40 protein-coding genes and 1 pseudogene (1 of these 41 cut by a window edge) are annotated in these 44,928 nt (G+C 29.6%); 25 read left to right on the top strand and 16 right to left on the bottom strand.

The features are described 5' to 3' along the window. From HKP59_RS09590 to HKP59_RS09580, 3 genes and pseudogenes are all read right to left on the bottom strand, one after another. Positions 1 to 497 (bottom strand): annotated as a pseudogene (locus HKP59_RS09590) (peptidase T); the annotation flags it as partial. 62 nt (positions 498 to 559) lie between these two features. Then, positions 560 to 1,117 carry a hypothetical protein gene (locus HKP59_RS09585; RefSeq protein ID WP_291806160.1) on the bottom strand — a complete coding sequence of 186 codons (558 nt, stop codon included), beginning with the start codon at positions 1,115 to 1,117 and terminating at the stop codon, positions 560 to 562. Between the two features lies 1 nt (position 1,118). Beyond that, entirely contained in the window at positions 1,119 to 2,156 is a 1,038-nt protein-coding gene (locus tag HKP59_RS09580; RefSeq protein WP_291806159.1) for an oxidoreductase, read from the bottom strand. 47 nt (positions 2,157 to 2,203) lie between these two features. Between HKP59_RS09580 and HKP59_RS09575 the strand changes: the two genes are divergently transcribed. After that, a complete protein-coding gene (locus HKP59_RS09575) occupies positions 2,204 to 3,094 on the top strand; it encodes a patatin-like phospholipase family protein (protein ID WP_291806157.1) in 891 nt (296 codons plus the stop codon). Positions 3,095 to 3,170: 76 nt separating this feature from the next. On the opposite strand, the gene HKP59_RS09570 is transcribed toward HKP59_RS09575, so the two are convergent. Beyond that, the gene (locus tag HKP59_RS09570; RefSeq protein WP_291806155.1) at positions 3,171 to 4,640 is read right to left on the bottom strand and encodes a S41 family peptidase; all 1,470 of its coding nucleotides are present in this window, start codon (positions 4,638 to 4,640) and stop codon (positions 3,171 to 3,173) included. 140 nt (positions 4,641 to 4,780) lie between these two features. Between HKP59_RS09570 and HKP59_RS09565 the strand changes: the two genes are divergently transcribed. The 5 genes from HKP59_RS09565 to HKP59_RS09545 all read left to right on the top strand — a co-directional run bounded on the left by HKP59_RS09565 (position 4,781) and on the right by HKP59_RS09545 (position 9,342). Then, positions 4,781 to 5,290, top strand: coding sequence for a sigma-70 family RNA polymerase sigma factor (locus HKP59_RS09565; RefSeq protein WP_291806152.1), 510 nt, complete (start codon positions 4,781 to 4,783; stop codon positions 5,288 to 5,290). Further along, the gene (locus HKP59_RS09560; protein WP_291806150.1) at positions 5,277 to 5,702 is read left to right on the top strand and encodes a hypothetical protein; all 426 of its coding nucleotides are present in this window, start codon (positions 5,277 to 5,279) and stop codon (positions 5,700 to 5,702) included. Before HKP59_RS09565 ends, HKP59_RS09560 begins: the two co-directional genes overlap by 14 nt. 4 nt (positions 5,703 to 5,706) lie before the next feature. Beyond that, complete coding sequence (locus HKP59_RS09555; protein WP_291806148.1) at positions 5,707 to 6,234, top strand: DUF4252 domain-containing protein; 528 nt, start codon at positions 5,707 to 5,709, stop codon at positions 6,232 to 6,234. Position 6,235: 1 nt separating this feature from the next. Continuing rightward, complete coding sequence (locus tag HKP59_RS09550) at positions 6,236 to 6,784, top strand: DUF4252 domain-containing protein (protein ID WP_291806145.1); 549 nt, start codon at positions 6,236 to 6,238, stop codon at positions 6,782 to 6,784. A 122-nt stretch (positions 6,785 to 6,906) separates the two neighbouring features. After that, the gene (locus HKP59_RS09545; RefSeq protein ID WP_291806143.1) at positions 6,907 to 9,342 is read left to right on the top strand and encodes a M1 family metallopeptidase; all 2,436 of its coding nucleotides are present in this window, start codon (positions 6,907 to 6,909) and stop codon (positions 9,340 to 9,342) included. 54 nt (positions 9,343 to 9,396) lie between these two features. On the opposite strand, the gene HKP59_RS09540 is transcribed toward HKP59_RS09545, so the two are convergent. Continuing rightward, complete coding sequence (locus HKP59_RS09540; protein ID WP_291806140.1) at positions 9,397 to 9,786, bottom strand: helix-turn-helix transcriptional regulator; 390 nt, start codon at positions 9,784 to 9,786, stop codon at positions 9,397 to 9,399. Positions 9,787 to 10,075: 289 nt separating this feature from the next. On the opposite strand from HKP59_RS09540, the gene HKP59_RS09535 reads away from it, so the two are divergent. The 6 genes from HKP59_RS09535 to HKP59_RS09510 all read left to right on the top strand — a co-directional run bounded on the left by HKP59_RS09535 (position 10,076) and on the right by HKP59_RS09510 (position 16,130). Next, the gene (locus HKP59_RS09535; protein WP_291806139.1) at positions 10,076 to 11,188 is read left to right on the top strand and encodes a M14 family zinc carboxypeptidase; all 1,113 of its coding nucleotides are present in this window, start codon (positions 10,076 to 10,078) and stop codon (positions 11,186 to 11,188) included. Positions 11,189 to 11,259: 71 nt separating this feature from the next. After that, positions 11,260 to 11,739, top strand: a complete 480-nt coding sequence (locus HKP59_RS09530; RefSeq protein WP_291806138.1) for an Lrp/AsnC ligand binding domain-containing protein — start codon at positions 11,260 to 11,262, stop codon at positions 11,737 to 11,739. A 104-nt stretch (positions 11,740 to 11,843) separates the two neighbouring features. Continuing rightward, positions 11,844 to 13,847: a dehydrogenase E1 component subunit alpha/beta gene (locus HKP59_RS09525; RefSeq protein WP_291806136.1), complete on the top strand. Its 2,004-nt coding sequence runs from the start codon at positions 11,844 to 11,846 to the stop codon at positions 13,845 to 13,847. A gap of 151 nt (positions 13,848 to 13,998) precedes the next feature. After that, positions 13,999 to 15,054 (top strand): cyclic nucleotide-binding domain-containing protein, encoded by a 1,056-nt coding sequence (locus tag HKP59_RS09520; protein WP_291806134.1) that lies wholly within the window; start codon positions 13,999 to 14,001, stop codon positions 15,052 to 15,054. A gap of 120 nt (positions 15,055 to 15,174) precedes the next feature. Beyond that, positions 15,175 to 15,618 carry an Hsp20/alpha crystallin family protein gene (locus tag HKP59_RS09515; protein WP_291806132.1) on the top strand — a complete coding sequence of 148 codons (444 nt, stop codon included), beginning with the start codon at positions 15,175 to 15,177 and terminating at the stop codon, positions 15,616 to 15,618. Between the two features lie 68 nt (positions 15,619 to 15,686). Next, positions 15,687 to 16,130: a hypothetical protein gene (locus HKP59_RS09510; protein ID WP_291806130.1), complete on the top strand. Its 444-nt coding sequence runs from the start codon at positions 15,687 to 15,689 to the stop codon at positions 16,128 to 16,130. A 225-nt stretch (positions 16,131 to 16,355) separates the two neighbouring features. On the opposite strand, the gene HKP59_RS09505 is transcribed toward HKP59_RS09510, so the two are convergent. Further along, positions 16,356 to 17,048, bottom strand: coding sequence for a pseudouridine synthase (locus HKP59_RS09505; protein ID WP_291806128.1), 693 nt, complete (start codon positions 17,046 to 17,048; stop codon positions 16,356 to 16,358). 135 nt (positions 17,049 to 17,183) lie between these two features. Between HKP59_RS09505 and HKP59_RS09500 the strand changes: the two genes are divergently transcribed. From HKP59_RS09500 to HKP59_RS09485, 4 genes are all read left to right on the top strand, one after another. Further along, entirely contained in the window at positions 17,184 to 17,663 is a 480-nt protein-coding gene (locus tag HKP59_RS09500; RefSeq protein ID WP_291806126.1) for a lipocalin family protein, read from the top strand. Further along, entirely contained in the window at positions 17,663 to 18,373 is a 711-nt protein-coding gene (locus tag HKP59_RS09495) for an OmpA family protein (protein WP_291806124.1), read from the top strand. The genes HKP59_RS09500 and HKP59_RS09495 overlap by 1 nt, the downstream gene beginning before the upstream one ends. 126 nt (positions 18,374 to 18,499) lie before the next feature. Then, positions 18,500 to 19,210, top strand: coding sequence for a sulfite exporter TauE/SafE family protein (locus tag HKP59_RS09490; protein ID WP_291806122.1), 711 nt, complete (start codon positions 18,500 to 18,502; stop codon positions 19,208 to 19,210). Between the two features lie 9 nt (positions 19,211 to 19,219). After that, the gene (locus HKP59_RS09485; protein WP_291806121.1) at positions 19,220 to 19,402 is read left to right on the top strand and encodes a CPXCG motif-containing cysteine-rich protein; all 183 of its coding nucleotides are present in this window, start codon (positions 19,220 to 19,222) and stop codon (positions 19,400 to 19,402) included. A 44-nt stretch (positions 19,403 to 19,446) separates the two neighbouring features. Here the strand turns inward: HKP59_RS09485 and HKP59_RS09480 are convergent, their stop codons facing one another. Then, positions 19,447 to 20,670 (bottom strand): multidrug effflux MFS transporter, encoded by a 1,224-nt coding sequence (locus HKP59_RS09480; RefSeq protein ID WP_291806120.1) that lies wholly within the window; start codon positions 20,668 to 20,670, stop codon positions 19,447 to 19,449. 103 nt (positions 20,671 to 20,773) lie between these two features. Between HKP59_RS09480 and HKP59_RS09475 the strand changes: the two genes are divergently transcribed. The 3 genes from HKP59_RS09475 (at position 20,774) to HKP59_RS09465 (ending at position 24,275) form a co-directional block, all read left to right on the top strand. Continuing rightward, positions 20,774 to 21,373, top strand: a complete 600-nt coding sequence (locus HKP59_RS09475; protein ID WP_291806117.1) for a bifunctional 2-polyprenyl-6-hydroxyphenol methylase/3-demethylubiquinol 3-O-methyltransferase UbiG — start codon at positions 20,774 to 20,776, stop codon at positions 21,371 to 21,373. Positions 21,374 to 22,063: 690 nt separating this feature from the next. Then, positions 22,064 to 23,035 (top strand): TIM barrel protein, encoded by a 972-nt coding sequence (locus tag HKP59_RS09470; RefSeq protein ID WP_291806114.1) that lies wholly within the window; start codon positions 22,064 to 22,066, stop codon positions 23,033 to 23,035. 25 nt (positions 23,036 to 23,060) lie between these two features. Continuing rightward, a complete protein-coding gene (locus HKP59_RS09465) occupies positions 23,061 to 24,275 on the top strand; it encodes an alginate lyase family protein (RefSeq protein WP_291806112.1) in 1,215 nt (404 codons plus the stop codon). 113 nt (positions 24,276 to 24,388) lie between these two features. Here the strand turns inward: HKP59_RS09465 and HKP59_RS09460 are convergent, their stop codons facing one another. From HKP59_RS09460 to HKP59_RS09435, 6 genes are read right to left on the bottom strand one after another with little or no spacing between them, the layout of a single operon-like run. Next, complete coding sequence (locus tag HKP59_RS09460) at positions 24,389 to 25,123, bottom strand: LytTR family DNA-binding domain-containing protein (protein WP_291806110.1); 735 nt, start codon at positions 25,121 to 25,123, stop codon at positions 24,389 to 24,391. Between the two features lie 3 nt (positions 25,124 to 25,126). After that, positions 25,127 to 26,164, bottom strand: coding sequence for a histidine kinase (locus tag HKP59_RS09455; protein WP_291806109.1), 1,038 nt, complete (start codon positions 26,162 to 26,164; stop codon positions 25,127 to 25,129). A 7-nt stretch (positions 26,165 to 26,171) separates the two neighbouring features. Continuing rightward, positions 26,172 to 27,392: an ABC transporter permease gene (locus HKP59_RS09450; RefSeq protein ID WP_291806107.1), complete on the bottom strand. Its 1,221-nt coding sequence runs from the start codon at positions 27,390 to 27,392 to the stop codon at positions 26,172 to 26,174. A 2-nt stretch (positions 27,393 to 27,394) separates the two neighbouring features. Then, positions 27,395 to 28,138 (bottom strand): ABC transporter ATP-binding protein, encoded by a 744-nt coding sequence (locus HKP59_RS09445; protein WP_291806105.1) that lies wholly within the window; start codon positions 28,136 to 28,138, stop codon positions 27,395 to 27,397. 7 nt (positions 28,139 to 28,145) lie between these two features. Further along, the gene (locus tag HKP59_RS09440) at positions 28,146 to 29,348 is read right to left on the bottom strand and encodes an efflux RND transporter periplasmic adaptor subunit (protein WP_291806103.1); all 1,203 of its coding nucleotides are present in this window, start codon (positions 29,346 to 29,348) and stop codon (positions 28,146 to 28,148) included. 10 nt (positions 29,349 to 29,358) lie between these two features. Further along, on the bottom strand, positions 29,359 to 30,690 hold the full coding sequence (locus HKP59_RS09435) for a TolC family protein (protein ID WP_291806102.1): 1,332 nt from the start codon (positions 30,688 to 30,690) through the stop codon (positions 29,359 to 29,361). A 330-nt stretch (positions 30,691 to 31,020) separates the two neighbouring features. Between HKP59_RS09435 and HKP59_RS09430 the strand changes: the two genes are divergently transcribed. Both HKP59_RS09430 and HKP59_RS09425 read left to right on the top strand, forming a co-directional pair. Next, a complete protein-coding gene (locus HKP59_RS09430) occupies positions 31,021 to 31,746 on the top strand; it encodes a class I SAM-dependent methyltransferase (protein WP_291806100.1) in 726 nt (241 codons plus the stop codon). Between the two features lie 114 nt (positions 31,747 to 31,860). Beyond that, complete coding sequence (locus HKP59_RS09425) at positions 31,861 to 34,065, top strand: amino acid permease (protein ID WP_363289116.1); 2,205 nt, start codon at positions 31,861 to 31,863, stop codon at positions 34,063 to 34,065. Between the two features lie 157 nt (positions 34,066 to 34,222). Here the strand turns inward: HKP59_RS09425 and HKP59_RS09420 are convergent, their stop codons facing one another. From HKP59_RS09420 to HKP59_RS09410, 3 genes are all read right to left on the bottom strand, one after another. After that, positions 34,223 to 35,464, bottom strand: coding sequence for an Nramp family divalent metal transporter (locus HKP59_RS09420; RefSeq protein WP_291806098.1), 1,242 nt, complete (start codon positions 35,462 to 35,464; stop codon positions 34,223 to 34,225). Between the two features lie 32 nt (positions 35,465 to 35,496). After that, positions 35,497 to 38,520 carry a hypothetical protein gene (locus tag HKP59_RS09415; RefSeq protein ID WP_291806097.1) on the bottom strand — a complete coding sequence of 1,008 codons (3,024 nt, stop codon included), beginning with the start codon at positions 38,518 to 38,520 and terminating at the stop codon, positions 35,497 to 35,499. 155 nt (positions 38,521 to 38,675) lie between these two features. Then, a complete protein-coding gene (locus HKP59_RS09410; RefSeq protein WP_291806096.1) occupies positions 38,676 to 40,133 on the bottom strand; it encodes a transporter substrate-binding domain-containing protein in 1,458 nt (485 codons plus the stop codon). Positions 40,134 to 40,333: 200 nt separating this feature from the next. Between HKP59_RS09410 and HKP59_RS09405 the strand changes: the two genes are divergently transcribed. The 4 genes in view from HKP59_RS09405 to HKP59_RS09390 are tightly spaced (at most 3 nt apart) and all read left to right on the top strand, a layout consistent with a single transcriptional unit that may run on beyond the window. After that, positions 40,334 to 41,017 carry a TetR/AcrR family transcriptional regulator gene (locus tag HKP59_RS09405; RefSeq protein ID WP_291806094.1) on the top strand — a complete coding sequence of 228 codons (684 nt, stop codon included), beginning with the start codon at positions 40,334 to 40,336 and terminating at the stop codon, positions 41,015 to 41,017. Further along, positions 41,007 to 42,674 carry an ATP-binding cassette domain-containing protein gene (locus HKP59_RS09400; protein WP_291806092.1) on the top strand — a complete coding sequence of 556 codons (1,668 nt, stop codon included), beginning with the start codon at positions 41,007 to 41,009 and terminating at the stop codon, positions 42,672 to 42,674. Before HKP59_RS09405 ends, HKP59_RS09400 begins: the two co-directional genes overlap by 11 nt. A 3-nt stretch (positions 42,675 to 42,677) precedes the next feature. Beyond that, the gene (locus HKP59_RS09395) at positions 42,678 to 44,039 is read left to right on the top strand and encodes a biotin/lipoyl-binding protein (protein ID WP_291806089.1); all 1,362 of its coding nucleotides are present in this window, start codon (positions 42,678 to 42,680) and stop codon (positions 44,037 to 44,039) included. Then, a protein-coding gene (locus HKP59_RS09390; RefSeq protein WP_291806086.1) for a TolC family protein crosses the window boundary here: on the top strand, positions 44,039 to 44,928 show its 5' portion. 505 nt of this gene lie beyond the right edge of the window; the window shows 890 of its 1,395 coding nt (coding positions 1-890); the start codon lies at positions 44,039 to 44,041; the stop codon falls past the right edge of the window. The genes HKP59_RS09395 and HKP59_RS09390 overlap by 1 nt, the downstream gene beginning before the upstream one ends.

Below are 44,928 nucleotides of genomic sequence, written 5' to 3'. Positions count from 1 at the left end.
TTACCGTGTTTAATTTCTGGATGTTTAATTAAATATTCCATAGCCGAAACTATTTCAGTAATTCCTGCTTTATCATCTGCGCCTAACAGAGTGGTACCATCAGTAGTTATTAATGTTTGTCCTTTATACAGCAATAAATCATCAAAATAACTTGGTGATAAAACTATATTTTCTTCTTTATTTAAAACAATATCTTTTCCGTCATAATTTGGATGAAACTGAGGTTTAACATTTGTTCCTGTATAATCTGGACTAGTATCTATATGGGAAATAAAACCAATAGTAGGCACTTCAAAATCAACGTTTGAAGGAAGCGTAGCCATCACATAACAATTATCATCAATTGTTACATCAGTCATTCCTATTTCGTTTAATTCGTCCACCAAAATTTTTGCTAAATCCCACTGTTTTTGAGTACTTGGAAAATCAGGGTTATTTGGGTCTGATTGTGTATCAACAGTGATATACTTTACAAAGCGATCTATTATTTTTTGCATGTTATAAGATTTTTTTCAAAAGTAAGATTTTGAGTAAGGTTTTACAATCTAATTATCATAAATTATTGTAAAAATTGAACTTTATCTAAAATAGAAATTACTTCACAAATTCTCTCTTCTACGTTTTCATCTCCATAAATTTCAGCAGAAGCATTAAAATAACTGTTTTTAGTAATTTTTGAAGATATTGTAAACTGATGAAAAGTAAATCCATTTTTAATACCTTTTGCAACAAACCAATAGGCTTGTTTAGATTGAAAACTATCATTTCCATCTTTAATCAATTCTAAATTATTTCTATTTAAGATTGAATCGTTTCTTACATAATATTCCTTATTAAATACAATCTCACCTAAATTAAATGATGTTGCTAAAATAAAAGATTCCGTAAGCTGCTTTAAAGTATCTGCGGTAAATATTTCAGATTCAAATTCACTAAAGTATAATTTTGTATTCCAACTAGTTGGAATATTTAATTTAAAGTTTTTATTAAAATCTAAAATTGATTTTGTATTTTCAAATTTAGTTGAAGTACAGTTAAATTTTTGACTTAGTTTTGACTCTTTTCCACAACTTAAAACTAAACCTAATAGTATGAATAAGATAATCGTTTTTTTCATGCTAATTAATTGTCATTTTTGCTATTACTTCATTCCCAGACAACCAAGCACTTTTATCCGAAACAAATCTAATCGTATAAAAACCGTCATCACTAACTTTTTCCCAATTAACTCCGGCATCATTTGAATAAAAGATACCATTCGTTGAAACTGCAAAAACTTCTTTTCCATCTGTTTTAGGCACAAATTGAACACAACTTACATATTTTGGCTCTTTATTTTCCGAAACAACTTGCCAAGTTTTACCACCATCGTTAGTTATTGCTTTATTTGCTGAATTTCCAAACTTATCTGTATAATCCCCCCCACAAATAATCCCTTGTTTTTCATTATAAAAATCTATAGAATATATTCCTGTAGTATTTTCCCCTTGAATTATAGGTGTATTATAAACATTCCAAGTTACACCCATATCTGAAGTATGAAAAATACGTGATTTTAAACCTCCAGTAGCAATCCAGGCATTTTCACCAACAATTGCTATGTTGGTATTGCTAGCGGCAAAAGCAGCCTCTCCTTCATAAATTTGAGGTAAATTATTACAATCTATTTTAAACCAAGAATTTCCGCCATCTCGCGTTATTATTATAGATAAACAATCTCCTGTAGGATCTCCCATTGCTATGCCATTCATATTGTCAAAAAATTTCATTGAATCGTAGAAAACTTTTTCATGATATTCAGTGTACACTAAAGTGGCCTTACTACTTTCAATCTTATAGAGTAACGCTGGATTCCCAACATTTAAAGCATATATACTTTTCTTGTTTAGGGCTAAAGCTCTAAAATGCGGTGCAACTGAATCAGTTATTATTTTTTTAAACTTAGAAATGTTACCATTATCTAAAAGAATTCCAATGTCACCAACAGACCCTGCATACACCACGGCTGAATCATTTAATATTTCTATAGCTCTAATACTTGTACTATCCATTTTAAATTTTTCAATGGAAATGGTAACTGATTCTCGAGACTTATATTCTTTTTTACAAGAAGCTATACTAATTAAGATGATAAAACACGCTGTAAGTCTATTCATTTTTAATAATTTTATGGTACTAATTTAAATAAAACAATGATAGCTTTATGAAAAAAGCATTAGTTATTTCAGGAGGAGGAAGCAAAGGAGCTTTTGCAGGAGGCATAGTAGAGCATTTAATGAAAGATCAACAAAAAAAATATGATATATTTTTAGGCTCATCTACGGGCAGTTTAATGGTTTCACATTTAGCATTAGGAATGGTTGATGAATTAAAAATTATCTATACTTCTGTTAATCAAAATAAAATATTTAGTAACAGCCCATTTGTAATAAGAAATGTGAACGGTGAAAAGGTAATAAGCATCAATCACCTTCATACACTTTGGAATTTTCTTAAAGGAAGAAAAACTTTTGGAGAAAGTAAAAATTTATTAAAACTCATAAAAAATAACATTACTGAAAAAATGTATGCTAAAATAAAAGATGAAGAAAAAGAGGTGGTGGTTGTAGTTTCTAATATTTCATCAAATGAAGTTGAATATAAATCTATAAAAGATTGTTCTTATAATGATTTTTGTGATTGGATTTGGGCTTCTTGTAATTATGTCCCTTTTATGAGTTTGTTAGTGAAAAATGGCCATCAATACGCTGATGGTGGTTTTGGGTCTCTAGTTCCTATACGAAAAGCAATTATGCTTGGAGCAAAGGAAATTGATGTTATTATTTTAGAAACAGAAGTAACACAAGTAAATAGGTTACCATCCAAAAATCCATTTTCTTTATTGTTTGATGTATTTGAATTTATGTTAGGCCGTATTGAAAGTCATAATATTTCTATTGGAAAATTATATGCCCGCGAACATGATGTAAAGCTTAATTTATATTATACACCAACAGTTTTAACTACAAATTCGTTAATTTTTGACAAAATAAAGATGGCTAAATGGTGGGAATTAGGATACAATTATGCTAAAAATAAAGTAGTTGATTCCTAGGAATGAATTTAAACCTAATTTAAAATAAAAGAGGCTATTTAACAATAGCCTCTTTTATTTCTACTCTATATTGTAATTATTTATCGAAAAAAGTAGCATCAATGTACATTTCTTTTTCAAATTTTTGTTCAAGTTCAGACACATCAAATTTCTTAACGTTTTTATATTTAGACATAAACTGACTTTTACCTGATAGTCCTCTAATATCATCTAAAGCTGCTTTTAAAACAACTTCATTTTCATCTCCAAAAGGTAAAATTGTATTCCAAAATTGATATTCCTTTACTTCAATGTCTGGCTCAAAACCCAACGTATAATCACTTTGCCCGGTTTTATTATATATTTGAAAAACAATAGGTTGCATAGCATTTAAGTGATCAGGGTTTGCGCTTGACAAGCTTGTATATTCCGAAGAAGGAGAGTCATAAAGCGTTATAGAACCAACATTTTTACCATAAGTAGTTGATCCAACAACTTTTACAGGGATAAATGCTTTAAGTCCATTAATAACCATTTCACTTGCAGAAGCCGTACTACTAGAAGTTAAAACATATAATTGATTTATTGTGGTTAGTCTATTAATTGTTTCTTCTCCAGTTTTAGTACCACTAACATCATAAACATCTAAACTATCATCAAAATTATAATATCCATTTTCGTTTAAGTGTTTTTCATTAAATCGTAACTCAGCAAAAATATCATTATTTGCATCCTTATAAATCATACTTGCTAAATAGGCTGATGTTAAAACAGAGCCTCCACCATTTAATCTTAAATCTAAAATGAGCTCAGTAATACCTTCGTTTTCAAAATTAGAAAAGACTGCATTTAATTCATCATTGTAGGAGGATCTGAATGAATTATATACTAAATATCCAACTTTTTTGCCGTCTACGTCATTAAAAACCGTACTAAAATGTACTGGATTTTCAGACAATTGTGTTGCAGTAATAGTTTTATCTTCAATAAATGTTAACGTTCCTTCATTTTCAGAAACAAATGATAATGTTACCGTTTCATTACTTAGGCTAGCTACAACACTACTATAATTTGATTCATTTAAAACCTCTCCATTAAGTGCATTTATAATATCACCTCTTTTAATTCCTGCACCACTTGCAGCTGAATTAGGAGCTACATATCTAACATAAAAAATGATATCTCCGCTATCATTAATAGAAACTGCTTGTAAACGAAACCCAAAAGAAACAGAAATTCCTTGAAATGCATTGTTTTGAACTACATAATCTTCAATAAACCATGAAAATCTATCAGAAGTTCCAGGGTTATATATTAAACTCTCAAATAAACTCTCAGGAGTAGCATAATTATTTAAGTAGGAAAAATAGTCATTCGTATTATCATCTTTAGAATCTGCCAAACTAGGTACCGAAGATTGCCAATTATACCAAGAGTTCATTCCTTTCCAAACAAAATCCTGTAATTCTATATTTTGAGGAATTTCAACATCATCATTTTTTGTACAACTAATAAAAATTAAACTAAACAGAAAGTATGTGTATAGTAAAAAGTTAAATTTCTTCATATTAAAATTTTATATTTGACTCTATTAAAGTCGCAAGATATTAATTTTTCTTACAAAATTTAATAGCAACTGTTACAAAAACGAAAGTTGGTCGTCATAATTGTAACAGCAGCAGAAAATGTTGTAAAACCAAGCTTAAAATGAAGCAGTCTGATTTTTTAAAAACTGTAATGCCCTTTAAAGATAAAGTATTTCGTGTAGCGAAAAGATTACTTGTATCTACTGAGGAAGCTGAAGATGCAACACAAGAATTACTGTTTAAGTTATGGAAGAATAAAGAAAAATTAAAAGAATATAAAAGCATTGAAGCTTTTGCTATGACAATGACAAAAAATTATTGTTTTGACCGATTAAAATCGAAACAAGCAAGTAATTTAACGTTAGTTCATAGTAATTATAAAGAAAATGGCACGTCTTTGGATAGACGAATGGAACTTAATGACAGTGTAAGTAAAGTTCACGAATTAATTGAAAACTTACCTGAGCAACAAAAATTAATTATACAGCTTAGAGATATTGAAGAATACGAATTTGACGAAATTGCAAAAATGTTGAATTTAAAACCAACAGCAATTCGAGTATCACTATCAAGAGCAAGGAAAACAATAAGAGAACAATTATTAAAACAACACAAATATGGAATTAGCTAACATAGAGAAGTTGTTGGAAAAATATCTAAATGCAGAAACTACAATTGCAGAAGAAAAAATGTTGAAAAACTATTTTTCAAATGGAAACGTAGCACCACATTTAGAGGAATACCAAGCATTATTTGGGTATTTTTCAACTAGTAAACAAGAGCGTTTTACAAAAACTATTCAATTAAACAGTAAAAAACGGAATTGGAAATGGTTATCTGTAGCAGCCTCAGTAATATTACTAGTTAGTGTTTACAATGGATATGAAAATATTCAACAAAGAAAAGCTGAAAAAGTGTATGCCCAAACTATTGGTGCATTAGAATTACTTTCAGCAAATTTAAATAAAGGAAATGCGGCAATTGCTCAATTGCAACATTTTGAAGACACAACAAACAAAATTTTTAAACAACCTAAAAAGTAAAAAAATGAAAAAAATAATAGTATTATTAGCAATCGCATTAATATCCTTCTCAAATTATGCCCAAAACTCAATTTTTGACAAATTTGAAGATATGGACGATGTAACAACGGTAGTTGTAACCCAAGAAGCATTTAAAATGCTTGCCAAATTCAAAAGTGGTGGAGAAGAAGGAGCTGAATATTTTGATATGGTAAAAGGTCTAAATTCGTTTAGAGTTTTTACAACCGAAAATTCTGAAATCGCAAAACAAATGAGTGATGTAGTTTCTAACTATTTAAAATCTAACAAACTTGTTGAATTAATGCGAGTTAAGGATAAAGATTCTAACGTTAAAATATACGTAAAAAGCGGCAAAGATGACGACCACGTAAGCGAATTACTTATGTATGTTGGAGGTATTGAGAAATACAATAACGAAATTAAAGCAGAATCTGTAATCCTATCATTAACAGGAGATATTGATTTAAATAAAATATCTAAACTTACTGAAGCTCACATTCCTAATAGTGGGATAGAAGTTAAAAAACAATAAAATGAGAAAATTTATAAAAATTTCAGGATTGGTTATTGCAGTAGTATTACTTACAATAGCTTGTGATACCAATCCTTCATTACAAAAGTACTATGTAGATAGTAAAGAGAATAGCGAGTTTATCTCTATTGATTTACCTTCTAGCATATTACAATTAAAAGACACAGATGTTTCTAACGATATTAAAAATACGCTTGAGACAATAAAAAAAGTGAACTTTTTAGCCTTACAACTAAATGAGACAAATGGTAAATTGTATACTTCTGAAAAAGCAAAAGTGAAAAGTATTCTTAAAAACCCAAAATACAAACAGTTAATGAGAATGAATATGGGAGATGGCAATGTTTCTGTAAATTACTTAGGCGAAGAAGACGCTATTGATGAAGTTGTCATTTTCGGATCAGATAACGATAAAGGATTTGCTATTGTTAGAGTGATAGGTGAAAATATGAATCCATCAGATATTTTAAAATTAACCCAAGAAATTAAAATGGATGATGATTCACCACAGCTAAAACAACTTGAAAGCTTGTTAAGTAGCATAAAATAGATTTCATAAATACATACTAAAATGAAGCCATACCTAATACGTGTGGCTTTTTAACGTGTTATTAACTTCCTAAAAAATTTAAAATAGTATTTTTGAGGCCTTAAATTAGTTATCTATCGCAAATGAAAAATTTATTATTTACGCTTATTTTATTATTTACAGTAACTGTAAATGCCCAAGAAAAAGAATATAGAGCAGAAAGAGAAAAAATAAACAACTTAGTTCATACAAAATTAAAAGTGAATTTTGATTTCAATAAAAGTGAAATGAACGGTGAGGCCTGGATTACTTTAACACCGCATTTTTACCCAGTTAATAAAGTAATTCTAGATGCCAAAGCTTTTAAACTAGAAGAAATTAAAGTAAATAATTCAATCGCAGCTTATAATTATTCTGAGAATGTACTTACAATTGATTTAGATAAAACTTATAAAAAAGGAGAAGAATATACGGTATACATAAAATACATTGCAAGACCTGAAGAAGTTAAACAAAAAGGAAGTAATGTAATTAAAAGTGCTAAAGGTCTATATTTTATTGACCCTAAGGATGAAGATCCTAATAAACCAACGCAAATATGGACACAAGGAGAAACAGAAGCAAGCAGTTGTTGGTTTCCAACCATTGATTCTCCAAATCAAAAGACAACACAAGAAATTTACATGACTGTTCCGTCGAAATTTGTGACACTTTCTAACGGAACCTTAAAAAGTCAAACAGAAAATAGTGATGGTACTAGAACAGACTATTGGAAAATGGATCAAAAACACGCTCCATACTTATTTTTTATGGGAGTTGGTGAATTTAGCATTGTAAAAGACACTTGGAATGATCTAAATGTAGATTATTATGTAGAGCCTGAATATGAAAATGTAGCAAAAGATATTTTTGGATTAACTCCTGAGATGATGACATTCTTTTCTGAAATAACTGGCATTCCATATGTTTGGGACAAATACAGTCAAATAGTTGTGCGTGATTATGTGAGTGGAGCTATGGAAAACACTACAGCAGTTGTTCATGCTGAAGATGCTCAGCAACAAAAAGGGCAATTAATTGATAACAATGAGTGGGAGGAAACAATTGCTCATGAATTATTTCACCATTGGTTTGGAGATTTAGTAACAACAGAAAGTTGGTCTAATTTAACAGTTAACGAATCGTTTGCAACCTATAGCGTTTATTTATGGTACGAATATAAATATGGTAAAGACAAGGCTAATGCGCATATGTATGATGATATAAAAGTGTACCTAGACAGTCAAAGCGAAGATAAAAATTTAGTCCGTTTTTATTATGAAGACAAAGAACATATGTTTGATCCCGTAAGCTACCATAAAGGGAATGCAATTTTACATATGCTTAGAGATTATTTAGGAGATGATGCTTTTTTTCAAGGAATGAATACTTATTTAACTGAACATAAGTTTGGTACTGCTGAAGCTCATGAATTACGCTTAGCATTTGAAAAAGTAAGCGGAAAAGATTTAAATTGGTTTTTTAACCAATGGTATTTTGGAAACGGACATATTAAATTAAATGTAACCTACGATTATAATACGATTAATAGTTCTGTAACTGTGAACATTAATCAAGTAGGGAATATTTTTAAATTTCCAATAACAATTGATATCTACGAAGAAAATAGAAAATTAAGTCAAGATGTTTGGGTTAGTAGTAGGCAAAATTCATTCACTTTTCCATTTAACAAACTTCCAAAGCTTATAAATATTGATGCGAAACACGTATTATTAGCTGAAATATCAGATAAAAAAACACTCAAAAATTATATCTATCAATTTAATAATGCTCCTCACTATCTCGATAGAAGAGAAGCTCTTGAAGAAATTGCAAAACATCAAGATAATAAAGAAGCATTTAGTACTTTAATTAAAGCTTTTGACGACCCGTACTATGAAATAAGAATATTAGCACTAGAAAATATTGATTTATTTCAAAAGTATTACAAAAAAGAAGCCATTTCTAAAATTGAAAAATTAGCGCAATTTGATAAAAAAACATTGGTTAAAGCAGCTGCATTAAAAGTTTTAGGGAAGTTAATTGAACCTATTTATACGCCTTTATTTACAAAAGGCATGAATAGTGAATCGTATGCAATTATTGGTAGTTCTTTAATATCATTGTACCAAATAGATAAACAAACTACTTTAAACAAAGTTAATGAGTTAGATGATGATATTAAAGAACATTTAGCAGATGCTATTACTAATATCTATATCAATGAACAAGACAAATCTAAACTTCCATTTATATCAAATCATGTATTGAAAGGAATGTTTCTCACAGATAATAAAAGAACACAACAGATTTACAGTGAGGCTTTTAAATGGATTGCAGAAAGTGATAATAAAGAAGCCATAGAAAATTTAACTAACAATTTTGTGAAGCTAGGTTTGCAGTACAAAAAGTATAACTTTGATAAAATGGCTGTAAATATGATAAATCAATTGGTTTATGCGCAACAGCAGTCTGATAATGCTAACAAAGACGAGTTAATCCTGATCTTAAAAACAGGAATGGCTAAACTTATTGAGTAAGGTATTCTGTTTATTCTAAAAATCGATAGGCTTCTGGATAAATAGAGGCCTTTTTTATGGATTATAATTTTTAAAAGTACCATCTTTATAAAATACCACGATTCTCTCAATAGCGCTATCAGAAGTATTCTTTTGAGTAGGACTTAGATTCTCTTTAGTCTTAATTTTATCTTCATTGGCTGAAAATAGAGTAGGTGCTTCTGCTACATTCAGCTCCTGCTTTGGAAAATTACCTTGCCCATTCATTAACCAATACAATTCAACTTCAGGAAAATTTTTTAAAATTTTTAAAACAAATTCCAAACTAGGTTTATTTCTTCCAGAAAGTAAATGAGATATACTCGAACGTTGTACTTCAATTTTTTCAGCAAGTGTAGCAGCAGAAATTTCGTAATAATCCAAGATTATTTTAAGTCGTTTTGTAAAATCTTCATTGTTTACCATTGTAAATCTATTTGTATGTTACAAATGTAATCAATTCAGTTATGAATAACAAATACATATGAAAAGTAACAAATTAATAGTAGTAAGTATTTAACCTAACAGTTTAAATGATTGTATTTAATCAATTAATATATAGTTAATTGTGTTTTACATATAGCTATTATCTATGTGTATAAAATTGATTTCCTAAAAAGATATCAAATCTTTTATTCTATTGTTTACATTTGTGTCAAAATGCATAATAAATACTGTATACAATTGTAAACAATCTATTATTTACATTTGTAACATGAAATTTATAAGCATTAGTGAATTAGAAAAATGGTACCCTCTTAATTTTGAGAAAAATTTAAAAGGAAGGCAAATTGTATTGAGTGATATTGAACCTTTAATTAAAAATCTATCCTCAAAATTTGATAAAAAAATTATTGGTTATTCTGAAAATAATTTACCAATCTATAAATTGGCGATAGGTTCGGGTCCAACTAAAATTTTGACGTGGTCTCAAATGCACGGGAATGAAAGTACAGGTACAAAAGCATTATTTGATTTATTTCTATTTTTTGAATCTGATGACAATAAGTGTAAAAAAATAATAAATCAAATTTTATCCAACTGTACTTTAGAGTTTATTGTTCTTTTAAACCCTGATGGCGCTATCAATTTCACTAGAGAAAATGCACATAATATAGACTTAAATAGAGATGCCGTTGCACAAAAAGCGGTTGAAAGCAAAATTTTGCGCTCAAATTTGGATAATTTCAATCCTCAATTCTGTTTCAATTTACACGATCAACGTTCTATTTTTAATGTAGAAGGAACTTCTAACCCTGCAACGTTATCATTTTTAGCTCCTTCGGAAGATATTGAAAGAACAATAACAAAAGGCAGGAAAGAAACTATGAGTGTTATTGGTAAAATAAATGATTTTTTGCAACAAATTATTCCCAACCAAATAGGACGCTATACAGATGAATTTTACCCAACTGCTACTGGAGATAATTTTCAAAAACTTGGGCATAACACAATCTTAATTGAAGCTGGTCATTTTAAAAACGATTATGACAGAGAGATTACTAGAAAATTTAATTTTTATGCACTTTTAAAAGGTCTATTTTTTATTGCAGCTAGCACAAAATTTACTGACTATAATTCTTATTTTAAAATTCCGAATAACGACAAACGTTTTTTAGATATTATTTATAAAAATGTGCATTCTATTAGAAATAACAAACCTTATATTGAAGATATTGGTATTCAGTATAAATTTAAAGTTGAAAATAATAAATTAATTAAATATAAGTGGGTTCAAGAACGAGGAAATTTATCAACTTTTCACACTTATGAATTAATAAATGGTGAAAACTTAGATATTAAGGATTTAAAATTATCAAATTCGTAAATAATTCAAACAATAATCGTTTTTTTTTAATAAATTTGCACATCAAAGTTATTAATAAAATAAAATAGATCATGAAAAAATTTATGCTCGATGAAATAGATCATCAAATATTAGATATTCTTATAGAGAATGCTAGAACTCCTTTTACAGATATTGCAAAAAAATTAGTAGTGTCAGCAGGAACTATTCATGTAAGAGTTAAAAAGATGGAAGATGAGGGTATAATAAAAGGATCTACATTAACATTGGATTATGAGAAAATGGGATATTCTTTTATCTCGCATGTTGGTATTTATTTAGATAAAACATCTAAAACAAAACAAGTTGTTAAAGATTTAAAAACAATTCCAAATGTGACTATTGCCTATATTACTGCGGGTAAGTATAATATTTTTTGTAAAATTAGAGCAAAAGACACAACACATGCAAAAGAGATTATATTTGAAATTGATGATATAGATGGAGTAGCAAGAACAGAAACTATGATTTCACTTGAAGAAAGTATTAACGATAAAACTAGACTTATGCACTCTATTTTTAGAGAACTTTAGTTTTAAAATAAAAAATAAACAAGACACCTTATTAATTAATTTATGATAAGGTGTTTTTTATTAAATTTTTGTATCATTACAATCAAAATTATACAAATTTATTAATGAGAACTTCTAACGCCGGTATTGGTACTTTAAATTACAATAAAGAAGGCTATACAGACAAGCAATTAATAGAATTATATAAATTAATTCTTAAGCCTCGTTTAATTGAGGAAAAAATGCTAATTCTCTTACGTCAAGGTAAAATTTCTAAATGGTTTTCTGGTATTGGACAAGAAGCAATTTCAGTGGGTGTTGCTAATTCAGTTAATTTTGATGAATACATTTTACCCCTTCATAGAAATTTAGGTGTTTTTACGTCACGGAATATACCACTTCATCGATTATTTTCTCAATGGCAAGGTAAAAAAGGTGGTTTTACAAAAGGTAGAGATAGATCTTTTCATTTTGGAACTCAAGAGTTTAAAATTGTAGGGATGATTTCGCATTTGGGACCTCAAATGGGAGTGGCAAACGGAATTGCTTTGGCCGATTTATTAAAAAATGAACCCAAAGTAACCACTGTTTTTTCCGGAGATGGAGGAACAAGCGAAGGTGATTTTCATGAAGCCTTAAATGTCGCAGCAGTTTGGAGTTTACCAGTATTATTTTGTATTGAAAATAATGGATATGGCTTATCAACGCCTTCAAGTCAACAATTTAAATGTGAAAATATAGCCGATAGAGGTATTGGCTATGGTATGGAAAGTCATATTATTAATGGAAATAATATTTTAGAAGTTCATTCTAAAGTTTCTAAAATTGCACAATCAGTTAGAGAAAATCCTCGCCCTGTTTTACTTGAGTTTAAAACCTTTAGAATGCGTGGTCATGAAGAGGCAAGTGGTAATAAATATGTACCAACTGAATTACTAGAAAAATGGGCATTTTTAGATCCTGTCACTAATTATCAAAATTTCTTGCGAAAAGAAAATATTTTAACTGAAGAGATGGAAATTCTTCTAAAACAAGAAATTGTTCATGAAGTAAATGAACATTTAACTATTGCATTTGCTGAAGATGCTACTTTTTCCACAATTGAAGATGAATTAGCTGATGTTTATAACCATGTCAATTATATAGAAACAAATCACTCAAATAAGACCACTAATATTAGACTTGTTGATGCTATTTCTAATGGACTTAAGCAAAGTATGCGGCGCCATGATAATATGGTAATTATGGGACAAGACATTGCAGATTATGGTGGTGTTTTTAAAATTACTGAAGGTTTTTTAGATGAATTTGGTGAAGAACGGATTATAAATACTCCAATTTGTGAATCATCTATTATTGAAGCAGCGTTCGGTCTTTCAGTAAATGGATATAAATCGGTTGTTGAATTGCAATTTTCGGATTTCGTTACCTCAGGTTTTAATCCTGTCATAAATTTACTTGCTAAATCTTATTATAGATGGAATCAAAATGCAGATACAGTTTTAAGAATGCCTTGTGGGGCAGATGTTGGTGCTGGACCTTTTCATAGTCAAACAAATGAAGCTTGGTTTACAAAAACTCCAGGCTTAAAGGTTGTTTATCCTGCATTTCCTTATGATGCAAAAGGTCTTCTAGCTACTTCTATTGAAGATACGAATCCTGTCCTTTTTTTCGAACATAAAGCACTTTATAGATCAATTTATCAAGAAGTTCCAGATGATTATTATACAATTCCATTAGGAAAGGCTTCTTTGGTTGAATCTGGTTTTGACATAAGCATAATCACCTATGGAGCAGGAGTGCACTGGGCTTTAAAAGAAGTAAAAGAGCATCAAATATCTGCTGATATATTAGATTTAAGAACATTACAGCCACTTGATACTGAATCAATCTATAATTCGGTTAAAAAAACTGGCAGGGTTTTAATTTTACAAGAAGACACTCTTTTTGGTGGAATTGCTTCTGATATTTCTGCTTTAATTACTGAAAATTGTTTTAAATATTTAGACGCTCCAATAAAACGAGTAGGAAGTATTGAAACACCAATACCATTTGCTAAAAATTTAGAAAATTTGTACTTACCTAAAAGTAAATTATACGCTGAAATTTTAAATGTTCTTGATTACTAAATTTTAATGTTATAACTTGATTTTTATCTTATAATTGATTAAATTTATAAGTTACTTTATTGTTTTATATATGTTTAAATGAACAGTAGAATAAATCCATACAATTTGTTTTATCAGTTTGTAAGCGTATAATTATCAAAAATTAATAGATATGAAAAAATCTGTAGTATTAATTGAAGATGATAAAAAAACTAGAGAACAAATAACTGAAATATTAGAGCTTTCTAATTTCATTGTATTTGTTGCCGAGAATGAAAAAAATGGTGTTGTTTTGGCTAAAACAATAATTCCCAATTTAATAATATGTAGCGTTTCCAAAGCAAAATTAAATCATCTTGAGGTTTTTGAAATGATAAAACAAAGTTCTCATCTTCAAGATGTTCCATTTCTATTTTTAACAACAAAACATAACCTCAATAATAAAGATTTAATAAACCTCATTCAAGTAGAAACAAATCAGTATTTATTAAAACCTTTCTCAAAAGCACAGTTATTAGAGGCGGTTGAAAGCAGATTAAAAAAATCAATCAATACACAATTATTAAATAAAACAAAATCAAGCATAGAGAATTATTGGAAAAGTAGAAATACATCCATTCTAATTGAAAAATTTTTAAAAAATAAGACAATTTACAGGTATAAAAAAGATGCAACAATATATTGTCAAGGTAATTTAAGTCATCATATATTTTATATTAAAAAAGGAGAGGTAAAAACGTATAAAGTGAATGAATTAGGAAAAGAATTTATCACTGGCTATTTTAAAAAAAATGAATGTTTTGGTTATTCTTCCTTTATAATACATGAACCACATTTTGAAAATTCAAAAGCTATTTCAAATGTTCAGTTATATAAAATTAGTAAAAAGGAATTAGTCGAATTAATTGCAAACTATCCTACATTATTATACGAAATAATAAATTTACTGGCGCATGACTTAATTCATCTTAAAGAACAATTATTACGTTTAGCTTATGGATCTGTACGAAGAAAAACGGCTGCTACTTTATTGCAATTAGCCAATGAATTTAACAAAAAAGGTGATGGAGAAATTAATATGTCTAAAATTAATTTAGCACATTCAATTGGTATTGAGTATGAAACTCTTATAAGAACTTTACACGATTTTAAAGAAGAAAAACTAATAACTGAAAATGAGAAAGGATTAAAGCTAATCAGTGAAAAAAAACTCCTTAAAGTATTATAAAATAATGATGAAAGTGATTACAATCATTTTTTTAATTGATTATAATCATAGCTTTCGAAATACAATTATTCTACCTTAGTATACAGCAAAGTAGAATTAATTTTTTAACTATATTTTATTATGTCACTTATTAAACTTAACCGACGTTTTCCTTTGTTTGATAAAATGTTTCCAGACATTTTAGATGCTGATCGATTATTTGATGAAGATTTAATTTTAGAAAATAATTGGCTTCCAGCTATTAATGTCAAGGAAAACAAAAACGACTTCGAAATTGAAGTTGCAGCACCTGGATTTTCAAAAAAAGATTTTGAAGTATCCATTACCGATGAAATACTAACCATTTCAGCGGAAAACAAAAACATAAACGAAAAAGAGGATGATGAATACTCCAGAAAGGAGTTTCATTACAACTCATTTAAACGATCGTTTACCTTACCTAAAAGTATAGATTTTAGTAAGAAGATTAATGCACGCTATAACAACGGTGTTCTAAGAGTTCATTTAGAGAAATTGGAGATTTTAAAAGGTGAAGAACACAAAAAGTTGATTGAAATTGCATAATCTTCTGGTTTGAGTCCGAGAAATAAAAAACATATTTCTCGGATTCTTAAATTCAAATATCAACTGTGATGAAAAAAATTATTCCAAAGCAAAAAAATGACGTTTTTATGAATAGTATTGAGTACCTGCACCATAAAACAGGGTCTTGGATTTCTGAGATTGAATTTATCAGAATAGAGCAAGATTTTTTAAAAGAATTATTAGCTGAATATATCATAGGATTGTGTGATACCCATAATTTTACGAAAGCTAAATTATTATTAAACGGTATAAATCATGAAGCTATATTGGGTGAAACACTCATAGAATCGATTAAAGAACACAAAGTTAATTTAGCGCTACTAATTGAAAATATTTATTTAAAAAAAGAAAATCTATTTAGAGACAATCATGAATTCTTAAAAAATGAGGTTACGAATTATTTTGATAACTTCAAATATATTAAAAAAGAAGTCTTTGAACTTATTTTGTTGATTATGAAAAAAGAAAAACAACAAAATTTGCTAGCTTAAAATAAATAATTGATCGTTTTCAAATTTTAGTTCTTTGAAATGCTATTAAATAGGATTCGCACTTGTTAGATTTGATTATTGTTAATCAAACACAAGATCTAGTTAAGTTAGAAAAGAGTTGTTTTATTGGGGTGAAAACACCTCTAATCAGTACTTTATACGAAAATCCTTATAAATTGTTATTTTGAAGTAAAAATTATGTAGAATTAAAATTTGAAAACGATTCTATAATTTCCAATCAAAATTAGTAAAAATTGTGTACCAATCTTTTGGTAAATCAGCTTCTATTTTAATCGTTTTATTAGTGATGGGGTGCGTTAATTTTAAGGTGTATGCGTGTAAAAATAAATTTTTACAATTAAAATTATCTTCAAACATTCTATTATGAAATCGATCACCATATTTATAATCACCTACAATCGGATGACTAATTTTATTCATATGAATTCTTAATTGATGCATTCTTCCTGTCGAAGGTTGTAACGTAACCAAACTATATCTTGATGTCTCGAAAGGCTTAACGGCAATATCTAAACTTTTAGTTAATAAAGGTTTACAGAATGTTTCTGCATTCTTGTAAATTTTTGTGTCAGGATTTTTAACAGGAGATTCAATCTTAATAGAGTCATTTAGAAACCCTCTAACAATACCTAAATACGTTTTCTCTATTAAATTTGAATTAAATAATTCCTGAAATATTGAAACATTTTCCTTCTGCTTCGCTAAAAGAATGACGCCTGATGTTTTTCTATCTAAGCGGTGAACTGGAAAATAATTATGATTGAACTGCTCAAGTAAAAGATCTAGTAACGTTGGTTCTTTTATATTACGAGCGTAATAAGAATTGTGAATTAGTAAATTATTAGGTTTATTTACAATTAATATGAAATCGTCTTCAAAAAGAATTTCTATGTGCATACTGCAAATATACATCTAACAATTGAAGCCTTTAGTATCCCAATAAATAAAAAGGATCATTTAAATTTATATGAATAATCTTATGTTTCATCTTATTATGCATTAACTTTGTGAGACTAACAAATAAATAATCTTATGAAAAAATCAATTCTTATTTTCATTACAATTTTTACATTAATTTCTTGTGGAACACCAAAAACCGTTATCCAGTCGAAAAAAGTAATTAAGGGATATTGGGCCTTAAATGAAGTTACTTATAGTGAAACTGGAAATTTCGATGTTACACTTCTAAATGATGCTATGGCAACTTGTTTTAAAGAAAGTACTTGGAGATTTATTCCAAATAATGCTACAGGGAATTATACTATAAACAATCAAGAATGCGAAGTAGGGGAACGCTATTTTATCTTTACAATTCAAGAAATTGATCCTACTACTGGATTATATGATTTTTTACTAAAACCAACTAATATTAAAAATAAATCATCTGATAATAAAGGTTTTAGATTAAATTTAACTCAATTATCAGAAACTTCAATGCAATGGCAGCAAACTGTTATGTTAGAAGGAAAACCATTTAAAATTAATATGAACTTTTCAAAAATTAATGAATAATGAAAACATTTATACAAAGAATATCCATTACACTATTTTCTCTAATTTTAATTCTAAATTTTAGTAGTTGTGAAGCAACAAAAAATGCAAGTAATACTCAAAAAGGCGGAGCTATTGGTGCTGCTGGTGGAGCCATTTTAGGTGCCATCATTGGAAATAATACTGGTAAAAAGGGTAGTGGAGGAGAATTAGGTGCTGTTATTGGTGGAGTAGTAGGTGGGGCAGCAGGTGTTCTAATTGGAAAAAAAATGGACAAACAAGCTCAGCAAATTGAAGAAGAAATTCCAGGCGCTGTAGTAGAACGTATTGACGACGGAATTGTAATTACTTTTGATGAGAATAGTGGTGTATATTTTGATACGAATCAATATGCTATTAATAGTGCTTCAGAAAATTTATTAAATAAATTAGCAAATATTTTAATTGAATATCCTGATACAAATGTATTGGTAGTTGGTCATACTGACAGTACCGGTGCCGACACTTATAATATGACTTTATCAAAAAATAGGGCTTTTGCAGTAACTAACTTTTTTACAAATAACAAAGGGCTTGTTTCTACAAGATTTACTACCAATTGGTTTGGTGAAGAACAGCCTATTGCTGATAATTCTACCGTGGAAGGAAGGTCTAAAAATAGACGTGTAAATATTGCACTTATTCCGAATGAGAAAATGAAGGAAGATGCTGAAAATGAAGTTAAAAACTAATTAAATTTCTTTTAAAAGGACTGTATTACTAAAATTCAGTCCTTTTTTTTATTATAAATTGAAAATAATTTGCAAACTTTCCTCAACCTAATTGATTCATACCACTTAACATATTTTAATTGGTTTTTGGCTTTTTTAGGCGCCTTTTTATTAGGAGTTGGTAAAGCAGGCATAAAAGGTATTGGGGTTGTAATTGTAACTTTAATGGCGTTAGTTTTTGGCGGAAAATCTTCTACAGGAACACTCATACCTATGATGGTTTTTGCAGATATCATGGCCGTCATATACTATCACCGGCATACACAATGGAAATATTTAAGCAAGTTAATGCCAACAATGGTGATTGGAGTTTTGGTAGGTGTTTGGCTTGGAAACGATATTTCTGATGAAGTATTTAAATCTATTATGGCAATTTTAATCCTCGGAATAGTTGTATTAATGATTTTAATGGATCGAAGAAAATCTACAGAAATTCCTAATAATCGCCTTTTTTCTAATAGTATGGGACTTTTATCGGGTTTTACTTCAATGATCGGTAATTTAGCTGGATCGTTTTCAAACATCTATTTTTTAGCAATGCGCTTACCAAAAAATGAATTTATTGGAACTGCAGCTTGGCTATTTTTTATTATAAATGTTTTTAAACTTCCTTTTCATATGTTCGCTTGGAAAACAATTTCTACACAAAGTATTTCAATAAATATTATATTAGCTCCTGCAATAATTATTGGTTTTTATACTGGAATTAAACTTGTGAAACTAATTGATAACCAACTGTATAGAAAATTTATAATTATTGTTACAGCTGCCGGAGCGCTATTAATTTTATTTAAATAATCTAAAAATATGGAAGAACACTTTTTCCAATGTCCTTATTGCTGGGAAACTATTTCTATGCTAATGGATACATCAGTAACCAACCAAACATATATTGAAGATTGTGAAATTTGTTGCAATCCAATTGAAATAAATCCAATTTTTGAGAATGGAGTGTTAATAGCATTAAATATAAACTCGATTGATCAATAAATGTTTGAGAGTGTATCTATTTTTAGAGCCTAAACCTTTTTTCTTTAAGTAATTTCAACTTGGTCTCTCTTAATTTCTCTTTTCTTATTAATTTTTAAATACATCAAAATTAAAATAGAAAAAATACTACATATCAAAAATCCAACAAACAATGGAACTGCAGTATTCAAAACAAATCTACCTATTAGAGTACTAATAGGTACAGCCATAATGGTAGATATAAATCCGGTGATCGCAGCACCAATTCCAGCAATATGACCTACGGGTTCCATCGCTAAAGCTCTTAAATTTCCAAATAAAAAGCCAATTGCAAAAAACTGTAAACCAAAGAATGCTAACAAAATTGCGATAGGCGGATTTGCATTTCCTGAAAATAACACGATATAAAGTAATGAAACTCCGAAAAAAGTTAGGAGGGAAGTGGTAACCATTTTTTCCATTCCAAACTTTACAACAAGTGCTCCATTTAAAAAAGTGGCAGAACCTATAGCAATTGCCAAACCAGCAAATATATAGGGGAACTGTTCTTTCAAATCATACTGTAATTGAAAAATTTGTTGTGCAGTGCTTAAATAAACCATAAATGAACCTGTTACAAAACCTGAAATTAAGGTAAAACCAATGGTTCTCTTCGATTTTCTAACCTCTTTCAATCCATCTATAAATATATGACTAGTAAATTTTACACGTTTACTTAAAGCCAATGTTTCAGGCTGTCTCAACCAAAACCAACCACTAACTAAAATACTAAAAATTAATTGTATGTAGAATATAGCTTGCCAATTATAATGATCTAAAACAAATTTTCCCATAGCAGGAGCAACAATAGGTACCAAAATAAAAACTACGGTTATAAAAGACATTATTCGCGCCATATAATCACCACTATAAGAATCACGAACCATAGCAATACTAATAGTTCTTGGTGCAGAAAGACCTATGCCTTGTAAAATTCTTCCAAAAATCATTAATTCAAGACTCTCCGCATGTATACAAATTAAACTTGCTATTATAAACAAACCAAAACCCATATACACAATAGGCTTCCTACCTAAACTATCGGATATTGGACCAAAAAATAAAGGCCCTAGTCCAAGCCCTAAAAAAATCATTGTTATTAATAGCTGATTATCAACACTTTGTGTAGTTCCTATTGAAATTCCAATAAAATCAAGTGCTGGTAATAGCGCATCTATTGCCAATGCCACAATAGACATAAGTGCTGCCATTAAAGCTATAAACTCAAATTGAGAAGTTTGTTTTTGCATCGTGCAAATGTACTGCAATTAGAAAGATTACTTCACCAAATTATGATAGTTTAAAATGATTAGTACATAAGAATTTGTAATTTGCACACTAAAATTAAATAATATGAATTTACAAAAGCTACAAACTACAATTAAAGATATTGATATTTATATTTTAGATCAAATCTTGAAAAATCGTTACCAAACTGGTGAAAAGATTTTAGATGCGGGCTGTGGCAGTGGTAGAAACTTAAAATGGTTTTACACTTCAAATTTTGAAATTCACGGAATTGATATAAGCGCTGAAGATATTGAATATTGTAAAGAAATATATTCAACACAAAAGAAAAATTTTAATGTTTCTAGTATTGAAGAAATAAAATACAAGTCCAACAGTTTTAACCATATAATTTGCAATGCAGTATTGCATTTTGCTAAAGATTTAAATCATTTTAATAAAATGTTGAACGAGCTATTAAGAGTTTTAAAATCACAAGGAATTTTATTTATTCGTATGGCTTCAAATTTTGGGATTGAAGACAAAGTTCAACATTTAGAAAATGGTGTTTATGAATTACCTGATGGAACAACTCGGTTTTTATTAACTCAACATATTCTTGATAATCTAATTTCTAATCTAAATATAACATTTGTTGAGGATGTTAAAACTACAATTGTACATAATAAGCGTTGTATGACTACTTTAGTTGTGAAGTTAGAGTAAGGGGCTAAACTATTTTGTTTATGTGGTTTTGAAATACTCTATTTAACATAATATAAATTATAATACATTCATATAGTAATTTCTGTATAGCCGTATTTCAGGCAAATATTAGTATTGCAATGAAAATACAAATATTCACGAATTCCAAAACAAATATAAAAGCTGTGAGTAATTTACACATAATTGCAGATATAGTGCCTTTAGGTCTATATCGTTAGACAAATCGACTTTAGGAGATTCAAGAACTCCTGTTTATCAAATAAAAATGCACGTGATTAATTATGTAAAAAGCAATTACGGCTTATGTTCTATATTTTATTTGATAGTTATAATTTATCAGCCGCATCATCCTCGCAGATTTGTAAAATTGATACTCAATCAATTTTACAAACTCGTATATTAAATATTCCACAAGCATTCATTTTCTTTACGATATTCTGCACTTGGGTTAAGAATATTTCAAATATGCGATTATTCGTAAACCTTATTTATTATTTTCTAAAGGAACTCATGAATACAAAAGCATTTCTAAAGGAAGTTCTCGTTTATTAATTTGTAGCTATAATTTTATATCATGACTGTTAATTGTAACAATAAATTACTAAATCATACATTTTTAAATTGGTTAACCAATTTAATGTATCTTAGCAGAAGATGCAAAATAAAACATAATCGATAAATTTTATATAAATGATTAAGCAATCAACTAACTATTCAAGAAGGGAATTTTCTAAACTTTCTGCTATGGCTTTAACAGCCATTCCGTTTATGTCTTTTGCAAACCCTTTATTAAATAAAAATTTCTTAACACCAGGAGATGCTCTAAATGTACATTTATTTTCAAAACACCTACAATTTCTCAATTATAATGATATGTCTGCAGCAGCTGCAGAAATGGGTTTTGATGGTGTTGATTTAACTGTACGTCCGAAAGGTCATGTATTACCTGAAAATGTAATTGATGATTTGCCAAAAGCAGTAGAAGCCATGAAAAAACATGGTCTTAACCCAATAATGATGTCTACAAATGTTTGGGATGCTCACAATATAGTGCCAAAAACTGTTTTGGAAACGGCAAGTGCATTAGGTTTTACGCATTATAGAACAGATTGGTTGAAATACCCTGAAGATACGCCTATTGCAACAAGTCAAGCTTTATATAGTAAACAGGCAAAAGAATTGGAAATTCTCAATGAAAAGTTAGGTCTTATTGGAGGGTATCAAAATAATTCTGGAATGAATGTTGGAGCACCAGTTTGGGATTTGCTACCTATTTTAGAAGCAACTAACGGAAAATATATGGGTAGTCAATATGATATTAGGCATGCTGTAATTGAAGGTGGTGAAAGTTGGGAACTTGGATTAAGACGTATAAAACCGTATATAAACTCCATTGTATTAAAAGATGTTAAATGGGGAATTGTAGATGGAAAATGGGAACCAATTAATGTTCCTTTAGGTGAAGGCATGGTAGATTTTAATCGTTACTTTTCTTTACTTAAAAAATATAAAATTAATGTACCTGTTTCACTTCATGTAGAGTACGATTTAGGAGGTGCTGAAAAAGGAAGTAATAACATAACTATTGATAAAAAAGAGGTCTTTACACGAATAAAAAAAGACTTATTATTCATTAAAGAAGCATGGAAAAATGCAGAATAGATTTTTATTGATAAAAGACTTTAAAATGAAAATTTATATAATTACTACGCTGTGTTTTATAAGTACAGTAGCATTTTCAAATTCATTTGTACATTTAGATTCTTTAGCATTAGCTAAGGCAAAAACAATGATTTTTGATGGAACTGCTACTAATGAAACTTTAAAGGCTTATGAAAAACTAATTATAAATGCTGATAATTTACTTACCTGTAAAAATCCATCTGTAATGGATAAAACTATACTACCACCAACAGGAAATAAACACGATTATTTGAGTATTAGCAGATATTGGTGGCCAGATACAAAAAAGAAAGATGGATTACCTTGGGTACGTTTTGATGGAAAGACAAACCCTGATACACAAACAGATGCAGTAGATAGAAAACGTTTGGGATTTATGGGAAAGAGCGTTCGAGATCTTAGTCTTGCGTATTATTTTACCAATGATGAAAAGTATGCTCAAAAGGCAATTAGTATGATTGACACTTGGTTTGTCAACTCAGAAACACTCATGAACCCAAACTTAGAATTTGCTCAAAGTGTTCCTGGCAATCCGAACAATAGACGTTCAGGAATTTTAGATGGACGATCTATTGTCATGTTTGTTCCTGATGCGATACAGCTACTTTCAATTTCTAAGCATTGGAATACTAATTATAAAACAAAAACTACAAAATGGTTTTCTGATTATTTAACATGGTTAACAAAAAGTGATTTGGGTAAAAAAGGAAGTGAACAAAAAAACAATCATGGTTCTTGGTACAAATATCAAGTAGCTACTTTAGCCTATTATTTAGATAATAAGCCTTTAGTAAAAAAGATGGTAACATTGGCACAACAAAGTTTGGATGATATGCTAAATGATAAAGGCGGACAAATTCACGAACTTGAAAGGTCCAGGTCTTTTTTTTATAGCTGTTTTAATTTACAAGCTTTAGTAGCTATCGCTGAGTTAGGAAATAAAGTTGGGATGGATATGTGGCATTATCAATCTGAAAATAAAAAGAGTTTACAATTAGCTATAAATTATCTAACTCCTACTATTAATGGTAAAAAATGGAATCATAATACCATAAAAAATATTGACCTGACAGATTTAATTCCTATACTTTCGAAAGCTTCTAAAAATGAGAACTCTCAAGAATATAATAAACTTTTATCCAAAATCTTATCAGAAAGAATACAGAAAAAACAAAATGATAAATTGCTAGAGTTTTGGTTGTTAAATACTATTAATTAAAAAGTTATCCATTCCACACAGATTCCTCTTCTCTCCTATTGCCGTTTTACAAAAAGAGTGTTTGATTAACATTAGGAGAACCATTTGTCAATAAGAACGGTAAAATAAAAAAATTAATTGTTCAACGAATTACTATTTACAAACTCTAAAAATTTATATTTGTATTGCTCCGAGACTGTAATGCGCTGTTTGTTAATTATAATTTGACTACGTTCTATAACCTCAATATTTTTTAGTGACACAATAAAAGATCTATGTACTCTCATAAATTGCGTATCGGATAATTCTTCTTCTAAAGATTTCAAACTCATAAGGGTTAAAATGGGCTTTGGATCATCTTTTAGCCATATTTTAATGTAATCTTTAAGTCCTTCAAAATACAATACATCTGCCAATTTAATGCGTAACTGTTTGTATTCTGATTTTACAAAGAGGAATTTTTTTTCATTTGGCAATTCATTTTGTTGCTTTCTTTTAACCAATTCAAACCAAATAGCTGCTTTGTTTGCTGCAGCTAAAAATTCAGCATAATCAAAAGGTTTTAATAAGTAGTCTAAAGCCTCTACTTTAATGCCTTCTAACGCATATTGGTCAAAGGCAGTAGTAAATATAACACGTGTTTCTTTGGGTAGCATTTTAGAAAATTCAATACCCGTTAAATCTGGCATTTGTATGTCTAAAAACAATAAATCTACCGGATACGTTTTTATAAATTCCATAGCTTCAATAGCACTATTACACTTTTTTTTCAGTTCTAAAAAAGGTGTTTTATTTACATAACTTTCTACTAAATTAAGTGCCATCGGCTCATCATCTACAATAACGCACGTAATTTTTTGATTGCTCATAATTTAGACTGTTTCTATTTCTAAATATACTAAAAAACGCTCTTCTATTACACTAGTTTTAAAGCTATATTTATTTGGATACAGTAATTGTAAACGTTTCTCTAAATTTTGAAGCCCAATTCCTGAACCACTTTTATCGTCTGTCTTTTTAGGAAAATTATCGTTTTCAACAGTAAAACGTACTGTTTTTTCTTTACAACTCATTTCAATATTTATACTACTCCCTTTAATAGCAGAAACACCGTGTTTAAAAGCATTTTCAATTAAAGAAATAAATAATAATGGAGCAATTTTAATACCTGTTTCTTCCGAAGGAAAATTAAAATTCACCCTTATTTTGTCGGAAACTCTTAATTTCATTAACGCAATATATTTTTTCATAAAATCAATTTCTTTTGAAAGCGGAACTAATTCCATATTTGTTTCATACAACATATATCGCATTAATTTACTTAAACTATGTATAGATGATTTGGCTTGCCCTGGTGAAATATCTACCATTGAATAAATATTATTCAACGAATTAAAAAAGAAATGCGGTTGTAACTGATAATGCAAATGTTGTAATTCTGATTGCAACTTAAAATTAGTAGCTTCTTTGCGCTCCCCTTCTATTCTAACCCATCGTTTTGTACTTTTTATAGCTATAGAAAAAAGTAATGGCGCAACGTAAGACAGCATTTGAACATAAATAAATAATTTAAAAGGCGGACCATTACCTTCCTCATTATTAGGTTGTTTTCTAATAATTTCTTGAAAAAAAGAATTTTCAATTTCTTCTTTTAAAATTATAAACAATGCAATAATGCCAAGGTTTATACCAATAAACAACAACATTTTTTTGGTAAATAAAAAGCGATCAATTAGCATAAAATAATTGACATAGAAAATAATAGCGTAAAACCCTAGAGGAATCCAAAAATGAGCTATAATTCTGCGAATCTCTTGTGATTGTCCATACGATAATATATACGGAATACTAAATAGCACTAACCATACTAGAAGATGCGAAAAAGCTGTTATTTTTTTATTTTTATGCATAATTTATTTATTCGTAACGTAATGCCGTAATTGGATCTAAAGCAGCTGCCTTTTTTGCAGGATACCATCCAAAAAAAATACCTGTAATTGCACAGACAGCAAAGGATATTATTATAGAATACAACGCAATACTTGTTGGCCAATTTAAGAATTTTTCAATAAATACTGTTGATGAAAGACCTAATAATACTCCGAGAATACCACCTGTAATACTTATTAAAATAGCTTCTATTAAAAACTGCATTAAAATATCTGAACCCTTTCCTCCTACTGCCATTCGCAATCCAATTTCTTTAGTTCGCTCTTTTACAGAAACATACATAATATTCATAATACCAATACCCCCAATTAATAAGGATATACTTGCAACAGCGACTAATAAAATTGTTAACATTTCACTGGTTGAACTAAAGGTTGAAATTAATTCTTCCATAGAACGTACATGAAAATCGTCTTCTTCGGTTTCTGTTAATTTGTGTTGTTTTCGTAAAATTTCAGAAACTTGAGTTACAGCTTCTGGTGCATCATCTTCACTTATAGCCGATGCTATAATAGATTCTAAATGGTCTATTGCCAAAATTCGTTTTTGTACTGTTGTATAAGGCGCAATCACCACATCATCTTGATCTTGACCAAATGTATTTTCTCCTTTTTCCTCTAAAATACCAATAATTTTAAACGGAATGTTATTAAACCGAATCATTTGTCCTACAGGATCTTGTCCATCAGGAAAAACATTATCAACAACTGTTTGACCTATTAATGCCACTTTAGCAGCCGATTGTACTTCAGCATCTGTAAACATACTTCCGCTTTGTAATTCGGTAATTTTTATTTTTAAATATGTTGGATTTACCCCGTAAATTGTTGATGGCCAGTTGTTAGAGCCGTTAATAACTTGTCCGCCACCATTTACCAATGGGGTTATATAAGTTAATAAGTTGGCTTGTTCTTTAATTGCATAGTAATCATTCAGCGTTAATGTTTCCATGGCACTTCGTTCTTGTCTAACACCACCTCGGACATCAGATCCAGGTCTAATAGTAATCATGTTAGAACCCATCGCTGAAATCGTAGTCCGAATACTCTCTTTTGAACCTTCACCAATAGCTAACATAGCAATTACAGAAGCTACCCCAATAATAATTCCTAACATGGTAAGCAATGTTCTTGTTTTATTAAGAATGATTGCTTTAAATGCTATTTTTAATAAATTTAATAGTCTCATAATTAATCGTCTTGTTTAGGTAATTTGGCTAGTTCTTCTGCTGCAGAAAGTATTTTAGGGTTTTGATAATCTTGAATAATATTTCCATCTCTTAAAACAATGGTTCTGTTACTAAATGCTGCAATATCAGGCTCGTGTGTTACAAATATGATGGTTATTCCTTGTTTGTTTAACTCTTGAAAAATAGTCATGATTTCGTAGGCAGTTCTCGTATCCAAGTTTCCAGTGGCTTCATCAGCCAATATCATAACTGGATTATTTACTAACGAGCGTGCAATTGCTACGCGTTGTTGTTGCCCTCCAGAAAGTTCAGAAGGTGTATGTTCCATTCTATCCGTTAAACTAACCATTTCAATGGCTTTTAAAGCTCTGTCCCTGCGCTCTTCTGAAGATACTTTACTGTTATAAAATAAAGGTAATTCTATGTTTTCTAAAGCTGATGTTCTTGCCAATAAATTATAAGATTGAAAAATGAATCCAATTTTTTCGTTGCGTATTGTTGCCAATTGATTTCTACTTAAATCCTTCATTTTTACACCATCTATTTCATATACTCCAGCAGTTGGTTGGTCTAAGCATCCTAAAATATTCAATAAGGTACTTTTTCCCGATCCGCTAGAACCCATTATGGTAACAAACTCGCCTTCTTTTATTGTGAAAGAGATGCCTCGTAATGCACGTACAGTTTCAGCTCCCATGGTAAACTCACGAGTTAAATCTTCTATTCTAATAATTTCTTTACTCATGATTAAGTTATTTCTTTTTACTTCCCGGTCTTTGTGGCATAAACGGACTTTCATTTGAACCTCCTGAGCCAGCTTTAGATTTAGAAATGGCTTTTAAACTATACACTAATTGTTCACCTTCTGCAACACCACTTAATATTTGAACATTTACCCCATCACTCGCCCCTAATGTTACTGTTTTTGGCGTGATACTTCTATTTTTTTTAAGTACCCAAAGAGTTGTTTCATTTTTAGATGAATTATTTGTGGTTTCTGCCAAATTATGAAGTGTATTATAGGTTGCTAAGGTTTCTGCTTCTGGTTTGAAGTTTATGGCTTTAGCTTCAGCCGTTAAAACATCTTTCAATTCTAAGGTGTAAATAGAAATAGTAGCTGTTAAACCAGGTTTTAGTTTTAAATCGGGATTATCTGCCTTAATAACAACGGTATAGGTCACCACATTTGATGTTACTGTTGGGTCTAGCCTTACTTGTGTTACAATCCCTTCAAAGGTTTCACCTATATAGGCATCAACCGTAAAAGAGACACGTTGTCCATTTTTAACATATCCAATATCTGCTTCATCTACATCTGCTTCTACTTGCATTTCTTTTAAATCTTGAGCAATGGTAAATAAAGTTGGTGTACTAAAACTTGCTGCAACTGTTTGTCCTACATCAATTGCCCTAGATAAAACTACACCGTCAATTGGTGAATAAATATTAGCATATCCTAAATTAGTTCTTGCAGATTGCAGGTCAGATAGTCTTTGAGTAACTGTTCCTTTTGCAGTTTCATAATTGTATTGTGCATCCTCAAAATCTGATTTGCTAATCACTTGATTTTCATACAACGTTTTTTGTCTATCGTAAATAGTTTTCATGTAATTTCTTTGGCTTACAGCGTTATCATATCCCGCTTGTGCTTGTGTTGTAGAAGCTTTTAGGTTTGTTTTATCTAATTCTGCAATTAGCTGTCCTTCTTTTACTTCGCTGTTATAATCTACATATATTTTTTCTACAACTCCAGATACTTGCGTACCTACATCCACTTGATTAGTTGGTTCAATAGTTCCTGTTGCAGTAACCATTGTTGTTATAGTTGCTTTTTTAGCTTCTATTGTTTTTGCTTCAATTATAATAGCATCGTCTCCTTTAATAAAAAAGTAAGCTACAATAGCAAATAGTACTAGTATAATGCTACTTATAATGATTGTTTTTTTATTTTTCATGATGGTTTGATTAAATTTTTATATCGTTTCCTTGATAAAATTGTAGTAATTGATGGTATAAAATATTTAGGTATTTTGCTTGTAAATAAATTTGTTGTGCATTGGTAAATGTATTTTGACTAATTACCAAATCTGTTGTGCTCAATGCTCCTAACTCGTACTTTTTTTGAGCTAGTTTATAACTTTGTTCAGCTGCTGTTTTTGAAGCTTCCGAAGCAACTACTTGTTCTTGTGCTGACAGCGCATTTTGATATGCAGTTTCTACTTTTTTATAAACTTCTTTTGTGGTTGTTTGCATTTGAATTTCTGCTTTATCAATATTTATGGATGCTGTTTGAACAGCTCCTTTTGTTTGATTTCTGTTAAATATTGGAATGTTAAGTGATACACCTATGCGTTGATTAAAATTTATATTAAACTGATCTGAGAATGTACTTTTATTAATACTCGTGTATCCTGAACCAGCGCTTGCTGATAAGGACAATGATGGTAAATAAGCACTTTTTGCAATTTCAAGTTCTTTCTCATTTGCTTTAATGTTTAGGTTACTAGCCTTTAATTCTGGCAAAGTTCTTAACGCATTATTATAAATATCAATTTTATTTAATTCAATATTTATTAAATCTAAATTTTCATTAATTGTATCAATTTCAAAATCTTCAGTTAGTGGTAATTCTAATAATTGTTTAAGAGTTATTATGTATTGTTGATAGTTGTTTTTTGCTGATATAACGTTGTATTTATTTGTTGCAGCTTGACTTTGGGCTTCTGTGTAATCACTTAATGCAATAGTTTCTGCATCTAGACGAGCCTGAGCTCTCAATACTTCTTTTTCTGAAGCAGCCAAATTATTTTCCGCTATGGTAATACTTTCTTTACTATATAAAGTTTGTAAATACGTTTCTAGAATTGATAAAACAATGTTGTTTTTTTCTACTTCTTCTTGAAAAATACTTTGTTCAAGTAGTAATTTATTTTGTTTAATTTGATTCGTAAGCTGATTTCCTTGAAACAAGGTCATTGAACTATTAATACCCACATTAGTACTGTTAATTTGATCGGTTACAAAATCACTAGTAATTGGATCTATTGAATTTCCACTAGAAAAACTTTGTGAAGCACTCCCAAATAAATTGGGAAGTCTAGACGATTTTGATTTATTATAATCTACTTCAGCTATGTTTTTGTTTAATGTAGCTTCTTTAACAGTAATATTATTATCAATTGCATAGGCAATGCATTCATCTAAAGACCATATTTTTGGTTTTATATTTTTTGAAACTTCTTGAGCAGCTGAAAATTGCACAATTAGTAAACTTAGTATAACGAGATATAATTTCATTTTTTTGAGTGTTATTATTTAACACTACAAATTTGATGCGATATCTATTATAATAAAACAGTAATGGATGTTTAGAGCGATTGACTATACAGAATGACTTGTTTTATCGATGAGATATTTTGCCGTGGACTATAAAAAATGAATAATTTTATCATATTTCACATACATTTATTCATTCCTTGTTATTATTTTAAGAAATATTGAACTAAAAATTGTTTCGCATCCCTCTTGTCGTCAATAAGTTTAATAAGTATTTACTCACTTTTATTTTTTAAATAAGATGTTTTAAAATAATTTATAACAGCTATCTTTGATAATAAAATAATTTTAATGAGTTTTTATCAGCAAATTGCCCCTTTTTATCACCATATTTTTAAAATCAATGCTAATCAAGTTGATTTTATTAAGTTGAAAATCCCAGAAAGTGATTCTAAAATTTTGGATATTGGATGCGGAATTGGCACACTTTCTTTCGAGTTAACTAAATATTACAAAAAAGTACTAGGAATTGATATGGATGCTGAAATGATACAAGTAGCTTCAAAAAAAATTGGAGATAAGCCAAAATCTATTCAATTTCAACAAATAAGCATGCTTAAATTGGAAACTGTTTTTGATGAAAATTCTGTGGATGGTATTATTTGTTTTGGAAATACCTTAGTCCATTTAAATTCGTTAGATGAAATTTTTGATTTTTTGCAACAATCTAAGGACGTACTAAAATCAAATGGAAAATTATTGTTACAAATTGTCAATTACGATAAAATTTTAGAGAAAGACATTAAGCAATTATCCCTTATAGAAAATGATGAAATTATATTTGAGCGGGATTATGGTTATCGTAAATCTGAAAATAAGATAGATTTTAATACGCGTTTAATAGTGAAATCAACACAGCAATTAATTGATAATAGCATTGAATTGTTGCCTATATTAAAAAATGAACTAACACTTTTATTGAATAAGGCTGGTTTCGACAATTGTAATTACTATGGGAATTTTAATCTTGAATCATATTCTATTGATAGTGCTGCTTTAATTATAGAGGCTTGGTAATTATAACTTATCCAGACCTTCAATATTTATGATTGATTCCTTGTTGATGCTGTAAACGCTTTAGAGTTTTTTTCTTTTATAGGACGCAACAGTTCAAAATTATCTATTTTAGATGTGCTAAATATTTTTTTAATGGCCATTAGTAAAAAATTCGGAACATTCGCAGGTGTATTTACACCTTCCATCTTAACTATTTTAGGAGTTATTTTATATATGCGCTTAGGTTGGGTTGTTGGAAATGCAGGGCTTTTTGGAACAATTATGATAATTCTTTTAGCTCATGTAATTGCAATTTCAACAGGTCTAAGTGTTTCTTCAGTTGCAACAGATAAAAAAATTGGTGCAGGAGGTGTTTATTATGTACTTTCAAGAAGTATGGGAATTCCAATTGGTGGATCTATTGGAATTGCTTTGTATATCGGTACTGCATTTTCAATCTCTTTGTATTTAATAGGTTTTTCCGAAAGTTTAAACGAATATTTTGATTTTGGAATGGGAATTAATGATATTAGATTAACTGGTACTATTGCACTTGTTTCTATTACAACACTTGCATTAATTAGTACTTCAATTGCTATAAAATCTCAATTTTTTATTTTAGCTGCCATTGTTGCTTCATTAGTTTCTATATTTATTGGAAACGGTTCTTTTGAACCAGAGACTATTATAACACTTGCATCTAAAGAAACCGTAAATTTAGAAATTGTTTTTGCTATATTTTTTCCAGCAGTTACAGGTTTTACAGCCGGTATAGCTATGAGTGGCGATTTAAAAGATCCAAACAAATCAATACCTATAGGTACTTTATTAGCTATTGGAGTTGGTTTAATAATTTATATTTCCCTAGCCGTTTTTCTTTATTTCAATGTTAGCTCTGAAGTATTGAAAACAGATTATAATATTTTAATGAAAATAGCTTTCTTTGCTCCTGCTGTTGTTGCCGGAATTTGGGGAGCTACATTGTCTTCGGCTTTAGGAGGTATTTTAGGTGGTCCAAGAATACTACAAGCTATGTCTGTTGATAAAGTAACTCCCAAAATATTTAGAAAAGGTAAAGGGGTAAACAATGAACCTGTTAATGCATTATTATTGGTTTTTATTATTGCTGAAGCTGGTATCTTAATAGGTGAACTAGATATTATTGCACGTATTGTTTCAATGTTTTATTTAGCTGCTTATGGCTTTATTAATATTTCTTATTTTTTAGAAAGTTGGGCAAATCCTGATTTTCAACCCACTTTTAAAATAAAAAGTTGGATTGGCTTACTTGGGTTTATAGCTTGTTTTGCGGTAATGTTTAAACTAGACATGCTTGCAATGATAGCCGCTTTTATTATTATAGCAAGTCTATATATATGGTTACAACGTAAAGAAGTTAAATTGCAATCAAATGATGTTTGGCAAAGTGTTTGGGAAAATGTTGTGAATAAAGGATTAAAAAAAATTGACTCGATTGAAGTTGATGAAAAATCAAATTGGAATCCTAATATTATTTTATTTAGTGGTGAAAGTGATCATCAATCCTATTTATTACAATTAGGTAAAACCTTATCTGGCAGAACAGGAATTGTAACAAACTTTAAACTAATTTTAGATACAAAAAATGACACTCCATTAAAAAAGACAGATCAAATTGTACGAGATGATACTTTTGTTGAATTAGGTATTTTTGCAAGACAAATTAAAGTGAAAAATATTTATGATGGAATAACCAACATTGCCACAACCTATGGTTTTTCTGGTGTTGAACCAAATACTATTATGATGGGTTGGCCAAAAGGGTTGGAAAACTCTACTGAATATTTTAAAATGACAGAAACGCTTTTACACTTAGATTATAATCTGTTATATTTAGATTTTGACAGAAAATCAAAATTTGGAAATTATAAAACTGTAGATTTTTGGTGGAGAGAAACTGATAGTAAAAATGCTGAAATGATGCTTAACATAGCACGTTTTATTATAGCATCACCTCGTTGGAACAACACTAATATTAGAGTTCTTTTTGTAAATAATAACAACATTAATAAAGATTTAATTTATTCTAAAATTTATAAACTCGTTGAAGATTTAAGAGTAATTGTAGATATTGTTATAATTAATAATGCTGTGGAACAAAAACCATTTTATACAATCATTGAAGAATACTCCGGCAAAACAAATTTAACTGTTGTAGGAATTCCTAATTATCAAATTGAAAAACAAGCAGAGTTTGTATTAAAAACAAATAACTTATTTGAATCTATTGGCTCTACACTTTTGGTAAAAGCAGCTAATAATTTTAATATACTGGAATTGGATTTTATTAAAGAGACATAATTCGTTTTCAAAAAAATTATAATTTTTCTTAATTTTTTAAAGGGTTTTATTAAGTAAATATTAATTAAATTCGCTATTCATGTCTCAAAGCGCTTCAATACACGATGCTTTAACTATTAATTTTATATAAAATTAAATAAGTTACGTTAAAATTACATCAAAAATAATCTCCAATCTTAATGAATAATAAATAAACAAATAATAGTAAAATAAGTACAAGTACTATATTTGTAAATAAACTATTATTGTTTTTTTTTACCCATTTTATTCTTGTATTCATAATCAGTAGCATTATAGCTAAGAAAGGCATGAAAAATGCTCCACTTATTGAGTATAATATGATTATCCATACAGGTTTAGCTAAAAATAATAATACCAACGGAATTGTAGACATATAAACTAAATATAGTATGTATAACTTACTTTTATTAACTTTAGTTAAATTATCAATTGATAAAATTGACTTATTTTTTTTTCTTTTTGATATAATATAATCATGAAATAAATATGGAACTCCATCCCAAACACCTAATAATGAAGAAAATACCGCACCCCAAAAACCAATAAGAAATATCCACCTTCCAATAATACCGCTAGTTTCCCCCAATTTATTAGCAAGACCAATAACAATTTTATTGCCAGACATTACTTCTGGATCTACACTTGCTGATAGTATTAAAATTGCTGAACCAAATAATGCTGTTAAGATATATGCAAACCTGAGGTCTTTTCTAGCTTTCGGCAAATCTGAGGCCTTAGTCCAACATTTTTCTTTCAACCAATAACTATAACACAATACAGTTAAACTCCCTCCTATGCCTCCAACAACTCCCAAAAGTAATTTAATAGAACCTATTGGGATCGTAGGAATTACAAACGAAGGCAAAATAGTTACCCAATCAATATCCATTAAAAAGGTATTTATAATTATAGTTATAAACATTACTGAAATAAAAAATTTCATAACATTTTCAAGAAATCCATAATTACCAAACCCTACTAAAATAAGTCCTGCCATTGAATGTATAATTCCCCATGTTTGTATTGAAAGTGAAGGGAAAATAGTATGTGCTACCAAACCACAAGCGGCAATTAAAGCCCCAGCCACTATAAATGTCCAAAGAAAAAGATAAGTAACATAATAATACCCAACTATAGGATGAAATTTAGACAACCAGCCTTGTACTATTGTTGTACCATTACTTAGTTGCCAACGAGCAATTCCTTCATTTAATACATATTTAAAAATAGCTCCTAAAGTTACCACCCATAAAATGACTGTACCAAATTTAGCACCTGCCACTGTTGCTGCAACCATATCTCCGGCACCTATTCCTGTTGCAGCTACCAAAAATCCAGGTCCTATTTGGTTTGTTATTTTTTTTAGAGATGAAATCATTTTTACAAGCTGAATAATGGGCTACTTACAATCTATTCTAGTATTTTTTTTATTTCATTAAATTTAATTGATAATTCTTCAAAACGTTTTTCTACTTCCATTCCTGGGAGTTGGTCTGCTTTATCATTCATTCTATATAAATATAAAATTTGATCATTTAATTTTGGTTGTGGATATACTTCATCCACTGTTTTTAACAATTTAAATGCTCCCTCAATTTTCTTTATTCTATCTTGTTGATTATTACTTTCTTTTAAACTTTTTAATTCATTTTCAAGAAACACTACTAATTTTTGAGATTCAGTAACAAGATTGCTAATTTTATGTTGCATATCTACTTGACTAGTAATATCTTCCTTTGAGACCCCGCTTTCCACAGTTCTAGGATCTATTAACAACTCAAAATTTTGTTCAAGCACCTCATTATCAATAGTTAATTTCACAGTATAAACACCGGGGGCTGCAATTGGGCCATTTTTATATCTTCTATTAATTTCCTTTTGCCACGGGCCTATATGTCTCATATCCCATTCAAAACGATTCAAACCATAATTTGTACTCAACGTTTTATTAACTAAATATAAAACTTCATTTGTATTCATATCTTCTAAAATTTTATCCGGCAATTTTTGTTTAATACTATCACTAACATAAGAAGCAACAATTTTATTACTGGCATTTAGAATATCTAATTTTATCCTATTTTTATTTCCTTTTGGTATATAATAATCAATAGTAACGCTTGGTTGCTTATAAATAGGAAAAGTTGTCTCTGAATTACGTATTTTTGGATAACGGTATCGTATTGTATTGTCAGGTTTAAATAACCATGGGGTAGTATCTAATATGTTAATTTGAGATTGCCTTAACGTAGTTATATTATCTAAAATCCAAAAAGATCGCCCCATAGTACTTAAAATAAGGTCGCCTCTAAAGATTTTAATATCTGTAACTGGGGTAACTGGTAAATTTTGTTGAAAAGATTTCCATGAATTACCATCATCAAATGAAATGAATAGCCCATATTCTGTTCCAACATATAACAAGCCTGATCTTATAGGATCTTCACGTAATACACGTGAAGTATAATCTAAAGGAATGCCATTGGTTGCCGTAGACATTAATTGCCACGTTTTACCATAATCGTTTGTTTTATAAATATATGGTTTTGTATCACCTAATAAATGTCTATCGACTACAACATAGGCTTTGGCAGGGTTAAAATGAGAAGGTTCTATTGATTCTACTCGTCCGCCTTTTGGCATTTTCTTTGGTGTTACATTTGCCCAAGTTTTTCCCCCATCTTTAGTTACAGATACAACACCATCATTTGACCCCGTCCAAATTAATCCTTCCTGAAGCTTTGATTCTCTTATAGAATATAGCGTACTGTAATATTCTTCACCTGTAATATCTCGTGTAATTGGGCTTCCAGAAATCACCTGCTTGTCCGCTTCAAATGCTGTTAAATCTGAAGAAATTGTCTCCCAAATAAGCCCATCGTTTTTGGTTTTATGCAAAAACTGCGATCCGTGATATACTACATCTGAATTATGTGGAGATACATGAATTGGTGCAACTCTCTGAAATCTATATTTTAAGTCTTTAGGATTATGCCCATAAATATTAGTTGCTCCTACTGAATATTCTTTTTCAACTCCAGTTAACTTATTAAAAACCCCAAATCGACCTTTACAATTTACATAAACAATATTATGATTTCCAGGCTTTGGCACTGCAGGACCTGTTTCGCAACCTCCTGTATTTATAATCCAGCCAACTCCTGTATTTTGAATAGCGCTAGGCGCAAAACTGGGTACAGCTATTGTAGTATAGTTATCTTGTTGTCCAGCGTATAGCCAGTATGGGTATTGATCATCAACTTCAACTTGATAAAGTTCAGCGGTAGGTTGGTTAAATTGAGTAGACCATGATTTACCTCCATTATGAGTAACATTTGCTCCTCCATCATTTGCTTGAATAAATAAATCGGAATTATTAGGGTTTATCCAAATATCATGATTATCACCGTGAGGAGGATGAACTTTTATCCAAGTTTTACCACCATTGATAGATTTCAACATCGGATTTGCCATTGAATAAACTATGTCAGAATTATTTGGATCAACTTCAACATTTACATAATAGAAAGGTCTATTTATAAGACCTTTTTCACTTGAAACCTGCTCAAACGATTTACCTTGGTTTTCCGACTTATACAAGCCTCCTTCTTTTCCTGGAGCTTCAATTATTGCATAAACTATACTAGAATTAGTTTGTGAAACAGCTAAATCTATTTTGCCAATTAGGTCTTGAGGTAAGCCTTTATTTAGTTTTTCCCAAGTTTCACCTCCATTTACAGATTTATAGATACCACCTTCTTCATTAGTGCCTCCAGAAATAATTGTCCATGGAGTTCGTTTTGCTTTCCATGCAGCTGCATATATAATAGTTGGATTTCCTGGCAAAAGCTCTAAATCTGAAAAGCCCACTTCATTTGAAATAAATAGTACTTTTTCCCAATTTTCACCTCCATCAATAGTTTTATAAATACCTCTTTCACTATTCGCTTTAAATGCGTTTCCTATTGCTGCAACCCATACAATATTATGATTTGTAGGATCTATTTCTACAGCACCAATCTGCCCAACATTGTGTAATCCAATATGCTCCCAAGTTTTTCCAGCATCTATAGATTTATACATGCCTTTTCCACTAATGACATTACTTCTTAATCCATCCGAACCTGTACCTACATAAACAATATTTGGGTCGTTTACCGCCACTTGGATAGCTCCTATTGAAGGTGTTTTAAAATACCCATCAGACACGTTTTCCCAAGATATTCCATAATCATTAGATTTCCATACGCCCCCACCGGATGCACCCAAATAGAACGTGCCCGGAAGTAATGGTGTACCTGTAACAGTTGTAACTCTTCCGCCTCTAGCGGGGCCCACTGTTCTATATTTTAAGGCTTTAAAATCTTGAGCAACTAATACACTTGAAAAGAATAATGTGAAAAGTAAATAAACTGAAAAAATATGGATCTTCATATTTGAATAAATAATGGTTAGTTAATTATCAAACTTACGAAAAAAAACAAACCAATTTCATATAATTTCAGAAATGAAATATTTTAGATAAAACTTGAGATTTTTGAATGACACAATAGAGTATCAATATTTAAAGTAACGCTGCTTAGAATAAACTATTTTTCAGAAATAAACTGTTTATAGTGTTGATACCTCTCATAAATTTGATTCACATAAGTTACTGGTTCAAAACCTCTTACATAGCCATATTTTATGAATTTTTTGTTGTAATTTTTAGGAAAACGTAAAGCCAAAAGCATTTGATCTACACTATCTTCCCAAACTAATGGATTTAAGCCATTGGCATCTGCTAAAAGCTGAGCATCCCTAACATGACCGTATCCACAATTAAAAGCTGCCAATGTAAATTTTGTTCTATCAACTTCATTGGTTATATCTGTAAATCGCTCATAAATTTGATTTAAATACGTTGTACCACCTCTAATACTTTCTATTGGGTCTGTTGGGTCATTTATACCCAAATCTTTTGCCGTAGCCGGCATTACCTGCATCAATCCTCTGGCTCCTGCCCAAGATTCTGCTTTTGGATCAAATTTTGATTCCTGATATACTTGTGATGCTAACAAGCGCCAATCCCAACCCAATATTTTTGTGAATTTTTTAATTAAATCATCAAACTGACTAATTTGATTGTTTGTTAAGCTATAGTAATCACTTTTAACCCTTCTATTAAAGAAACGTTTGTTCTTAAAATATTTGTTATAAATAACATGGTAATCCGTTTTTTTTCTTTGAGATATTATCCACTTATTAAGCACAGACCTTAACTTTGTAGATTTTTTTCTTGTGACCCAAGCAATGCGTTGTGAAAAAGAAATAGGAACATCAATTTTTAAAATAGGATTATTAGATGCATTTATTTTGGCCAAGTTTTCATCAGCAATTGTGTATTTGATTTTGCCATCAACCACCATATCAATAATTTCTCCTGTTGATAATTTACTGTCTAGCGTATCAATATAAATGTCTCCTCCAATTTCATTAGAAAAACTCAATATGCGCTCATAATAAGCAGAGTTCTTTCTAATGGAAATAGTTTCTCCAATTAAATCAATGGGATCATCAATCATTTGTTTTTGCAAAGCACTCCAGGAAATTTTTCTGAAATTATCTGGTTTCTTTTGAACTAGAACTTGCTTTGTAAGGTATAAATACTCAGTAAAATCCACTTCCCATTTACGTTGGTTTGTAATGGTCATTCCATGAGCAATTATATCTACATCTCCTCTATTTAAAACTTCAAATTGTGAATCTAAATCGGTTGAAATGATTATTTCTAATTTTAAGTTCAAATGTTTTGATAAGCGCTGTAAAAGCTCATATTCAAAACCCATAGGTTGACCTTTGTATAAAAAATAACTTGTACTGCTATAAACAACTAGAGCCTTTAGCACTCCATCTTTTTTGATATCATCTAAATCCCTATCAACAGAATTTGCTACTATTGGATTTATAATAAAGTCATTAGCAACTGACTTTTTTGCATCTTTACATGAAACTAAATTCAATACTAAAAATACGATAAGTAATTGTATGAATTTATTTTTAATCATAAGCTTCTAAATATAACGGAATTATTTATTCTTTCAAAAAATTTCACCAATTTTGAAGAAGAAACTAAACAACTAGCTGAACTATCAAAAATTACTTACAGTTATGTTATTTCTAATTCAAAGTAACTATTTTATTAAATAAAAGTTAAAATTTCATTATTAATAGTAATACTATTATATTTGCAATTATATTCGCACTTATGAAAAATTTAATTTCAAATCTGAAAATCATCGTTCCAGAGGAAATCTTTTTAAAAGACCCTGAGACTTCTGAACTAGGAAAAAAAATAATAGAGAACAGCATTGTGCTCATTGCTGAAATTGGCTTTGAAGATTTCAACTTTAAAAAGTTAGGACAACGTATAAAATCGAATGAAAGTTCAATTTATAGGTATTTTGAAAGTAAGCATAAATTACTTCTTTATATAACCTCTTGGTATTGGGCTTGGATAGAATATCAACTTGTGCTAGAGACATATAGCATACATAATTCAAGAGAAAAATTAATTAAGGCCATTGAAGTTGTTACAAGAACTGCAAAGCAAGACACTAATTTTGGTCATATTAACGAAATATTATTGAATGAAATTGTTATCAATGAAAATTCAAAATCGTACCTAACAAAGAATGTTGATATAGAAAATAAAGACGGTTATTTTATTTCGTATAAACGGGTAGTTACGAGGCTTTCTGAAATAATTTTAGTATTTAATCCTAATTATAAATTTGCATTGAGTTTGGCAAGTACTATTGTTGAGAGTTCACTCCATCAACAATTTATTAAAATTCATTTTAAATCAATTACTAATTGTAATGACACGTTAACACCTACTGATTATTTTACAGATGTTGCGTTAAAAATATTATCATCTAATGGAAAGTAAAACATTAACGCCTTGGAAACGTTTCATAGGCTTATTAAAAATAGAACGCAAAGATATTTATCAAATAGGCTCCTATGCTATATTAGAAGGAATTGTAGCATTATCACTTCCTTTAGGTATTCAAACAATTATAAATTTATTACAAGGAGCTCAAATATCTGCTTCTTGGATTATTTTAATTTTGCTTGTTACAGCAGGTGTTACATTTGCTGGTATATTAAAATTAATGCAAATGCGTATTATTGAAACCATACAGCAACGCATATTTACAAGAGCCTCTATAGAACTAAGCTACCGTTTTCCAAAAATAAAAATGAGTGAACTCCGCAATTTCTATCTTCCTGAACTTGCAAATCGATTTTTTGATACCTTAACTATACAAAAAGGTTTATCTAAAATTTTAATTGATGTTCCCTCTGCTTTTCTACAAATTATATTCGCGCTTCTTCTACTGTCATTTTATCATCCATTTTTTATCATTTTTGGATTGTTACTGCTACTTTTAATATATGTAGTATTTAAATATACAGCCCAAAAAGGACTAGACACAAGTTTAAAAGAGTCTAAAAATAAATATAAAGTTGCCCATTGGTTGCAAGAAGTTTCACGTGCAGTTATTAGCTTTAAACTATCTGGAAGAACAGATTTAGCGTTGAAAAAAACTGATATCCTGGTTGAAGAATATTTGGAATCAAGAGAAAATCATTTTAAAATATTAGTGTTGCAATTTGCACAAATGATTGGTTTTAAAGTACTTATTACCGCAGGGTTGTTATTAATCGGTGGATTTTTAGTGTTAGATCAGCGAATGAACATTGGACAATTTGTTGCAGCTGAAATTATCATTTTATTAGTGATAAATTCTGTTGAAAAACTAATTCTAGGTCTTGAATCTTTTTATGATGTGTTAACTTCTATTGAAAAACTTGGACAAGTTATAGATAAACCTATTGAGCCTCAAAATGGTGAAATTTTAGAAACAAATAGTGACCTAACAATTGATTTACAAAATGTTTCTTATGGAGTTCATGATAAAAGTGATTTAATCTTAAATGATATTTCGTTACTAATTGAACCAAAAGATAAGATTCTAATTCAAGGGGAAAATGGTTCTGGTAAATCTAGTCTATTACAACTTATCGCTGGACTTATTAAATCAACTGGTGGATACATATATGTAAATAACCTTTCAATTAATAGTCTTTTAGTTAATGAATATCGTTCAAAACTAGGATTATCTCTTTCTGACGAGACTCCGTTTGAAGGAACTATTAGGGAAAATGTTACTTTTGGTGATAAAACTATCTCTGATGAATTTATTTTCGAAGTTTTTGAAAATATTGGTTTAACTGACTTTATAAAGAAGCAATCTATGGGATTAAATACAACATTGCATCCTGAAGGCAAAAAAATTGGGGACACTACTGCAAAGAAAATTGTATTAGCAAGAGCAATTCTAAAAAGCCCTAAGCTATTAATCCTAGAAGATCCTTTAGATCAATTTCATAGTGCTGAAGAGAAAAAAATTATGACTTTTTTAACAGATGAAAGAAGACCTTGGAGTTTAATTATAGTTAGTAATAATGACAATTGGAAAAGCAGGTGCAACAAACATATTATGCTTAGTAAAGGTCAAATAGTAAAACGTAATAAGTAAGCTATGTTAAATATTTCGAATAATAGAGTTTCTGAATTTATTGATTTAACAAAATTTAAATCGGGAAAAGAAATTTTCAATAAAGAATATCATAAAAATTTTAGAAAAGTACTAGTGTTTTTTTCTTTAAGCTTATTTGTGATACTTTTTTTACCATGGACTCAAAACATAACTAGCGATGGAAATGTAACCACGCTAAAACCAAATCACAGACCGCAAACATTGCAATCACAGATTCCAGGAAGAATTGAACAATGGCTGGTTCAAGAAGGTGATTTTGTTAAAAAAGGAGATACTATCCTTCGAATTTCTGAGGTAAAGAGTGATTATTTTGATGAAAGATTGGCTGAACGAACTGGAGATCAACTAAGTGTGAAATCATCTTCTGTAATAGCTTATCAAAATAAGGTTACAGCGCTTACAAATCAAATTGCAGCGTTAAAACAAGAGAGAAGTTTAAAACTTCAGCAAGCTGAAAATAAACTAATGCAAGCCAAGTTGAAAGTTGAAAGCGATAGTATGGATTTAAAAGCTACTAAATTAAATGCTGAAATTGCTAAAATACAGTTTGACAGAACATTAGCTCTTCAAGTTGAAGGCTTAAAAGCTGTAAAAGATGTTGAAGAAAAACGTTCTAAATTACAAGAAGCTGATGCTAAGTTCATTTCTCAAGAGAATAAATATTTGAGTACTAAAAATGAAGTTTTAAATAGTCAATTGATTATTACTACAATTAGTGCCACCTATGGCGATAAAATTGCAAAGGCACAAAGCGACCTATATACAGCTCAATCAAGTGGTTTTGATACGGAAGCTGAAGTTTCAAAATTAGAGACAAATTTGGCGAATTACAAAAAACGAAGCAGCCTAATGTATGTAACTGCCCCTCAAGATGGTTATATTAATAAAGCTATAAAATCTGGTATTGGAGAAGTTTTTAAAGAAGGTGAACAATTAGTTAGTATTATGCCTGCAAATTATGAATTAGCAGTTGAAATGTACGTACGCCCCATAGATTTACCATTAATTCATATTGGTGAAAATGTGAGGGTTCAATTTGATGGTTGGCCAGCAATTGTGTTTAGCGGTTGGCCAAATGTATCTTATGGAACTTATGGAGCTAAAGTTATAGCTATTGAAAATTTTATAAGCAATAATGGTAAATATCGTGTCTTATTAGCTCCCAATAAAGATGATGTTGAATGGCCTATCGCAATTCGAGTAGGATCAGGTGCGAAAACTATTGCTTTGCTAGAAAATGTTCCTATTTGGTTTGAATTGTGGCGTCAAATTAACAGCTTCCCTCCTAACTTCTATCAGCCTATGGATACAATTGGAGATAAAAAAGCTAAAGAAAAAAAATAATGAGAGTATACAGCAACATCATATTTTTATTAATATCTTTTCTAGGTTTTAGTCAAGACAATTCAAATTCTCTTGGCCTAGAAGAATATTTGGGCTATGTAAAAAAGTTCCATCCAATTGTAAAGCAAGCACAACTAATTACAAGTGAAGGTGAAGCTAAATTGCTTAAATCTCGTGGAGCATTTGACCCTAAGTTAGAAGTCGATTTTGCGAATAAAAAATTTAAAAACTCAACCTATTATGATAAATTAAATGCGACATTTAAAATTCCTACGTGGTACGGTATAGAACTAAAAGCTAACTATGAAAATAATGAAGGAACGTACTTAAATCCTGAATTTAATACGCCTGAAGATGGGCTATATACCGCGGGTATTTCAGTATCATTAGCAAAGGGTTTATTAATTAATAAAAGGATGGCTACCTTAAAACAAGCTAATTTATACACAAACCAAGCTGAAGCCAAACAAAAGTTAATAATCAATGAAATTTTGTTTGAAGCAATTTCAGGTTATTTTAATTGGTTAAAAGGGTATCAAGAAAAGTTAGTTTTTGAAGGATATCTAGTGAATGCTGAAAATAGACTCAATATTGTTAGAAAAAGTTACTTAGCTGGAGACAAACCTGCGGTGGATACACTTGAAGCAAGCATTAACCTAAAAAACAGAAAATTAGATCTTGAAAAAGCATCTATAAAGTATATTAAATCAAAATTAGAGCTTTCTAACTATTTATGGCTAGAAGATAATTTACCTTTGGAATTAGAACAAGATATTGTCCCAGATGCCAATACAATTAATACTATTGACCTTGTTTTAAATAGTTCTGTTTTAAACATTGAAAATGATGATTTCATACAAAATCATCCTAAAATAAAAGAGCTTCAATT

Origin of the sequence: Lutibacter sp. (genome assembly GCF_013041805.1) — a bacterium.
In the GTDB taxonomy this organism is placed as follows: Bacteria; Bacteroidota; Bacteroidia; order Flavobacteriales; family Flavobacteriaceae; genus Lutibacter.
Note: the sequence above shows the minus strand (reverse complement) of the source record. Positions and strands in the feature narration are given on the sequence as shown.

Coding starts and splice junctions, on each gene's coding strand:
- HKP59_RS09585 (WP_291806160.1), bottom strand. CDS start 1,117: ATGAAAAAAACGATTATCTTATTCATACTATTAGGTTTAGTTTTAAGT.
- HKP59_RS09580 (WP_291806159.1), bottom strand. CDS start 2,156: ATGAATAGACTTACAGCGTGTTTTATCATCTTAATTAGTATAGCTTCT.
- HKP59_RS09575 (WP_291806157.1), top strand. CDS start 2,204: ATGAAAAAAGCATTAGTTATTTCAGGAGGAGGAAGCAAAGGAGCTTTT.
- HKP59_RS09570 (WP_291806155.1), bottom strand. CDS start 4,640: ATGAAGAAATTTAACTTTTTACTATACACATACTTTCTGTTTAGTTTA.
- HKP59_RS09565 (WP_291806152.1), top strand. CDS start 4,781: ATGAAGCAGTCTGATTTTTTAAAAACTGTAATGCCCTTTAAAGATAAA.
- HKP59_RS09560 (WP_291806150.1), top strand. CDS start 5,277: ATGGAATTAGCTAACATAGAGAAGTTGTTGGAAAAATATCTAAATGCA.
- HKP59_RS09555 (WP_291806148.1), top strand. CDS start 5,707: ATGAAAAAAATAATAGTATTATTAGCAATCGCATTAATATCCTTCTCA.
- HKP59_RS09550 (WP_291806145.1), top strand. CDS start 6,236: ATGAGAAAATTTATAAAAATTTCAGGATTGGTTATTGCAGTAGTATTA.
- HKP59_RS09545 (WP_291806143.1), top strand. CDS start 6,907: ATGAAAAATTTATTATTTACGCTTATTTTATTATTTACAGTAACTGTA.
- HKP59_RS09540 (WP_291806140.1), bottom strand. CDS start 9,786: ATGGTAAACAATGAAGATTTTACAAAACGACTTAAAATAATCTTGGAT.
- HKP59_RS09535 (WP_291806139.1), top strand. CDS start 10,076: ATGAAATTTATAAGCATTAGTGAATTAGAAAAATGGTACCCTCTTAAT.
- HKP59_RS09530 (WP_291806138.1), top strand. CDS start 11,260: ATGAAAAAATTTATGCTCGATGAAATAGATCATCAAATATTAGATATT.
- HKP59_RS09525 (WP_291806136.1), top strand. CDS start 11,844: ATGAGAACTTCTAACGCCGGTATTGGTACTTTAAATTACAATAAAGAA.
- HKP59_RS09520 (WP_291806134.1), top strand. CDS start 13,999: ATGAAAAAATCTGTAGTATTAATTGAAGATGATAAAAAAACTAGAGAA.
- HKP59_RS09515 (WP_291806132.1), top strand. CDS start 15,175: ATGTCACTTATTAAACTTAACCGACGTTTTCCTTTGTTTGATAAAATG.
- HKP59_RS09510 (WP_291806130.1), top strand. CDS start 15,687: ATGAAAAAAATTATTCCAAAGCAAAAAAATGACGTTTTTATGAATAGT.
- HKP59_RS09505 (WP_291806128.1), bottom strand. CDS start 17,048: ATGCACATAGAAATTCTTTTTGAAGACGATTTCATATTAATTGTAAAT.
- HKP59_RS09500 (WP_291806126.1), top strand. CDS start 17,184: ATGAAAAAATCAATTCTTATTTTCATTACAATTTTTACATTAATTTCT.
- HKP59_RS09495 (WP_291806124.1), top strand. CDS start 17,663: ATGAAAACATTTATACAAAGAATATCCATTACACTATTTTCTCTAATT.
- HKP59_RS09485 (WP_291806121.1), top strand. CDS start 19,220: ATGGAAGAACACTTTTTCCAATGTCCTTATTGCTGGGAAACTATTTCT.
- HKP59_RS09480 (WP_291806120.1), bottom strand. CDS start 20,670: ATGCAAAAACAAACTTCTCAATTTGAGTTTATAGCTTTAATGGCAGCA.
- HKP59_RS09475 (WP_291806117.1), top strand. CDS start 20,774: ATGAATTTACAAAAGCTACAAACTACAATTAAAGATATTGATATTTAT.
- HKP59_RS09470 (WP_291806114.1), top strand. CDS start 22,064: ATGATTAAGCAATCAACTAACTATTCAAGAAGGGAATTTTCTAAACTT.
- HKP59_RS09465 (WP_291806112.1), top strand. CDS start 23,061: ATGAAAATTTATATAATTACTACGCTGTGTTTTATAAGTACAGTAGCA.
- HKP59_RS09460 (WP_291806110.1), bottom strand. CDS start 25,123: ATGAGCAATCAAAAAATTACGTGCGTTATTGTAGATGATGAGCCGATG.
- HKP59_RS09455 (WP_291806109.1), bottom strand. CDS start 26,164: ATGCATAAAAATAAAAAAATAACAGCTTTTTCGCATCTTCTAGTATGG.
- HKP59_RS09450 (WP_291806107.1), bottom strand. CDS start 27,392: ATGAGACTATTAAATTTATTAAAAATAGCATTTAAAGCAATCATTCTT.
- HKP59_RS09445 (WP_291806105.1), bottom strand. CDS start 28,138: ATGAGTAAAGAAATTATTAGAATAGAAGATTTAACTCGTGAGTTTACC.
- HKP59_RS09440 (WP_291806103.1), bottom strand. CDS start 29,348: ATGAAAAATAAAAAAACAATCATTATAAGTAGCATTATACTAGTACTA.
- HKP59_RS09435 (WP_291806102.1), bottom strand. CDS start 30,690: ATGAAATTATATCTCGTTATACTAAGTTTACTAATTGTGCAATTTTCA.
- HKP59_RS09430 (WP_291806100.1), top strand. CDS start 31,021: ATGAGTTTTTATCAGCAAATTGCCCCTTTTTATCACCATATTTTTAAA.
- HKP59_RS09420 (WP_291806098.1), bottom strand. CDS start 35,464: ATGATTTCATCTCTAAAAAAAATAACAAACCAAATAGGACCTGGATTT.
- HKP59_RS09415 (WP_291806097.1), bottom strand. CDS start 38,520: ATGAAGATCCATATTTTTTCAGTTTATTTACTTTTCACATTATTCTTT.
- HKP59_RS09410 (WP_291806096.1), bottom strand. CDS start 40,133: ATGATTAAAAATAAATTCATACAATTACTTATCGTATTTTTAGTATTG.
- HKP59_RS09405 (WP_291806094.1), top strand. CDS start 40,334: ATGAAAAATTTAATTTCAAATCTGAAAATCATCGTTCCAGAGGAAATC.
- HKP59_RS09400 (WP_291806092.1), top strand. CDS start 41,007: ATGGAAAGTAAAACATTAACGCCTTGGAAACGTTTCATAGGCTTATTA.
- HKP59_RS09395 (WP_291806089.1), top strand. CDS start 42,678: ATGTTAAATATTTCGAATAATAGAGTTTCTGAATTTATTGATTTAACA.